The organism is Pseudomonas sp. Irchel 3E13 (assembly GCF_900187455.1).
In the GTDB taxonomy this organism is placed as follows: Bacteria; Pseudomonadota; Gammaproteobacteria; order Pseudomonadales; family Pseudomonadaceae; genus Aquipseudomonas.
Genome location: NZ_FYDX01000009.1, coordinates 55,321 through 111,523, shown reverse-complemented (window position 1 = coordinate 111,523; position 56,203 = coordinate 55,321). Strand labels below are relative to the sequence as shown.

General features: G+C 62.5%; 57 protein-coding genes and 1 pseudogene (2 of these 58 running past the window's edge). 19 read left to right on the top strand and 39 right to left on the bottom strand.

Annotated features, from left to right (window positions below; translation table 11 throughout):
- On the bottom strand, positions 1-944 hold the 5' portion of the coding sequence (locus CKW37_RS17110) for a mandelate racemase family protein (RefSeq protein WP_095156893.1). It extends 211 nt beyond the left edge of the window; the window shows 944 of its 1,155 coding nt (coding positions 1-944); it begins with the start codon at positions 942-944; the stop codon falls past the left edge of the window.
- A gap of 356 nt (positions 945-1,300) precedes the next feature.
- Here CKW37_RS17110 and CKW37_RS17105 point away from each other — a divergent pair, with 356 nt between their 5' ends.
- From CKW37_RS17105 to CKW37_RS17090, 4 genes are read left to right on the top strand one after another with little or no spacing between them, the layout of a single operon-like run.
- The gene (locus CKW37_RS17105) at positions 1,301-2,029 is read left to right on the top strand and encodes an oligogalacturonate-specific porin KdgM family protein (protein WP_095156892.1); all 729 of its coding nucleotides are present in this window, start codon (positions 1,301-1,303) and stop codon (positions 2,027-2,029) included.
- 51 nt (positions 2,030-2,080) lie between these two features.
- Positions 2,081-2,890: an NAD(P)-dependent oxidoreductase gene (locus CKW37_RS17100; RefSeq protein ID WP_095156891.1), complete on the top strand. Its 810-nt coding sequence runs from the start codon at positions 2,081-2,083 to the stop codon at positions 2,888-2,890.
- A gap of 12 nt (positions 2,891-2,902) precedes the next feature.
- The gene (locus CKW37_RS17095) at positions 2,903-3,781 is read left to right on the top strand and encodes an SMP-30/gluconolactonase/LRE family protein (RefSeq protein WP_095156890.1); all 879 of its coding nucleotides are present in this window, start codon (positions 2,903-2,905) and stop codon (positions 3,779-3,781) included.
- Entirely contained in the window at positions 3,774-4,688 is a 915-nt protein-coding gene (locus CKW37_RS17090) for an aldose 1-epimerase (RefSeq protein ID WP_095156889.1), read from the top strand. The genes CKW37_RS17095 and CKW37_RS17090 overlap by 8 nt, the downstream gene beginning before the upstream one ends.
- Positions 4,689-4,727: 39 nt before the next feature.
- On the opposite strand, the gene CKW37_RS17085 is transcribed toward CKW37_RS17090, so the two are convergent.
- Positions 4,728-5,477, bottom strand: coding sequence for a FadR/GntR family transcriptional regulator (locus tag CKW37_RS17085; protein ID WP_095156888.1), 750 nt, complete (start codon positions 5,475-5,477; stop codon positions 4,728-4,730).
- Positions 5,478-5,547: 70 nt separating this feature from the next.
- On the bottom strand, positions 5,548-6,261 hold the full coding sequence (locus CKW37_RS17080) for a TraX family protein (protein WP_256587792.1): 714 nt from the start codon (positions 6,259-6,261) through the stop codon (positions 5,548-5,550).
- Positions 6,262-6,332: 71 nt separating this feature from the next.
- On the opposite strand from CKW37_RS17080, the gene CKW37_RS17075 reads away from it, so the two are divergent.
- Entirely contained in the window at positions 6,333-7,127 is a 795-nt protein-coding gene (locus CKW37_RS17075) for a hypothetical protein (RefSeq protein WP_095156887.1), read from the top strand.
- A 15-nt stretch (positions 7,128-7,142) separates the two neighbouring features.
- Here CKW37_RS17075 and CKW37_RS17070 read toward each other — a convergent pair whose 3' ends face one another.
- Complete coding sequence (locus tag CKW37_RS17070) at positions 7,143-8,000, bottom strand: AraC family transcriptional regulator (RefSeq protein WP_095156886.1); 858 nt, start codon at positions 7,998-8,000, stop codon at positions 7,143-7,145.
- Positions 8,001-8,085: 85 nt separating this feature from the next.
- Between CKW37_RS17070 and CKW37_RS17065 the strand changes: the two genes are divergently transcribed.
- From CKW37_RS17065 to CKW37_RS17055, 3 genes are all read left to right on the top strand, one after another.
- On the top strand, positions 8,086-8,712 hold the full coding sequence (locus tag CKW37_RS17065; RefSeq protein ID WP_095156885.1) for a glutathione S-transferase family protein: 627 nt from the start codon (positions 8,086-8,088) through the stop codon (positions 8,710-8,712).
- Positions 8,713-8,748: 36 nt separating this feature from the next.
- Positions 8,749-9,648, top strand: a complete 900-nt coding sequence (locus tag CKW37_RS17060) for a DMT family transporter (RefSeq protein WP_095156884.1) — start codon at positions 8,749-8,751, stop codon at positions 9,646-9,648.
- Positions 9,649-9,778: 130 nt separating this feature from the next.
- A complete protein-coding gene (locus tag CKW37_RS17055) occupies positions 9,779-11,029 on the top strand; it encodes a VWA domain-containing protein (protein WP_095156883.1) in 1,251 nt (416 codons plus the stop codon).
- 108 nt (positions 11,030-11,137) lie between these two features.
- On the opposite strand, the gene CKW37_RS17050 is transcribed toward CKW37_RS17055, so the two are convergent.
- From CKW37_RS17050 to CKW37_RS16980, 15 genes are all read right to left on the bottom strand, one after another.
- On the bottom strand, positions 11,138-11,716 hold the full coding sequence (locus CKW37_RS17050) for a TerD family protein (protein WP_095156882.1): 579 nt from the start codon (positions 11,714-11,716) through the stop codon (positions 11,138-11,140).
- Between the two features lie 31 nt (positions 11,717-11,747).
- Positions 11,748-12,323 carry a TerD family protein gene (locus tag CKW37_RS17045; RefSeq protein ID WP_095156881.1) on the bottom strand — a complete coding sequence of 192 codons (576 nt, stop codon included), beginning with the start codon at positions 12,321-12,323 and terminating at the stop codon, positions 11,748-11,750.
- A gap of 21 nt (positions 12,324-12,344) precedes the next feature.
- Positions 12,345-13,382, bottom strand: a complete 1,038-nt coding sequence (locus CKW37_RS17040; RefSeq protein ID WP_095156880.1) for a TerC/Alx family metal homeostasis membrane protein — start codon at positions 13,380-13,382, stop codon at positions 12,345-12,347.
- A gap of 11 nt (positions 13,383-13,393) precedes the next feature.
- Positions 13,394-13,843 carry a tellurite resistance TerB family protein gene (locus tag CKW37_RS17035; RefSeq protein WP_095156879.1) on the bottom strand — a complete coding sequence of 150 codons (450 nt, stop codon included), beginning with the start codon at positions 13,841-13,843 and terminating at the stop codon, positions 13,394-13,396.
- A 50-nt stretch (positions 13,844-13,893) separates the two neighbouring features.
- Entirely contained in the window at positions 13,894-15,075 is a 1,182-nt protein-coding gene (locus tag CKW37_RS17030; RefSeq protein WP_095156878.1) for a TerD family protein, read from the bottom strand.
- Positions 15,072-15,662 (bottom strand): TerD family protein, encoded by a 591-nt coding sequence (locus CKW37_RS17025; protein WP_095156877.1) that lies wholly within the window; start codon positions 15,660-15,662, stop codon positions 15,072-15,074. The genes CKW37_RS17030 and CKW37_RS17025 overlap by 4 nt, the downstream gene beginning before the upstream one ends.
- Before the next feature lie 2 nt (positions 15,663-15,664).
- Positions 15,665-16,378 carry an HAD family hydrolase gene (locus CKW37_RS17020; RefSeq protein WP_095156876.1) on the bottom strand — a complete coding sequence of 238 codons (714 nt, stop codon included), beginning with the start codon at positions 16,376-16,378 and terminating at the stop codon, positions 15,665-15,667.
- Positions 16,375-17,325 (bottom strand): HpcH/HpaI aldolase/citrate lyase family protein, encoded by a 951-nt coding sequence (locus CKW37_RS17015; RefSeq protein WP_095156875.1) that lies wholly within the window; start codon positions 17,323-17,325, stop codon positions 16,375-16,377. The genes CKW37_RS17020 and CKW37_RS17015 overlap by 4 nt, the downstream gene beginning before the upstream one ends.
- Positions 17,325-18,419, bottom strand: a complete 1,095-nt coding sequence (locus tag CKW37_RS17010; protein ID WP_177454437.1) for a cysteine protease StiP family protein — start codon at positions 18,417-18,419, stop codon at positions 17,325-17,327. The genes CKW37_RS17015 and CKW37_RS17010 overlap by 1 nt, the downstream gene beginning before the upstream one ends.
- Positions 18,412-19,170 carry a trehalose phosphatase gene (locus tag CKW37_RS17005; RefSeq protein ID WP_095156874.1) on the bottom strand — a complete coding sequence of 253 codons (759 nt, stop codon included), beginning with the start codon at positions 19,168-19,170 and terminating at the stop codon, positions 18,412-18,414. Before CKW37_RS17005 ends, CKW37_RS17010 begins: the two co-directional genes overlap by 8 nt.
- Complete coding sequence (locus tag CKW37_RS17000; RefSeq protein ID WP_095156873.1) at positions 19,160-20,287, bottom strand: phosphoribosyltransferase domain-containing protein; 1,128 nt, start codon at positions 20,285-20,287, stop codon at positions 19,160-19,162. Before CKW37_RS17000 ends, CKW37_RS17005 begins: the two co-directional genes overlap by 11 nt.
- A 71-nt stretch (positions 20,288-20,358) precedes the next feature.
- Positions 20,359-21,498 carry a trypsin-like peptidase domain-containing protein gene (locus CKW37_RS16995; protein WP_095156872.1) on the bottom strand — a complete coding sequence of 380 codons (1,140 nt, stop codon included), beginning with the start codon at positions 21,496-21,498 and terminating at the stop codon, positions 20,359-20,361.
- Between the two features lie 73 nt (positions 21,499-21,571).
- Positions 21,572-22,570 carry an ATP-grasp domain-containing protein gene (locus CKW37_RS16990; RefSeq protein ID WP_177454436.1) on the bottom strand — a complete coding sequence of 333 codons (999 nt, stop codon included), beginning with the start codon at positions 22,568-22,570 and terminating at the stop codon, positions 21,572-21,574.
- Between the two features lie 488 nt (positions 22,571-23,058).
- Positions 23,059-23,391 (bottom strand): Rieske (2Fe-2S) protein, encoded by a 333-nt coding sequence (locus CKW37_RS16985; RefSeq protein ID WP_095156871.1) that lies wholly within the window; start codon positions 23,389-23,391, stop codon positions 23,059-23,061.
- A gap of 61 nt (positions 23,392-23,452) precedes the next feature.
- Complete coding sequence (locus CKW37_RS16980; RefSeq protein WP_095156870.1) at positions 23,453-24,577, bottom strand: FAD-dependent oxidoreductase; 1,125 nt, start codon at positions 24,575-24,577, stop codon at positions 23,453-23,455.
- Between the two features lie 187 nt (positions 24,578-24,764).
- Between CKW37_RS16980 and CKW37_RS16975 the strand changes: the two genes are divergently transcribed.
- Complete coding sequence (locus CKW37_RS16975; RefSeq protein ID WP_095156869.1) at positions 24,765-25,688, top strand: LysR family transcriptional regulator; 924 nt, start codon at positions 24,765-24,767, stop codon at positions 25,686-25,688.
- A gap of 9 nt (positions 25,689-25,697) precedes the next feature.
- On the opposite strand, the gene CKW37_RS33685 is transcribed toward CKW37_RS16975, so the two are convergent.
- Both CKW37_RS33685 and CKW37_RS33680 read right to left on the bottom strand, forming a co-directional pair.
- Positions 25,698-26,483 (bottom strand): methyl-accepting chemotaxis protein, encoded by a 786-nt coding sequence (locus CKW37_RS33685; RefSeq protein ID WP_371864300.1) that lies wholly within the window; start codon positions 26,481-26,483, stop codon positions 25,698-25,700.
- Between the two features lie 75 nt (positions 26,484-26,558).
- A pseudogene (locus tag CKW37_RS33680) lies at positions 26,559-26,750 on the bottom strand (HAMP domain-containing protein); the annotation flags it as partial.
- Positions 26,751-28,002: 1,252 nt separating this feature from the next.
- On the opposite strand from CKW37_RS33680, the gene CKW37_RS16965 reads away from it, so the two are divergent.
- On the top strand, positions 28,003-29,160 hold the full coding sequence (locus CKW37_RS16965; RefSeq protein WP_095156867.1) for a S9 family peptidase: 1,158 nt from the start codon (positions 28,003-28,005) through the stop codon (positions 29,158-29,160).
- Between the two features lie 21 nt (positions 29,161-29,181).
- Positions 29,182-30,117 (top strand): VOC family protein, encoded by a 936-nt coding sequence (locus CKW37_RS16960; protein ID WP_095156866.1) that lies wholly within the window; start codon positions 29,182-29,184, stop codon positions 30,115-30,117.
- Between the two features lie 108 nt (positions 30,118-30,225).
- Here CKW37_RS16960 and CKW37_RS16955 read toward each other — a convergent pair whose 3' ends face one another.
- From CKW37_RS16955 to CKW37_RS16900, 12 genes are all read right to left on the bottom strand, one after another.
- Positions 30,226-30,630: a hypothetical protein gene (locus CKW37_RS16955; protein WP_095156865.1), complete on the bottom strand. Its 405-nt coding sequence runs from the start codon at positions 30,628-30,630 to the stop codon at positions 30,226-30,228.
- A gap of 257 nt (positions 30,631-30,887) precedes the next feature.
- Positions 30,888-32,525, bottom strand: a complete 1,638-nt coding sequence (locus CKW37_RS16950) for an arylsulfatase (RefSeq protein WP_095156864.1) — start codon at positions 32,523-32,525, stop codon at positions 30,888-30,890.
- A 15-nt stretch (positions 32,526-32,540) separates the two neighbouring features.
- Positions 32,541-33,341 (bottom strand): cyclase family protein, encoded by an 801-nt coding sequence (locus CKW37_RS16945; RefSeq protein WP_177454435.1) that lies wholly within the window; start codon positions 33,339-33,341, stop codon positions 32,541-32,543.
- Positions 33,342-33,352: 11 nt separating this feature from the next.
- Positions 33,353-34,339 (bottom strand): NAD-dependent epimerase/dehydratase family protein, encoded by a 987-nt coding sequence (locus tag CKW37_RS16940; RefSeq protein ID WP_095156863.1) that lies wholly within the window; start codon positions 34,337-34,339, stop codon positions 33,353-33,355.
- Complete coding sequence (locus tag CKW37_RS16935; protein WP_095156862.1) at positions 34,330-35,322, bottom strand: fumarylacetoacetate hydrolase family protein; 993 nt, start codon at positions 35,320-35,322, stop codon at positions 34,330-34,332. Before CKW37_RS16935 ends, CKW37_RS16940 begins: the two co-directional genes overlap by 10 nt.
- Positions 35,319-35,891, bottom strand: coding sequence for a cupin domain-containing protein (locus tag CKW37_RS16930; RefSeq protein WP_095156861.1), 573 nt, complete (start codon positions 35,889-35,891; stop codon positions 35,319-35,321). Before CKW37_RS16930 ends, CKW37_RS16935 begins: the two co-directional genes overlap by 4 nt.
- A gap of 12 nt (positions 35,892-35,903) precedes the next feature.
- A complete protein-coding gene (locus tag CKW37_RS16925; RefSeq protein ID WP_095156860.1) occupies positions 35,904-36,671 on the bottom strand; it encodes an SDR family NAD(P)-dependent oxidoreductase in 768 nt (255 codons plus the stop codon).
- Positions 36,672-36,681: 10 nt separating this feature from the next.
- The gene (locus CKW37_RS16920) at positions 36,682-37,875 is read right to left on the bottom strand and encodes an MFS transporter (protein ID WP_095156859.1); all 1,194 of its coding nucleotides are present in this window, start codon (positions 37,873-37,875) and stop codon (positions 36,682-36,684) included.
- Complete coding sequence (locus CKW37_RS16915; protein ID WP_095156858.1) at positions 37,868-40,291, bottom strand: RND family transporter; 2,424 nt, start codon at positions 40,289-40,291, stop codon at positions 37,868-37,870. The genes CKW37_RS16920 and CKW37_RS16915 overlap by 8 nt, the downstream gene beginning before the upstream one ends.
- A 5-nt stretch (positions 40,292-40,296) precedes the next feature.
- Entirely contained in the window at positions 40,297-41,397 is a 1,101-nt protein-coding gene (locus CKW37_RS16910; protein ID WP_095156857.1) for a YCF48-related protein, read from the bottom strand.
- 57 nt (positions 41,398-41,454) lie between these two features.
- Positions 41,455-42,819: a DUF1329 domain-containing protein gene (locus CKW37_RS16905; protein WP_095156856.1), complete on the bottom strand. Its 1,365-nt coding sequence runs from the start codon at positions 42,817-42,819 to the stop codon at positions 41,455-41,457.
- A 10-nt stretch (positions 42,820-42,829) separates the two neighbouring features.
- A complete protein-coding gene (locus tag CKW37_RS16900; protein WP_095156855.1) occupies positions 42,830-44,509 on the bottom strand; it encodes a DUF1302 domain-containing protein in 1,680 nt (559 codons plus the stop codon).
- A gap of 399 nt (positions 44,510-44,908) precedes the next feature.
- On the opposite strand from CKW37_RS16900, the gene CKW37_RS16895 reads away from it, so the two are divergent.
- Entirely contained in the window at positions 44,909-45,847 is a 939-nt protein-coding gene (locus CKW37_RS16895; RefSeq protein ID WP_095156854.1) for a LysR family transcriptional regulator, read from the top strand.
- 49 nt (positions 45,848-45,896) lie between these two features.
- Here CKW37_RS16895 and CKW37_RS16890 read toward each other — a convergent pair whose 3' ends face one another.
- Positions 45,897-46,274, bottom strand: a complete 378-nt coding sequence (locus CKW37_RS16890) for a nuclear transport factor 2 family protein (protein ID WP_095156853.1) — start codon at positions 46,272-46,274, stop codon at positions 45,897-45,899.
- 260 nt (positions 46,275-46,534) lie between these two features.
- On the opposite strand from CKW37_RS16890, the gene CKW37_RS16885 reads away from it, so the two are divergent.
- Positions 46,535-47,878 carry an amidohydrolase family protein gene (locus CKW37_RS16885; RefSeq protein WP_095156852.1) on the top strand — a complete coding sequence of 448 codons (1,344 nt, stop codon included), beginning with the start codon at positions 46,535-46,537 and terminating at the stop codon, positions 47,876-47,878.
- A 2-nt stretch (positions 47,879-47,880) separates the two neighbouring features.
- Entirely contained in the window at positions 47,881-48,324 is a 444-nt protein-coding gene (locus CKW37_RS16880) for a heme-binding protein (protein WP_095156851.1), read from the top strand.
- Here CKW37_RS16880 and CKW37_RS16875 read toward each other — a convergent pair.
- From CKW37_RS16875 to CKW37_RS16865, 3 genes are all read right to left on the bottom strand, one after another.
- Complete coding sequence (locus tag CKW37_RS16875; RefSeq protein ID WP_095156850.1) at positions 48,315-49,244, bottom strand: LysR family transcriptional regulator; 930 nt, start codon at positions 49,242-49,244, stop codon at positions 48,315-48,317. The two genes, CKW37_RS16880 and CKW37_RS16875, sit on opposite strands and share 10 nt — an antisense overlap.
- Positions 49,245-49,337: 93 nt before the next feature.
- A complete protein-coding gene (locus CKW37_RS16870) occupies positions 49,338-50,417 on the bottom strand; it encodes an aromatic ring-hydroxylating dioxygenase subunit alpha (RefSeq protein WP_095156849.1) in 1,080 nt (359 codons plus the stop codon).
- Positions 50,418-50,448: 31 nt separating this feature from the next.
- Entirely contained in the window at positions 50,449-51,402 is a 954-nt protein-coding gene (locus CKW37_RS16865; RefSeq protein WP_095156848.1) for a PDR/VanB family oxidoreductase, read from the bottom strand.
- 257 nt (positions 51,403-51,659) lie between these two features.
- Between CKW37_RS16865 and CKW37_RS16860 the strand changes: the two genes are divergently transcribed.
- Positions 51,660-52,124, top strand: coding sequence for a MarR family winged helix-turn-helix transcriptional regulator (locus CKW37_RS16860; protein WP_095156847.1), 465 nt, complete (start codon positions 51,660-51,662; stop codon positions 52,122-52,124).
- Positions 52,125-52,139: 15 nt separating this feature from the next.
- On the opposite strand, the gene CKW37_RS16855 is transcribed toward CKW37_RS16860, so the two are convergent.
- Positions 52,140-53,290 (bottom strand): IS3 family transposase gene (locus CKW37_RS16855; protein WP_095156846.1). Its coding sequence is split into 2 segments (ribosomal slippage): positions 52,140-53,047 and positions 53,047-53,290, totalling 1,152 coding nucleotides; the frame shifts between segments, so codons are not numbered across the junction.
- A 37-nt stretch (positions 53,291-53,327) separates the two neighbouring features.
- Here CKW37_RS16855 and CKW37_RS32480 point away from each other — a divergent pair.
- From CKW37_RS32480 to CKW37_RS32470, 4 genes are all read left to right on the top strand, one after another.
- Entirely contained in the window at positions 53,328-53,714 is a 387-nt protein-coding gene (locus tag CKW37_RS32480; protein ID WP_143502020.1) for a hypothetical protein, read from the top strand.
- 51 nt (positions 53,715-53,765) lie between these two features.
- The gene (locus CKW37_RS32475) at positions 53,766-54,320 is read left to right on the top strand and encodes a hypothetical protein (RefSeq protein ID WP_143502018.1); all 555 of its coding nucleotides are present in this window, start codon (positions 53,766-53,768) and stop codon (positions 54,318-54,320) included.
- A 261-nt stretch (positions 54,321-54,581) separates the two neighbouring features.
- Complete coding sequence (locus CKW37_RS16850; protein WP_095156845.1) at positions 54,582-54,896, top strand: hypothetical protein; 315 nt, start codon at positions 54,582-54,584, stop codon at positions 54,894-54,896.
- Positions 54,897-54,965: 69 nt separating this feature from the next.
- On the top strand, positions 54,966-56,042 hold the full coding sequence (locus tag CKW37_RS32470; RefSeq protein WP_177454433.1) for a hypothetical protein: 1,077 nt from the start codon (positions 54,966-54,968) through the stop codon (positions 56,040-56,042).
- Positions 56,043-56,169: 127 nt separating this feature from the next.
- Here the strand turns inward: CKW37_RS32470 and CKW37_RS32465 are convergent, their stop codons facing one another.
- A protein-coding gene (locus CKW37_RS32465) for a hypothetical protein (protein WP_143502014.1) crosses the window boundary here: on the bottom strand, positions 56,170-56,203 show its 3' portion. Its footprint extends 599 nt past the window's final position; the window shows 34 of its 633 coding nt (coding positions 600-633); its start codon lies off the right edge, out of view; its stop codon occupies positions 56,170-56,172.

Below are 56,203 nucleotides of genomic sequence, written 5' to 3'. Positions count from 1 at the left end.
TTGGCCGCGCCGTTGCCGTGGACTTCGCAATCCATGCCGAAGGACTCGGCCAGGTGCGCCACTTTCAGGCAGGCGCCGATGCCGCCGACCCCGGCGACGCCGGCACGGAGGATGTCGCAGACGTCGTTCTTCACCCAACTGGCGCGGCTCATGTATTTGCCGGCGAGGGTTTCCGGGCCGAGCACCGGGATGTCCAGGTTGGCCGCGAGCCAGGCATAGGACTCGGCGGACTCTTCCATCATCGGTTCTTCGAACCAGGCGAAGTTGAGCTTCTCCAGCTCGCGACCGATGTACAGCGCGTCGGTGCGGTTGTACCAGTGGTAACCGTCGAGCATCAGCGCGATGTCCGGACCGACCGCTTCACGCACGGCGGCGCAGGCCTTGACGTCGATGCGCGGGCTTGGCGCGAAGGACACCGGCGGCATCCAGGTGTGCAGTTTGATCGCCTTGTAGCCGCGTTTGACCAGGGTTTCGGCGAAGCGGCCGTAATCTTCCGGGGTCGCCAGGCCGCCTTCGAGTTCGTCACCGCACATGGTCGAACCGTATGCCGGGACCTTGTCACGGAAACCACCGGCCAGCTTGTGCACCGGGATATTCAGTTTGCGCCCGGCCCAGTCCCACAGGGCCTGTTCGACCAGCGCCAGGGAACGGTCGGTCAACTGACTAGCGCTGCCGCGCTGCCAGTGGGCCAGGTCTTGCCAGAGGCGTTCGCGGTCGAAGGCGTTCTGCCCGACCAGCACTTTGCGCACGAAACCATCAAGCAGATAAGGACGCAGCAACTCGGGAGGGCCAAAGGCGTAGCCCTCGGTGCCGTCTTCGGTACGGATGCGCAGCAGGGCCATGCGGGCCTGGGTGACATCACCCGGGTGGGCATGCCCGGCGCTGTCTACCGAGCGGCGGGTCGGGTAGGAAAAAACCTGCACATTGACTGATGTAATTCTCATGGACGTCGTATGCCTTTCTTCTTGGAATTGTGTCTGGAGTAACGTTGTGAGGCCGATCATACGTCATCGTATAACAATTGCAACCCCTCAATGTCGTCCCCTTTTCGCCTCCTTTTAACCTGCTGATTCCCCTTCAAAACCTGGCCGAAACAGCATTTTTGTGACTGTAAAGAAAGTAAATTCCTTTATGTTTCAATAACATGAAAAAAACATACGACCTTGGTGCTGGTGACCATAGACAGTCGTCGTTGTTGTACGATAACGTATATTCCAACAACTACTGAGGATCCCGCGCCGTTTAACACCCGAACTGCCAGACATCGCCCCTACCCAACAAAAACAAAAAAGTAGATCGCATGAAAACCACTCACAGCTTGTTTATTGCGTTGACCACTCTCGCCCTGTCGATCAACGCCTACGCCGACTCCGCCAGCATCAACTATCGCCACCAGTACACCGACGACGACCGCCAGCACGCCGACCGGGTCAAGCTCGGCTATCGCATGGACAGCGGCCTGGGTTTCGAAGCCGAGATCAAGTACCGCACCGCCGGCGACCGCAAAGATGTTGCCTACGACAACATCATCAACAACGGCCACGAGTTGACCGTCAGCTACAACTACAAGCTCAGCCCCAAGTCCACGCTGACCCCTGCCTTTCAGATGGACAGTTCCAAGGACAGCACCACCTACAAGTTCGGCCTGAAGTACAACTACAAGATCGACGATCAGTGGTACGTCGCCGCCCGCTACCGCTATGACGCCAAGCGCCTGGATCGCGACCAGATCAACGAGGACGTGGACGACCGCGGCAAGAACAACCAGAACACCAACCGTTTCGAAGGCTGGCTGGGCTACACGCCGACCGGCAGCAAACTGGCCTACGAGTACCAGTACATTCACTTCCTGACGGACTACATCCGCTACGACGACAAGAAGAGCGACTACGAGCAGAACCTGATCATCAAGTACAAGCTGACCAAGCAATGGCAGCCGTTCATGGAAATCGGTGATATCAAGGTCAACTCCACCACCGATGATCGCCAGGCCCGCTGGCGCCTGGGCATCCAGTACAACTTCATGTAAGCCAAGGCCGCGCGAGCGGCCTCCCCCCTTCCCTGCCTTTCGAGGAATCCCATGACAGCGAGCAAACCCTTCAAGCGCATCCTCCTCACCGGCGCGGCCGGCGGCCTGGGCCAGGTGCTGCGGCAAAGCCTGCAAGCCCACGCCGAGGTCGTTCGTCTTTCCGATATCAGTGCCATGGCCGCGGCCGAAGGCAGCCATGAAGAAGTGCGGCCCTGCGACCTGGCCGACAAGGCCGGCGTGCTGGCCCTGGTAGAAGGCGTCGATGCCATCGTGCACCTGGGCGGTGTGTCCGTGGAGCGGCCGTTCGAGGAAATTCTCGAAGCCAACATCCGCGGCACCTTCCATATCTATGAAGCCGCGCGCATCCACGGCATCCGCCGGGTGGTGTTCGCCAGCTCCAACCACGTCACCGGCTTCCACTCGCCGCAGGACCGCCTCGACGCCCGCTCCGAGCGCCGACCGGACGGTTACTACGGCTTGTCCAAGTCCTATGGCGAAGACCTGGCGACTTTCTATTTCCATCGCTATGGCATCGAGACGGTCAGCCTGCGTATCGGCTCGTCGTTCCCTGAACCGCGCAACCTGCGCATGCTCAGCACCTGGCTGAGTTATTCGGACCTCGGGCATCTGGTGGAACGCGCGCTGCTCAGTGCGGACGTCGGCCACACCGTGGTCTATGGCGTGTCGGCCAACCGCGACACCTGGTGGGACAACCGCTACGCCGCGCACCTGGACTTCGTGCCGAAGGACAGCTCCGAGCGCTTCCGGCCACAGATGGAAGCCCAGCCAAAACCCGCCGCCGACTCGCCGGAAGCCCGCTATCAGGGCGGCGCGTTTACCGCCGCCGGCCCGTTTGAGTGAGGGAGCCTGAACATGACTGCTGAATTGATTGTCGATGCGCGCAACGGCGTGGGTGAAAGCCCGGTGTGGGTCGCCAGCGAGCAGGCGCTGTATTGGGTCGACATTCCCAGCGGCTGCCTGCAACGCTGGCGCCTCGACGGCGCACTGGACAGTTGGCAGGGCGACGAAATGCTTGGCTGCGTCGCACCGCTCGCCAACGGCAGTTGGCTGGCGGCGCGGGAAAGCGGTCTGTTCCGCCTGCGCGCCGATGACCACGGTCGGCTGCTCGGCGAGTCAGTGGCCGAGGTCGACCACGCCCGCGCCGGAATGCGCTTCAACGACGGACGCTGCGATCGCCAGGGCCGCTTCTGGGCCGGCACCATGCAGATGAACATGGGCAGCGAAGCGGTGGGCAAACTCTACCGCTACACCACCCGCGACGGCCTGGTGCCGCAACTGGACGGTCTGCTGGTGCCCAACGGCCTGGCCTTCAGCCCTGACGGCAAGACCATGTACCTGTCCGATTCCCACGCCAGCGTGCAATTGATCTGGGCCTTCGATTACGACACCGACAGCGGCACCGCCCACAACCGTCGGGTCTTCGTCGACATGAACGCCCATCCCGGTCGCCCGGACGGCGCCGCGGTGGACGCCGACGGCTGCTACTGGACCTGCGCCAACGACGCCGGTCTGGTGCTGCGCTTCACCCCCGAGGGCAAGCTCGACCGCAGCCTGCCGCTGCCGGTGAAAAAACCGGCGATGTGCGCGTTCGGTGGCCCGGGCCTGGACACCCTGTTCGTCACCTCGATCCGACCGCAGGGCGTGGACCTCAGCGACCAACCGCTGGCAGGCGGCCTGTTCGCCCTGAACGTCGGGGTGAAGGGCCTGGAAGAGCCGTCGTTCAATGGCTGAGCCGGAACTGCTGGTATTGGAAGACCGGCTCACCCGCCTGCTGTTGGCGCCAGACCTGGGCGGCAGCCTGGTGGACTGGCGCCGCCGCGCCGACAGCCAGCCGCTGCTGCGTCCGGGCAATTTGCAGACACGGCCACTGACGGCGCGGCAGCAGGCCAGCTTCCCATTGGTGCCCTGGTCCAACCGCATTGCCGGTGGTGGTTTCGAAGCGCCCGACGGCTGGTTCGAACTGCCGCCTAATACGCCCGACTCGCCGCTGGCGGTGCACGGCAGCGCCTGGCAACAGCCGTGGGAAATCCTCGCGCACAGCGCCGACACGGTGCTGCTGCGCCTGGAAAGCGCGACGCCCTTCGCCTACCGCGCCGAGCAGCGCATTCATCTGGCCGACGGCTGCCTGACTCTGGAACTGAAAGTCACCCACCTCGACCCGCGTCCGCTGTGGCATGGGCTCGGCCTCCACCCGTTCTTCCCGCGCACGGCGGCCACCCAGGTCCAGGCGCGGGCCGCTGGTGTGTGGTTGTGCGATGGGCAGCAGTTATCCACAGAACACCGCGCGGTGCCGGAGGAATGGAATCTCGAGAACGCGGCAGAGCTGCCGGCGGGAAAAGTCGATCACTGCTTTACGGGGTGGGACGGCCACTGCCGGATCCTGCAAGCCGACGCGGGCTACTGGCTCGACTGCCAGGCCGAGGGTTTCGATCACTACCTGCTGTATTGCCCGCCGGGGCAGCCGTTCTTCTGTTTCGAGCCGGTGAGTCATCCGGTCAATGCTCATCACCTGCCGGGAAGGCCAGGGCTGGGGCTGTTGCAGGCGGGGCAGTCGGTCAGCGGGCGCTGGCGGATGGCTTATCGGTCAGCGCCCCTTCGCGAGCAAGCTCGCTCCTACAGAACGAGTTACACCGTATAGGTGTAGGAGCGAGCTTGCTCGCGAAGGGCCCGATGCGAATCAACCCTGCGCCTGAGCCTTCTCATACGCCTGGCGCAGATGCTCGCGGCTGTTACCCAGGTGCAAACGCATCGCCGCGCGGGCCGACTCCGAATCCTGCGAGGCGATGGCGCTGTAAATCTGCTCATGCTCGCGCTCCAGGCGTTCCAGGTACTGGCGCTGGTCGTCGGCGCGGGCGTAAGTGCGGGTGCTGAGGCGGGTCCGCGGAATCACCTTGGTTCCCAGGTGGCCGAGGATATCGGTGAAGTAGCGGTTGCCGGTCGCCTCGGCAATCAACAGGTGGAAGGCGAAATCGGCGCCGGCCGAATCGCTGCCGCTGGCCATCAGCCCGTTGAGCGTATCCAGCGCGTCGCGCAGGCTGGCCAGCTGCTCGGCGGTGCGGCGCTGCGCCGCCAGGGCCGCGGATTCCACTTCCAGGCTGATACGGAATTCCATCACCGCCAGCACATCGGCCAGGGTCATCACCGTGTCGCTCGGAGTGTTGAACAGGCCCGAACTCGGCGGCTCCAGCACAAAGGTGCCGATGCCGTGGCGGGTTTCCACCTGGCCGGCGGCCTGCAGACGGGAAATCGCCTCGCGCACCACGGTGCGACTGACGCCGAACTGCTCCATGACCTGCGCTTCGGTCGGCAACTTCTCGCCCGGCTTGAGCAGGCCGTCGCGGATCTGCCCGGTGAGGGCGGCCACCAGCTCTTCGGCCAGGCTGCGGCGTTTGCGCAAGGGTTGCGAGAAGGTGCTGTTGTTATTCATCGAGTGCACGGCTAGTGGGAACGAGGGGGTGCATCATAGCCAAGGGAAACGCGGCCGGTCATCCCCGGAGTCAACTAAAAACGCTCAACAGCTTGATCGCCGCCAGGTGCAGTGGATAAAACGCATAGCCCCAGCGCCCGACAGGGCGCACGGCGCGGCGCACGTCCAGGCGCAAAAGCCCCAGCCCGAACGGCGCACACAGAAACGCCGTGGCCAGGACCACGATCGATATCGGTTGCAAGGCGTTGTGCAGAATCCAGCCATTGGTGAGGTTGCCGCCCACCGCCAGCGCGCCGGCCAGCCACATATAGCGCCGGTCGTGCAAGGCCAGGACGAACGCCGCCGGCAGCAACACCCCCGGCCATCCGTACATCAACCGGTCGCTGGTGAAGACCGCGACCAGCAGCGCCGCCAGCGCCAGCAGCCCGGCCTGCCGCGTGCGGTGGTGCACACCCCAGGCGGCCAGCAGGCCGAGGGTCAGGGTCGGCATCACGTTGAGGGTCAGCGAGCCGCTGTCCAGCCAGCGGTACGGCAGCTCCGACAACAGCGAAAAGCCCAGGCACCAGCCCAGATAGCGAAAATTGACGGGAGTGAACAGCGCGCCGGGGAGCGTGCGGGCGACATTGGCGGCAATCGCCAGGCAGAAAAACGGAAAGGCCAGCCGCCCCACCACAAACAGCCAATGCTGCTCGGGCCAGAGGTAACGCAGGTGATCGCCGACCATGGTGACGATCGCCAGCCACTTCAGCAGATCAAGGGAAGCCGAGCGGACGGGTCGAGCCAATGAATGCTCCTTCGCGGGTTGGCCATCAGCGCTGTAGCATACGCGACCCTTCGTGCTGATCGAGACCCGACATGGACCGTCCACCCCGCCTCCTGCCCATCCTGACGCTCTGCCTGCTGCCGCTCGCCGATGCCGTGGCGCGAGAACCGCAACCTTGCCCGCAGCCACTGCTCGATTCGCTGGCCACCCAACTGCAACAGCAGGGCTGGACCACGCCGACCGATGACAGTGACGGCCCACTGCTTGCGGCGGCCTGCAAGCGCTGGCCTGATGACCCGGCGCTGTCGGTGGTCGCGGTGGCCTACCGCGACGCCGACGACCTCCAGCCAGCCGGCGAACGCAGCCCGCACCTGCTGGTGGCGAAAGTCGATACCGACAGCGGGCGGCTGCGCGAACGCCTCGACCAGGACATGGCGGAAGATGCCGAGCTGGAGTTCGGCGCCAATAGCCTGTGGCTGGACACCGCCCGCTATCGCCTCGCCCCCGAAGTACGCGCCTTCGGCGTGGTCATGACCAGCACCGCCCGCGGCGCCAGTTGCCCCGATGCCGGCTACAGCAACCTGCTCACCCTCGTGGTGCCCGACGTCGATGGCTTGCGCCCGGTACTCACCACCCACCTGAGCAACTGGACCACCCTGAAAGGCGTCAGTTGCAGCGAAGGTTTTGAAATGGAGCAGGCCACCCTGACCTTCAGCGTTGGCACGCAGCAGTCGCAGGGCTACGCCGACCTGATCGTCCAGGCCCAGGTCAGCAGTGGCTACGCCAAGCCGGTGTCGCGCACGGTCAGCAAGACCCTGCGCTACGACGGCAACCGCTACCCGCTCGACGAATACCCTTCCTTCTGGTGGAGCAACCCGCAGCCGTGAGCCGGTGCCGACGGCTTATCTCGCGGCGCGAAACAGGCCGTCGCGAAAGGCCTTCGGCGTCACCCCGACGACTTTCTTGAAGGCCCTGGCCATGTGGCTCTGGTCGAAGAAGCCGCACGCCACCGAGGCTTCCGCCAGGTCCATGCCAGCACGCAGCAGCGCCTGCACCCGCGCCACCCGTTTCTGGATCTGGTAGCTGTGCGGCGCCACCCCCACCTCGCGCTTGAACACGCGGATCAGATAGAGCGGGTCCATACCCACTTCCAGGCCGAGAGTTTCCAGCGAAAGGTTATGCTCCAGCTCGCTGTCCAGCCGACTGCGAATCCGCCGCACCGCGTCGCGCTCGGAGCGCCCCTGCCCGGCCAGCTCGACACCGTGGCGCTGGAACAACCCGGCCAGCGCCTCGATCAGCACCGTCTCGCGCTCCAGCGGCAGGGCCGAAGCCGCGAGGGTGCTGTGGGCCGTGAGCAGGGCGCTGGCCAGGGCCGGGTCATGGGCCATCGGCTCGCGGAACAAGTGCACATGATTGGTGCCGCCACGCCCTTGCAGCACCACATCGTTCAGCCACGTCGGCTCGATATAAAGCATGCGGTAGACCCAGCCGGCCTCGTCCACCGGCACGCCGTCGTGGATTTCACCGGGCGTGAGGGTCACCACCGTGCCGGCCGTGCCGAGGTGATTGGCACCGCGGTAATAGAGTTTTTCCACGCCCTGGGTAATCACCCCCAGCGCATAGCGGTCGTGGGAATGACGGCCAAAGTGCTGATTGCTGTAACGGGCGCTGAGCAACTCGCAGCGGCCTTCGGGGATGCGCAGGAATCGGGAGAAGTCGCCGGTGGGCTCAACACTGCGGTTGTGCGGCCTGTCATTCATGTCGCAGTCCAGTTTCGTACAATCGCCGTTTGAAACAGCTTGTTAAGTTTGATTTCCATTCAAACCTAACAGGCAGCTCACACCCATGGCAATCAAGCTGGCAATCGGCGATTTCAACAAGTCTTCCTGGTCGTTCCGCGCATGGCTTGTGCTGAATGCGGCCGGGGTCGATTTCGAAACCCCTCAGGTCCTGCTGGAACAGGACGACACCCACGCCAACATCCTCAAACTGTCGCCGTCAGGCAAAGTTCCGGCGCTGCTGGTCGACGGTCTGGTCATCAACGACAGCCTGGCCATCGCCGAGTACATCGCCGAAACCCACCCGCAGGCCAACCTCTGGCCCGACGCGCGTGACCTGCGCGCCCTCGCCCGCGCCGCCGCTGCGGAAATGCACGCGGGCTTCGTCAACCTGCGCACGCAGATGTCCTTCGGCCTGAACACCGGCGACACCAGCGAACCGCTGCTCGAGGCAACCCGCGAAGAAATCGCGCGGATCTTCCAGATCTGGGGCGACCTGCGTGCCCGCAGCGGCCACGGCACTTACCTGTGCGGCGAGCACTTCGGCATCGTCGACGCCATGTACGCGCCGATCGTGTTCCGCTTCCGCCGTTTCGGCATCGCCCTGCCGGCGCCCTTGCAGGCTTACGCCGACGCGATCCTCGCCTACCCGCCCGTGCGCACCTGGCTGCAACTGGCCTCCACCCGGCCCTGAACCGGATTGAAAGACGCTTAACGTCGAGTCACTGTCATGCACAACAAACGCGCTTTACTTGAATTGACCCTGGGCGGCCTGATGCTCAGCCTCTCGGCGCTGGCCGTGGCCTTCGCCAACATCGGCGCGGGCGGTGCGGGGTTCTACCGCATGCTGTTCGCCTCGGTGCTGTTCTACCTCAGCCTGAAATGGCGCAAGGTCCCGGTGCGCCTTCCCAGCCGCAAGGCCGTGATACTCACCGCGCTGGCCGGGGTTTTCCTGGCCATCGACCTGATCCTCTGGCACCACAGCATCTACATCGTCGGCCCCGGCATCGGCTCGATCCTGACCAACTGCCAGGTGTTCTTCATGACCCTGCTCGGCCTTTACCTGCTCAAGGAAAAGCCGTCGCTGAACTTCGCCATCGCCATCGTCCTGGCGTTCTTCGGCCTGTACTTGCTGCTGGCCCCGGAAATGAGCAGCAGCCTCGGCACCAAAGGCGTGATCTTCGGCATCGCCTCGGGCCTGGCCTACGCCATCTGCGTCTACTACCTCAAAGCCGCCAGCAACCTGCCTGACAGCGGCGGCGACAAGATCGCGCAAATGCTCAACCTGAGCATCTGGGCCGGCCTGGTGATGCTCGGCTACGCCCTGCTGACCGGGGAAAGCCTGGCCATCGTCGACGGCCAGACCCTGCTGATGCTGGTGATCTACGGCGTCATGGTGCAGTTCGTCGGCTGGCTGATGGTCAACCGCTCCATCGGCTTCATCAGCCTCGGCCTCGCCGGCCTGATCCTGCTGCTGGAACCGGTGATCACCTACTTCGTCGACGTGGTGTTCCTCGACAAGGCCAGCTCTGCCCTGCAGATCGGCGGTGCGCTGCTGACGGTGGTGGCGGTGTATATCGGCTCGTTGAAGCCGCCGGAAAAGGTGCGATCGGTGACGGGGGAGGTCTGACGAAGGTCTGCTACCGACCACGCCGGGAGCCTGTTCATGGGGCCGCGCCTGATCTGCGCAGCGCGCCCGATGACAGGCTATTATTGCGCCCGGCCCCCAGGACCTATTCGATCATTCAAGGAAGTGCTTCATGCAGATCAGCCAAGGACAACGTGTGCCGTTGTCCAACCTCATCCAGGATCACACCCTGTCGTTCTCGATCCAGATTCACTCGCCGCACACCATCGATCTCGCCTGCTTTGGCCTGGATGCTCGTGGCCAACTGTCCGATGATCGCTACATGACCTTCTTCAACCAGCCCACCACGCCGTGCAACAGCGTGCGCCAGACCGGACCTGGCGATTTCGCGCTGAACCTCGGCAGTCTGCCGCCCTCGATCGACCGCCTGGTGTTCACCGCCGCCATCGACGGCCATGGCGCGATGCGTGACATCCAGCCAAGTTTGTTCAGCATCAAGAACAGTGCCGGACAAGTGGTTGCCACCTGCCCGTTCAGCGCCAGCACGTTCAGCGGCGAGAAAGCCATCATGGTGGCGGACATCTACCGCAAGGACGGGCAATGGCGACTCGCGTCCAACCTGCAAGGCTTCAACGAAGGCCTCGGGGCGCTAGTGAAGCATTTCGGTGGAGAGGTCGCTGATGAACCTGTCGCACCGCCTGCCGTCATCCAGTCCACGGTGTCACTGGAGAAAAAGGTCGCGGCCGCAGCCCCGCAACTGCTCAGCCTGGCGAAGAAGGCGCAGGTCAGTCTGGAAAAGGCCAAGCTCACCCATGTAAAGGCTCGCGTGGCACTGGTACTCGATGCATCAGGCTCGATGAACGGCCAGTACTCCAAGGGACGGGTGCAGGAAGTCGTCAACCGTCTGCTGCCACTGGCTGTCCACTTCGATGATGATGGCTCCATCGATTGCTGGGCGTTCGCCTCCAGGCCGCAGAAGCTGTCCGAGATCACCCTCGCCAACTACAAGGACTTCATCGCCCGTGACAAGGGCGGCTGGCGCGACTGGGACCTGGGCAGCCGGGTCAACGACGAGCCCAAGGTGATGGAACAGGTGATGCAGCACTACTTGGCGTCCAACGATCGCTCCCCGGTGTATGTGCTGTTCATCAGTGATGGCGGCGTGCACGAGAATCGCAAGATCACCGCACTGATGAGCGAAGCGGCAAAGCTGCCGCTGTATTGGCAGTTCGTCGGCCTGGGCGGAAACGGTTACGGCATCCTCGAAAAGCTCGACGACATGAAGGGACGCGTTGTCGATAACTGCGGTTTCTTCGCGCTGGACGACCTCCAGCAAATCTCGGAAGAGCAGCTTTACGACCAGTTGATGGAGGAGTTCCCCGGCTGGCTCAAGGAAGCCACCGCGAAAAACATCATTCGCTGACCGGGTGAGTGGACGTAAAAAATCCGATACCAGGAGCTGGTATCGGATTCTCTGGAAACTCCGAGTTTGACTCAAATCCCTAACCGGGACTCAGGCCAATCGGGAGCATCAGCCAATGCTTACGCCATGGGCTTCAGCCAGCGGCTTCAGGCCACCGGCGAAACCTTGACCGATCGCCTTGAACTTGAACTCGTCGTTGTGACGATACAGCTCACCGAAGATCATTGCGGTTTCGGTGGAGGCGTCCTCGGACAGGTCGTAGCGCGCGATTTCCTTGCCATCAGCCTTGTTCAGCACACGGATGTAGGCGTTGGAAACCTGACCGAAGGATTGCTTGCGACCATCGGCATCGTGAATGGTGACCGCGAAGACCAGCTTCTTCACTTCAGCAGCCAGGCTGGTCAGTTTCACGACAACCTGTTCGTCATCGCCTTCGCCCTGACCCGAGCGGTTGTCGCCCAGGTGCTCAACGGAACCGTCGGCCGACTTCTTGTTGTTGTAGAAGATGAAGCTGCTGTCGTTCAGCACCTTGCCGCTTTCACCGGTGATGAAGATGGAGGCATCGAGGTCGAACTCGGTGCCGTCGGTAACGCGAGGGTCCCAGCCCAGGCCCACGATGACTTCGCTCAGGCCTGGCGCCTCTTTCGACAGCGAGACGTTACCGCCCTTGGACAAACTTACAGCCATGATGTGATTCCTTGTTCAGTTGAGGGGGCGATCAGAAGTTCAGACCGTAGCCGTTGGCCAGCGCACGCAGGCCACCGGCGTAGCCCTGACCGACTGCACGGAATTTCCACTCGCCATTGTTGCGATACAGTTCCGCGAAGATCATCGCGGTTTCCACCGAAGCGTCTTCTGCCAGGTCATAGCGAACCACTTCGGCGCCGGTGACCTCGTTGACGATGCGGATGAACGAATTGCTGACCTGGCCGAAATTCTGCTTGCGGGCTTCGGCGTCATGGATGGTGACAGTGAACGCGATCTTGTCGACGTCAGCCGGAACGCGGCTCAGGTCAACCTTGATCACTTCGTCATCACCCTCACCGATACCCGTACGGTTGTCGCCAGTGTGCTCGACCGAGCCGTCCAGGCTTTTCAGCTGGTTGTAGAAAATGAAATCGGATTCGCCGCGAACCTTGCCGCTGGCGCCCAGCAGGAAGGCGCTGGCGTCCAGGTCAAACTCGGTACCATCGGTAGCACGCGGGTCCCAGCCAAGGCCGACCAGAATCTTGGTCAGGCTCGGATCGGTTTTCGAGAGGGACAGGTTGCCGCCTTTTTGAAGAGTCAGTGCCATGAATACAACTCCTTGTGATTGCTACTGATTACTGCTGTCAGCCGACGTATCTTCCTTTTCGGGGAAGGCTACGCTGGCCAGGATGCCGATGACCAGAACGGCCATCACGATAAGCAAGCTAGTGTTCGGATCGATGCTGATGCCATGGTGGAACAGGTGATCAGTGGCGTTCAGGCCCAGCTTGGCTGCGATGAAGAACAGCAGCACGATAACCGCTTTTTCCAGGTGTACCAGATAACGCTTCAGCGCTTCCAGAACGAAGTACAGGGTCCGTAGGCCGAGGATCGCGAACAGCATGGCGGAGTAGACGATCAGGGGCTCGCGGCTCACGGCGATGACCGCCGGAACCGAGTCGAACGCGAACAGGACGTCCGAAACCTCGACCACTACCAGGCAGAGGAACAGCGGGGTCGCGAAAATGCCACCCTTGGCCGCCAGGCTCATGCCCTTGTTCTCGGGCTTCTGAATTTCCACTTCGAGCGCTTTGCGACTGACGAAGAAGTTGTGACCGTACAGCTTTGGCCATACCGGGAACAGCTTCTTGGCAAAGCGGTAGGCGATATGCTGGGAGTAGTCCTCCTCGCCTTCATCGTCACCGCCGCTTCTGAGCATCATGACTGCGGTCCAGGCGACGATCAGCGCGAAGACGATTTCCACCCACGGACCGAAGGCCAGCAGCCCCGTACCGATGGCCACGAACACGCCACGGAAAACGATGGCGCCGATGATGCCCCAGTAAAGGATGCGGTGACGCAAGCCATCCGGAACCTTGAACCAGGCGAAAATGGCCATGAACACGAACAGGTTGTCTACAGACAGCACCTTCTCCAGCGCATAGCCGGTAACGAAAAGGCTGGCCGCTTCAGGGCCATGCTGGACGTACAGAAAACCGGCGAAGGCGAGGGAAATCGCGACCCAGAACAGCGACCAGATCGACGCACCGGCCAGGGTGATTGGCTTGTCATTACGGTGAGTAACCATGTCCAGCAGTAGCGCGCCGAGCGCGATACCGACAAAGACCGCCATGGTCAGCGGTGGGAAGCCGATATGAGATTCCACGTTTCAGTTCCTCAGAGTTCGAAATCAGCCGGGTTCAGACCCAGCTCAAGACAGATCAGGCGGCAGGCGGCCTTTTCTTTTGCATCGAAGTCGCCATCGGATGCACCGATGGCACAGGCAACGCGAACCAGCAGGCGAGACTCGGCATCCTTGCCCTTGATCTTGCTGATACTTTTGAGGGCTTCAGCCTGGCCAATCTGGAAGTCGAATTCGAACTTGCCACAGGCATCGGTAAATACCTTGATCACATCGTTGAGGTTGAAGACCTTCAACTCAGGCGAATTGTTGATGAAGCCAGCCATCTTCATCTTTTCTTCAGACTTGATCTCGCCATCGGCAGCGGAAATCAGTGCACAGGCATTGGCCGCGGCCTCCATGAAGGACCGGTTCTTGATCTTGCCGACTTCGGTCGTCAAGGTTTCACGGGCTTTCGCCGCGTTGGTTTTGAGCCACTCGAGCATTGCTTGTTCCCTCGTTCAGCGCAGCCAGATGGCTGCGCTGGATCAGTTGTTCATTTCGAGCCGGCGGACCAGCGCATGCCCCAGCCGTAGGCTTCGTCCATTTTGCGGTGACCCTGGTGGAAGTCGACCCGGCGGGTAACCTTGACGCCTCCGCCGACGTTCTCGAGCATCGCGATCGCGCACATGCCCAGGCTGCCGCCTTCTTCATTGAGACGAACCTCGATTTCCGGCTGACCGGGAACGAAGATCGTGACGACACCGTCGGTAGCCCGCCAGTTGGGCGCACCTTCGTAGATGAAGGCGTAGATCAGGATGCGGCGAATCTCGCTCCACTTCTTGCCGTTGATATGCAGCCATTCGCCACCGGCGACCGATCCTGTGCGGTCGTCCCCCATGAGCTGGATGAAGGGTGCGTAGTCCAGATCGCCAAAGCTGTTGCCGAGCGCCTGGACCGCTCCTTTTTCACCATCCTGAAGTTCGTAGAGACAGCCTACGTCCAGGTCGATGGATTTGTTGCGGCTGAAGAAACCGCCGCCGCTGCCACGGTGCCAGTTCAGGTTGACCTTGATTTCGCCGAAACCGGCAGCAGTTTTCTCCAGGCTGATGCTGGAGCGGGTTTTATCCAGGGTGACTTTACTGAGACTGACCGAAGACTTCGGCGCGGCAGGTACCGGCGGGACCGGAGCCGGAGCCGGAGCCGGGCTCGCAGCCGGCGCGGGGCTCGCCGGCGCCGCGACCTCGACGCCAAAATGCCTGGCCAGTGGTTCCAGGCCGCCGGCAAAGCCCTGGCCCACGCAGCGGAATTTCCACACCCCCTGGCGCAGATAGAACTCGCCGAGAATCAGCGCCGTCTCGTTCATGCCACGGGTCGGAATCTGTGCTTCGATACCACCGCTGACCGCCAGCGACAGCGTGGACACACGATCAAAACTCGCCTTGTTCTCGTGGATGGTCGCCGTCAGGGCGACTTTTTCCACGGACGTATCGAGACGTGCGAGATCCAGGGTAAATTCGGCCCGCCCCGGCGAGGTCGCACTCAACTGGATCGCCCCACCGAGAATGCCGGTCTGCCCATAGAAGCACATGTCACCGTCACCACGGACCTTGCCCGCACTGCCCAGCGCGAAGGCGGAAACATCGATATCAGCACCAGGAATGGGCGAATAATTGATATCGACACGCAGTTGGCCGGAGGCTACCGGCGCATTACCACCAGGCGTCAGGGTAGTCATCCGCGCACCGCCCGGATGGCCAGGTCGACCAGCTCTTCGGCAGTACGGCCATTGGTGGACTGGCCGATGGCCTTGAACTGCCAGCCACCGCTGTCACGGCTGAGGCTGGCCATTACCACACCGGTATGCCCGCCTTTCTCGGCCAGGTTGAAACGCGCCAGTTCCTTGTTGGTGGACTGGTCCAACACGCGGCAGTAGGCATTCTGAACCTGCTCGAAGGTCTGCCCGCGGAAGCTGTTGACGGTGAACACCAGGTAATGAACGGTGGCAGGCAGGCGCTGCAAGTCGACGTAGATGGTTTCATCGTCGCCATCGCCTTCGCCCGTGAGGTTGTCGCCGGAATGGTTGATCGAGCCGTCCCGGGACTGCAACTGACGGAACCAGACCACATCAACCGGATTCAGGCCAGCGTCCAGAACGATGCACGACGCATCGAGATCGATCGATTCGTTACCACCCAATAGCTTGGAAAAGAAGCCTGTCGGTTTCACGGGATCCCAACCCAGCCCCAGGCTGACCGAGGTCAAGCCAGTGCCGGCAGTTTTCTCCAGCGAGATGCTCTGATTTTTGCTCAGGGTGAGTGCCATGCTTACGCTCCATGTTGATCTTTGGTGTTCCGTTGAGAGTCGGGTAGGTTCCCGGCTTTGCCAAATTGCGCGCGGGATCGCCGCCACGCAGGGTGAAAATGACGCCAGTGAGGATCCTGGGCGGCGGCCAGCAGTTCGTGGTCGCCACGGGTATCGCCCCAGGCCCTGAGGCGGTATTGGGTCAATGGGCCGTAGACCGCTTCGAGCCGAAGGACCTTGTGTTCACAGCGGCAGTTGTTGCCGTTGATTCGGCCGGTCAAACGGTCATCAATCACTTCAAGCTCGGTGCCGATCAGCTTGACCCCAAGGCGATTCGCAAAGGGCTGCAGCACCAGCGCGGGCGACGCCGAGCACAGCGTGACCTCGGCGCCGGAGGCCAGCTCGGACTCCACCGCGCGCAGGCCGGACGGGCGCATGAGTCCAGACCAACTGTGTTCACAGAACGCCACGGACCGGCTTCTCAACCAGGAAGCCTCCACGCCGGTCAGGAAAGCACTGATCAGATGAGCCTTGAGTTCATCCCGGGTCATGCCTCGCATGACATACCTGAGGCCGGGCAGCACCAGCTTGAGGACACGGCGTAAAAACTCACGCTTGCCGAAGGCAAAGCGCAGAAACGGGACGAAGCTATCGTGCCGGGTCAGCGTGCCATCGAAGTCGAATACCGAGAGCACCTTTGCCCCTTCCGGGCCGGCTTCGAGCATATCCAGACTCATCCATTGATCTCCGCGAGACGGAACCCGGGTTCGCCGCCACCCGCTTCCGCGGGCTTGACCCCGTGCCATTTGGCGCGTTCGAGAATGTTCGTCGCCCACTTGTAATGCGTGGCTGGCTCGCACATGGCATCGTTGTGCCGAAAAACGGCAGGGGCCACGTCATTGGCGATCAGCCGGGCGCAATTGAGATCTTCGAGGCTGACCCGGAGCGCGTCTTGAATGAGGCTGATCTGGCTGGGATGGATGGCGGTTTTTCCAACTAACCCATGAGAGATATCCAGTTCCAGCTCCTCCTTCAATAACAGCGGCGTGGCCAGTTGCTCGAACACCGGCGCCGTCAGCGCGAAACCTTGCGCCCCCATGATTCCGGCGAGCATCGGAATGACGTAGCTCATCGGCGTGCTGTACAGCGTGGTCACAGGATTGCGACGCAGTCCCAGGCAACCCATCAGGTCGTTGCCACCAATGCGCAGCGCGATGATCCGCTGGTTCAGGCTGGACTTGAGCGCCTGCCCCAACTCCACCATGGCACCCGGGTTAAAGACATCAGCGGTTTCCAGGGTTGGCATCAGGTACAGGTCCGGATTGCTGATCGCCTGCTCCCATGCCGGGAGCGACAGCAGGGTCAGCTTCGGCACGACGAAACCATCGACGTGCTTCATCAAAGGCCAGTCATTGAGGATGGCGGCCATTGCCGCATCACGCGGTCGGACGAAGAGCAGCGGCCCATGCTCGGGACGCCCACCACAGGCATTGATGGCCAGGAGCAGCGTCTTGAGGTTCTCCAGCGCGCTCTCGACATCGATTGACGATACGGCATCTTCCAGACAAACAACGAGAGAACGCAGCTCGGGAAATTTGGCGCCGAACACCACCTCGAGCATGTCACCACGAGTGGCCGGCATATAAAGCGTCGCGCCCAGGGCGAACGGGGAAATCACCCTCATCAGTTGACGCTCCGGATAATGGTCACCGCGCGATAAGGCCCCAACTCTGCACCCGCTTCCTCCACCGTCACTCCGGCGCTGTCCGTCAGGTGCATCAGCAACTGGACGTCCTCATCATCGCGGCTGCGTACCAGCACGTGTTCAGGCACACGGCGCAAGACCGCCCGGGTGGCCTCGGCGATACCCGGTTTGATTCGATTGAGGTTGCTGATGGCAAACCGAGCGGCAAGGGCCGTCACCACACCGTCCGCGCCCAATTGCAGCTCCCGCCGCTGCTCAACAGTCCAGGCTGTTGCAGTCAACGTTTCGCCCAACGTGCGGCGCTCGACTTCGATCTGGTCGACGAACTCACGGGTCACGTCATGCGCTTGCAGGTGGTCGTAGACAACGCAACCATGCAGTCCGCCCTGCGCTGGCCAGATGGAGCGTGACACCAGGCCAGAGACCGTTGCCCCGAGAATTCCCGAGGGGATGAGCCAATCGTCCCAGGACGCCGCCAACCAGGCACGTCCGCAGGGATCAGCCAGAACCACGAGGCGAGGTTCTGGCGCAAAGCGATCGTCCCCGGCCAGGGTTCGCTTGAGCTCGCCCGAAATGGCTCCCTTCCCGGTCCAGCCATCGACGAAGACGATATTCTCGGCGCCATGCGCCTGGATGATCGCCTCCAGGGCCACACGGTCGATCCCGCGGTCACGAATGATACTGACGCCATAGTGATGGGCATCGCGGCCCATTCCGGTCAGTGCACGACGCAACAGGACACCCAGCGGCAGGCCGGCACGAACGAAGGAAACCAAGGCAATGGACGGACCGTGGCAAGCGGCATTCAGTGCCTGGGCCAGCGCCTGAACATCCGTTGCCATGCGTTTACCGTTCTGGGCCAGCGCTCGCGCATAAAGGGTCATATGCATGGCCGTCGGCACATGCTCCATGCCGATCATGTCTGAATAGTGTTTCTGCTTCGTCTGGATCAGGCGCTCCTTTTCCTCGACGTCTGTAACCTGCATCTGCATGGCCTGCAGGAGAAAATGCACGTCTGCCGATGCGTAGCTACCGCTGCCCACGGTCATCAGGCTTGCGAGAAGGTCAGTCACGGATCATTTTCTCCACGGCACCGGCCAGTTGGCTGCGCGACGGCGTTGCCCACCAGTGACAGAGGTCCATGAATCCAAGATCGGTGATGCTGTCACCAAAACCCAATACCGGTCGCTCGCCATTCACGTCGCGATCACGGTGCAACCATTCCTCGACAGCCATGCGTTTGGCCAGGTGCTCAGGCAGGAAAGCAAGGTTGTTGCCATTGCCATGGACATGCATGCCCTTCAGCAAACCCCGGGACTGGACGTGGGCCAGCACATCAGCCAGCACCGCGTCATCGGATTCGTTATGTTTGGTCACCACGTAGTGGCGCAGCCCCTCCTCTTCCACCACCCAGCCACGCAGGGAATGGCCAAGTTCCTCGCCGATCTGCAACGTCGCCTCGCTCAGCAGCGGCAAGCGGTCCTGAAATGCTCCCAGGGCATCGCTCATCCGCGTGTGCCAATCCTGATCAAGCGAGCCGTCGCGGCGCAGCATGGTACCGCCGTGCGAGCAAATGGCGCCCTGGGTGAACGGCAGGCTCACGCGACTGTACGCCTCGACACTGCGGGCCGTTACCGGAACGACATCGGCGCAGTCCAGCAACCAGTTGACGAACGCATACTGGACGGGGTTCATGTAGCCGTTGGGTTGACCGTTCACATCGAGGGTCGCCGGCGTTCTCCGCGTCCCTTCCGGCATTTTGCGCGCGGTCTGGAACAACGTGTCATCGAGGTCAACGAAGATCAGCGGGCGATTATTGGCCATCGACGACAACCTCCGCGCCCAGGGCAGCCACCAACTCCGCCGAAACCGCCGGCAGTGGTGTTTCCGTGCATATCAGCACCCGGTCGAACTGACCGGGCTCGACGTTGTAGAGGAAGTTCGGGATACCAAGGCCATAGTTGTCGGAAAACGACAGCGCATGCTTGATGGAATGGCCGATGGCGATGGGAGAGCGTGTGGTGGAGCTGAAATGAACATCGGCCCCCGCGCGCTCCAGGCGCTCAGCCAGCAGGAACGGACGCCAGACAAACTCGCTGGTACCGATCACGATGATGCGCTCACCGGCGCGAACCTGCAGGTCAGGCGCAAGGCTATCTTCCACATGGCTCACACCCAGACGTCCCCAATCGCGATCCGGCGACAGCGGCCAGTCGCCCATCGATACAGTGCCGACGTCCGGCATGTCCGGCAAAGGGGCATGCAGGTCCTCATGAAACTGGTAAGACCCCTTCATGAGCGCGACCGAGCTTGCCGATGCTCCGATGATTTGCTGCGCAGCACCCACCGACCAGTCCGTCAGCACGCAGGTCACCACCCGCTCGATATGACTCAAGCCAGCATCGACAAGGGCACGGTGCAAATTGACGAACGTCTTTCCGGTTGAGGCTTCGTCATCAACCAGTACCAGTGATCGAGCCTTGAGCATGCGCTCCCGAAGGTCCGGATCGACAGGCAGGTGGATGAGATGGGCACTGGCGTGGCTGTGTTCTTCCTCGAATCGGGTGAACAACTCGGTGCCCACCGGATGGCGGGTGCTGACCAGATACACGGTGTCCGAGCGTGTCGCACTGTAGGCGCGGTGTACACCGGCGCCCAGGCCCACCGCAGTTTCGGCCATGCCGATTACCAGCACCGGCCCCGGAAGATCAGCCGGAATTTCAGCTGCCAGGCTTTCGAAAGAAGCGCGCATGATGGACGGACGCACGGGTATATGACGCCCCAGCACCTTTGAAACAAAAAGAAATGCGCGTTTGGGGTTTCGGCGCTCGGCAAAGCCGAACAACTCGGCTGGCGTCAGGACAGCGTCGTCAACATTGACTTCGAGCACTCCCCGCGTGAGTTGAGCGCTAAGGGATGTGGGTACTACGTTGCTTTCCATGACTGCTTCCTGATCGGGTGCGAGGTCGGTGACCTGACACCTCTTTTCCTGGGGTTCAACTCATAGTGTTGCTAAGGGTTACGCGCTTCGATTTTCCATAGGCCATGCTGCGCCTCGCGGGTGATCTGCGCGGTAGTGAAGGTAGTGTCGGAGTCAGATCGAAGAGCCTGGATGCCACACGCATTCAAGAAAGCCAAAGTGAGCCCGGCCTTCACCGCGAAATTCATGTTCTGTGCGTCAGGTACCGTGGAAGTCACCATTCCAATAACAGCACCCGAAGTATCAAAAAGCGGACTGCCACTGGAGCCTGGCTGAATGGGGGCGGTGAACTGCAATACGCTGGCGTCGTTGTGCAAGCCGAACAGTGCCGATACTCCGCCCTGGGTCGCATGGATACCGCCACCGGCGAGCCCCGCCAAGGGAAAGCCCAGTGCTACGACCGGTTCTCCCAGGTCACAACGCGCGCCATCACGGAATGAGGCGGGCTTGAGCAACGGCGAGTTCTGCACCCGCAGCAGTGCCAGGTCGTTGCGGCGATCCACTACCACTGGCTCGGCACGGTGCCTTCCCTCGAACGAAGAAACATGGATTTCCTGCATGTCTTCAATGACATGTGCACAGGTGAGGATGTGTGTGGTGGTTACCGCAAACCCGGTCCCGGTTGCGCTGCTACGTGCCCGGTTTGCATCGGAAGGCGACGAGCGCCGATGAGGATGGGCATCGTCGATGTCCAGGCCTATCCTGCGCCCCAGGGCCGATAGCCCATAAGCAGAGCCTTCCGCCAACGCCCGGAACTTCCAAGACTGATTACGAGAATAGAATTCGCCAATGATGATGGCTGATTCACCATTCGCGCTGAGATCCACATGGGACTCGATTTGACCGTCAAGCTGCAGCCGCAACGAACGAAGCTCGCTGACCGGGCCGGCAGCAGAGAAGGTGTAGACCACAAGGAGCAAACGGTCCGCACCCGCAGGCAGCGTGGCGAGATTCAGCGTACAACCCGGGCGCTCAGGTCTGCCGACCCAATCCATCCAGGGCTGCTCAAGGTGGAACAGAGCGGGCTCGCCTTTGGAGTGACGCTTGTCATCCGTAGGGAGCAGTGCGATCGCAGCGTGCTCCCCAAAAGCAGAAGTATTCGCACACTCGATAGTCCAGGAACACTGAGCCGATCCCAGAGTAATATTCGCGCCGGGCGCTAACGCGATCATTCCTGAACGCTCCTTGATGTTGAATCCGTCCAACTCATGTCGAAATGATATCGAGCTTGCATTGGGTTAAGTATCAGTTCGCGATCGGCACCGCAACGGTAACAGCTTTGACTCTGATGTTTGCCTGCCAATCGGTCGCAGGCTCGGGTAAACCAAGTTGTCGAGTGGCGAAGATTCCAGGGAGGTTGATACCTGTGTGGCGCGTATATCCGATGCCCCCGGAATAACGAGGATTGATTTCCAGCAGATGCGGAACGCCAACAGTGTTATCCCGTGTCTGAACATTGACGAGACCATCGCACTTGAAGTGAGCAGCGGCGCTCAGCGCGAGTTCAACTGCAGCGGAATTTCTCTCGAATGTTTGATGCAGGCCTTGTTTGCGCCGGCCAACATAGGCAACGGGACGCCCAGCCTCACACACCATATCGACAGAACACTCCGCGCCGTTCATGTAAGGCATCACAAGCATCGGTGGTCGGTCGGCCTGGGTGCTGTATGCCGCGAGATAGGTCTCGAAATCAACATCCCGTGCATCAGGGTTGGCGAAGCAGCGGAATGGATCGACCGACTCCTTGAACCGCCAGAAACCTTGACCATAGATGCCTACCGCAGGCTTCACGCAGACCTCGCCCTGTGCCCGGAGAATTTCGTAGGCATTCACCAGTTCACGGGCATTGTTCACGGTGATCGCCGGAACACAGTTCAATCCGGCCTTCTCGGCCTCGGCGGTGAACCTGCTCTTGTCGTCGACAAGATCAAAGGTTTCCAATGACAGGCCGCCAGTGACGAGCTTCAGGCCGGCGGACTCGAAACGATGCCGCTCAGCCTCATGGATACGCCCTGCCCTTCCTGCCAGAATCACCTTGATGCCATGGGCTTCAGACGTCTGGATAATCCAGTCGATACGTTGCTGATCGTCCTTGGGCTCCATAAAGGCTACATCAGCGATGCTGGTGATTTCCGGACGATCCTGACGATGCGATGCGAAGATTTTCACTTCAGAAGGAAGTGCATCACGGGCGCCCAGAATAATGTCACGCTGACTGGACTGTCCTTCAAGAAACCAGATCAAGATGTAGATCCTCAATGTTTTGTTCTGAACAGTGGCAGCCGCTGATTGAAACCGAGGAAAAAGCACTGACTGACGTCAGCAGCTCTTTACCGGCGAGCATTCTACTCAACCTGTCAACGCGGTGCGCCTGGTCGAGCAGGAACACTTTGCCACTGAATGTGTACAACGAGAGCCACGGCATACTGGCGATTACCCATCACCCGACAATCGACTCTTAGATGGACGTGAGTCGGAAAGTTCTACTGGTACCCAGAAAATAAATACCGAGATCAAGAAGTCGCGAATGAGCAATGAGCCAAGAGATGGGGTCTCTGAGCAGATTTGAACTGCCAGCGTTCCCATCACCAGAAGAGGTCTTTCAGATCAAACAGGTCAACGCGACCTGAAGCAGGAGGAGTGTAACTGCCCTTGTGTGACGTAATTACGGGGCTCTGCCTGATTTGGCTGAAGCCCCATCACAAGGGTGCGGCAACGTTGGACAGACACGCTCAGGCCTGAATCCACAGGTTCAGGTCGCCGTCCGCCGTCACCACCAGCGCCTGCAACGCCTGCCCCAGGCAAGGCCCGAGCAGGCAGGCACCGTCGGCGGGATCGAACAACGCACCATGGGCAAAACAGACGATGTGACGGCCATCGCCCGACATGAAGCGGTCCTTGCGGTACTGCATGGCAACCTCGAGGTGGGGGCAAAGATTGCGGTAAGCCTTCACCTCACCCTGCCACAGCAGCGCGATGACCGTGTCGCGCCCCTGCTGCCAAGGATCAAAGCCACGGGCCTGTCCCTCCAGCAGTTGCTCACGGTGGCAAAGAAATGTGGCCACGGCTGGCTTCTCGCATCTGGCGAACAGAAATGCGGCACTGCCAGCAGTGCCGCGCTCAGGATCAGATAGGCTCGGCAGTGCGCGCCAGCATGGCTTTGGTCAGGCCGATGCGATCGAAAGCGGCATCCTTCGCCATCTCCCGCTCACCCGCCATGATCGAGTTTTCCGCGATGTATTTGCAGCGGTCGAAACGCCGCATCATGAACCGTTGCAGGCGGGTGCGCAGGTCGCCTTCGCCGAACAGTTCCTCGGCCAGCACCAGCGCATCCTCGATGGCCATGCCGGCGCCCTGCCCAAGGTGCGGGGTGGTGGCGTGGGCCGCGTCACCGATGAGCACGACGCGGTCCTTGAACCACGGATCATCGACGAACAACACTTCCATCGGTTTGTAGATCACCTGGCTGTTGTCGGTGATCTGCTCGCGCAACTCGCCCACCAGCCCGCCGATACCGGCAAGACGGTCACGCATGGTGGCGGCCAGTTGATCCTGCTCGTACCAGGGATTGTTCGGCTCGTGGGAGGTGGAGAACATGTACATCAGGTTGTCGGCCAGCGGCACCAGCCCGGCGTTGCCTTCGGCGCCGGTGTAGCTGGCGAGGTGGTCGATGGAGGGGTGGCGCGGGAAGTTGTAGCGCCACACGGCCTGCCCGGTGAACCGCGGGGTGTAGGTGTCGCCGTAGAGCATGCCGCGAACCTTCGAATACACCCCGTCGGCACCGATCATCAGGTCGTAGCGGCCTGAACTGCCGTCGGTGAACGTGACGTTCAGGTCACGTGGGAATTCTTCGTACGTTTCCACCGTCACACCGAGGCGCACCTGGGTGCCCAGTTCGATGGCGGTATCACTCAAGACCTGATGCAGGGCCAGCCGCGAGATGCCGACGTTGGCGGGGTATTGCGGCCCCGCGAGGCGTTGTCCGGGGATGCGCGCCAGGGCCTTGCCCTGCAGGTCGTAGATCCCGACGTCCTCGAAGGCATAGGCGGCGTCGAGGTACCGGTCCAGCACCCCGAGGCGGGCCATTTCCCGGACCACGTTGCTCTGCTGGATGATGCCGACGCCGTAGACCGTCCACTCGGACTTGATCTCCACCAGATCGACCTCGATCCCTTGGCGGCGCAGTGCAATCGCCGCGCAAAGGCCACCGATGCCTCCGCCCACGATCAGTACTTTGTTGATATCGCTCATGCGTGAATCCTTTGTTCTTGTTGTGTGGACCGGCCCTCCGGGCCCGTCGCCACAGCCTTTTCCGGCTCACGCGACGGCCACCATCGGGAGCCTGGAAGCACAGGCTAGAAACACGCGAACAATTTGACTAATCGTTACTGGGGATGCAGGGTATCGCGAAAATAAATACAACAAGAGAGTGCCTGCCATGCGCTTCAAACACCTGGATCTGAACCTCCTGGTGGCGCTGGATGTATTGCTCGAAGAGCAGAACATCACGCGTGCCGCCGAGCGTCTGCACATGACTCAATCGGCCACCAGCGGCGTACTCGGTCGCTTGCGGACCTACTTCGAGGACGACTTGCTGGTCCAGGTCGGACGCAAGATGATGCTCACGCCCCTGGCCCGCGACCTTGAAATTCCGGTGCGTGAAGTGCTGCTGAAAATCCAGACCTCGATCACCGCCAAGCCGGTGCACGACATCGCCGAGAGCAAGCGCCATTTCCGCATCATGGCCTCGGACTACCTGATCAGCGTGTTGTTCGCCGAGGTGATCCGCGAGATCAACCAGCAGGCGCCGATGGTCACCTTCGAACTGATCAGCCCCGGCGAAACCGCCCGGGAAATGCTGATGCGCGGCGAGGTCGACCTGATGATCGCCCCGGAGCACTACATCGTGAAGGAGCACCCGTCGCAGTTGCTGTTCGAGGAGCAGCATGTCTGCGTGATCTGCCAGGACAACCAGGCGGTGGGTGACCGCCTGACGCTGGAGCAGTACCTGGAGCTGGGGCACGTTTCGGTGGTGTTCGGCCGCAGCCGCACGCCTGGCATCGAAGAATGGTTCATGACCGAGTACGGCTGCAAACGCCGCATCGAGGTGATCACCCACGACTTCAACACCCTGCCGCAACTGGTCATCGGCACCCAACGGGTTGCCACGGTTCACAGCCGCCTGGCCCGTCTCTACGCGCGCAACCTGCCACTGCGCATCGTGCCGCCACCGGTCAATCTCCCCGCCATGCAGGAATACATGAGCTGGCATCGCAGCCTCGACCGCGACCCCGTGCTCGCCTGGCTGCGCGAAAAACTGCTGGAGATGGCCAGCCGCCCGACCACGCCGCTGGCCGCTTGAACACCTGGGCTAGGCGCCGCGACGAAATGCCCCCAGCGCCTGCCCCAGGCTGGCGCTGAGGCGCTGCAGGCTGCCGCAGGCCTCTTCGAGACGGGCGCAATCCTCGGCATTCTGCTCCACCACCCGCTCGACCTCTCCCGCCGCACCGTCCACACGACCCGCCAGGTGATGCTGGGTCCGCGCCGCCTCGGCGATGTGCCGGCCGGCGTTCTCGACCTCGACAATGCTGGTGGTAATCGCCGCCAGAACCTCGCTGGCCCGCGCGGTCAATTCCACGCCTTCGCCGGTCAGGCGCTGGCTGTCCTCCAGGCTCGCCGCGGCGTCGCGGGTGACCTGGCCCAGACGCTGGATCATGCCGTCGATTTCGCCCGTGGAGGCGCGGGTGCGGCTGGCCAGCCCGCGAACCTCGTCCGCCACCACGGCGAAACCGCGGCCATGTTCACCGGCCCGCGCCGCTTCGATCGCGGCATTGAGGGCGAGCAGGTTGGTCTGCTCGGCGACCGCGCTGATCACATCCAGTACGCCCGTGATGGCCTCGCTCTGGCTTTGCAAGAGCTGCATGGCGACGGTCCCGGCGCCCATTTCCAGTGACAACCGTTGCAGGCTCTGGCTCGCCTCGCGCACCAGCCGGTCGCCCTCGTGAATCAAGGCACTGGCCTCGCCCAGACTGGCCTGGCTGCCATCCACCCGCTGATTGACCTGGACGGTCGACTGGGTCATGGCCTGCATGGCGTGCAGCACATCGCCGGTTTGCTGGCGCTGGGCCCTAACACCCCGTCCGGTGCGCTCAACCATCTCGGCCAGGGTTTCGGCGGCAGCATCGAGCTGATCGGCATCCTCGCCAATCCGCCCGACCAATTCGCGCAGCGCCTGCAGCATCACGCCAATCGCGTCGTTCAATTGCCCCAGCTCATCACTGCGCCCCAGACGCGGCGGACGCCCCTGCAAATCCCCCGCGGCAACCCGCTGGGCCAGCGCCAGCATCTGCCGCACCGGCACGGCAATCGAGCGGCGGATCAGCACACAGGCACTCACGCTCGACAGCAATGCCAGAACCAGCATCGCCGCCAATTGCAGGTCCAGACGCCGGCGCTGCGCCTCCCAGGCGCTGGATGCCCGCGCGCGCTCATCATCCAGTGCCTGAATCGCCTGCTGCGCCGAGGTGTTCATGCTGCCCTGCTGCGCCACGGCCTGCTCACCGCTGCTGATGTAGCGCAGGAACGCCTGTCGGTATTCCTCCAGCGCCGTGGCGGCTTCGCCCAGGCTTAGACGGCGATCGCCCTCCAGTTGCGCGGCCAGATTGCTCAAGGCGCTGCCGAGTTCACTGACCCGGTTGACCCAGTCATCGCGATAGCGCTGCTGCGGATCGAGGATGAAGTACAGCTCGCTGTCGCGCAGATTGGCCAGGCGCTCGCGCAACGTCGCGGCATCTTCCAGAAGCTGCATGGCCGTCGCGTCTGGCGGTCGGTCATGCTCCAGCCCGGTATTGATATCGTCCAGTTGATCGATGAACAGCGCGGCAAATCGCTGACCCGCACTCTGCGCCAGCGCCTGCATGCGCAGTCGCGCGTCCTGGGCTTGCAGCCGCGCGGTTGCATACGCGCGGAACCCTTGCAGGTAGTCGTCGCTACGCTCACGCAAGGTGCGCTCGAACGCCTCCCCGGACTGAGCCTCGGCCACCTGGCCCTGCAACAGGTGCAAAGCGCTCTCCAGGCGATTGGCGGATTCAGGACCGGCGAGCAGCGCGAAGTCCTTCTCGGCTTGCCTCGCCTGCACCAGGTGATTGTGCAAGCGCTCCAGCGCACTCAAGCGGGCGCTGCTGGCCTGATTGACCTGCAGCGCATACCAGGCGGCCAGCCCCATGCCCAGGGTGCAGAACAGTACCAGGGCAAAACCCAGCGACAACTTGCCGCCAACACTGAGCCGGCCCAGCGTGGCGCCAATCGTCGTGGTCGGGAGCGTTTCGAATACGGTGGTAACAGACAAGGGCATCCTCCTTGGGAACCTGCGCGTCGTGCACGGCCGCGTACCCTAGCCTCCCCCTCCAGCAGGCAACCAATCGAGACTGGCGATGCGAACCATCAGCAATCGCCATGCCTGCAACCGCCTCGCGCCCAAGTATCGCCGCCCCAGATAGCTGGCATCCGAACAAGCGATTTGTCCACTTCCTGACCCCATGCGAGCTTGCAATCACCGCCCGAAGGGTGGTCGTCGCCTGCTTCGCGTCATCAGCGGTGGCCTGACGGCGTGCCGTCGATACCTGCCTTGCGCGCCCGAAGCTGCTGGCGATCCGCATAACAAGAAGGAAAACACTATGTTCCGCTACTTCCCGACCAACTACGTTTGGAACCTGTCGGTGAACCTGGCCCTGGAAATGGGCGCACGCATCGGCGAGATCGTTGAAATGTGCGAGCCCCTGCTGGAGGCCGCCAAGCAACCCGACGCCGAAGGCACACGGGCCTTTCGTCAGACCTGGGCCGAGATGGCCGACAAGCTCTGCGACATGGCCCGCGAGGATGAAGCGCTCGGGCGGCTGCTCTCCGCCGGCGAAAAATACAACCGCGCCGCGACCTATTACCTGACGTGCGAACGCCTGCAGGCTCACGGTGCCCCCGGCCGCATGGCGCTCTATCAGCGTTTTCTCGACACCTTCGCCCGTGGCGTGGCGCTGTCGAAAGAGAACTGCGAGCGCGTCGAAATTCCGTACGAAGGTAAGGTGATCTCCGGCCTCTACGTGCGTGCCGAAGGCGTCAGCGGCCCGGCGCCGGTGCTGGTCCAGCTCAACGGCCTGGACTCCACCAAAGAGATGAAATACCGCGTCGGCCTGCCGGCCTGGCTGGCCAAGCGTGGCATCGCCTCGCTGCTGATCGACCAGCCGGGCACCGGCGAGGCGCTGCGCCTGCATGACCTCAAGGCGCGCTACGACGCCGAGCACTGGGCCAGCCGCGTGGTCGACTGGCTGGAAGACCGCCAGGACATCGATGCAAAACGCATCGGCTGCGAAGGCGTGTCGCTCGGCGGTTACTACTGCCCGCGCGCCGTGGCCTTCGAACCGCGCTTCGCCTGCGGTGTGGTGTGGGGCGCCAACCATGACTGGCGCGACGTGCAAAAACGCCGCCTGGAGCGTGAAGGCAGCTTCCCGGTTCCGCATTACTGGGAGCACGTTCGCTGGGTCTGGGGGGGCAAGGACATCGAAGAGTTCATGCAGATCGCCGAGAACGTCCACCTCGACGGCGTGGTGGAAAAAATCCGCGTGCCGTTCCTGGTGACCCACGGCGAACAGGACTCGCAGATTCCGCTCAAGTGGGCGCACCGCACCTACGAGCAACTGGTCAACAGCCCGAAACGCGAACTGAAGATTTTCACCTCCCGCGAAGGCGGCGTGCAGCACTCCAGCTTCGACAACTCCATCAACGCTGGCCAGTTCATCGCCGACTGGGTTGCCGAGAACCTCGGCGGCCGCACCGCCTGAATGCAGAGAAGATAAAAGATCATGAACATCATCGGACCCGATTACCTGGTGTTCGGCGTCGACAACGTCGCCGACTGTGTGCAGTACATGACCGACTACGGTCTCAAGCCTTGCAACCTGGACGAAAACGGCGGCTATCTCGAAGCCCTGGACGGCACCGGCGTGCTGATCCGCCCGCGCAACGACCCGCGCCTGCCGGCGGCAATGGAAACCGCCACGACCCTGCGGGAAACCGTGTATGGCGTGGCTGACGAAGCCACCCTGCAGGCCATCGAAGCCGAACTGAGCAAGGACCGCGAGGTAGTGCGCGGCGAAGACGGCGTGCTGCGCTGTGTGGACGACATGGGCTTCGCCCTGGGCTTTCGCATCACCCAGCGCCGCACCCTCGAACTGCCTGGCGAAGCCAGCCATGCGCCGGGCGCGCCTGCCGCACGGCCGATCAACGCGCTGGGCGCCAGCGACGACATGCCGGCGCTGCCGCGCAGCCTTTCCCACGTGGTGTATTTCGTTCCCGATCCGGCCAAGGCGGAGGCCTTCTACCAGCGCCTCGGTTTCGTCTGCACCGACCGTTTCGCCGACACCGGCCCGTTCCTGCGCCCGGGCGGAACCCAGGACCACCACACCCTGTTCCTGATCCAGACGCCACCGTTCATGAAGGGTATCGAGCACTTCACCTTCCATATGGGCGGCCCGACCGAAGTGCTGGTGGCCGGCACCCGGTTCGTGGAAAAAGGGTATGAATCGTTCTGGGGACCGGGACGCCACCAACTGGGTTCCAACTGGTTCTGGTACTTCAACAGCCCCATGGGCTGCCATGTCGAATACGACGCCGACATGGACCTGCATGACGAACACTGGACCGCCCGCACCGCCGCACCCGGCGCGGACAACTCGCAGTATTTCCTCTTCCACTATCAGGAGAAATGGTTCCCAGGCGGACCGCCTGCCAAGCACTGAGTCGGGGTTTTAACGTGGTGAATCGGGGCGTCGGATGACGCCCCTTTTTTTGGTTCACACTGCCCTTGAAGGCATGGATATCTAAACTTCTAACGGCTGTATGCGGCCTCAGGAGCGTTTCCAGAGACTCCGGACTTTCAGGTATTCAAACGTGACCACCAGCGCCAAAAACAGCAAAGCGGACTGATAACCCGCCACCTCCAACACCAGTAATAGTGACGGGTAGAGAAAAAGCATCCGAAAGGGAACTTGTGCAAACGCGATATACCGCGCCGGCCCATAGCCACACAGCAGCAAAATGCCACTTATCAGCAACGATACTTGGAGAACCCAGGCAAGAATTCCCATGTTCAGCAAGGGCCAACCGATCTGACCGCCCAATTGCAGCATATGGTAGAAGTCCGACACATACGGGGCTCGCCCCTCAGTTACATTCTTCAGGCAGTACCAAAGCACATAAAAAACATCCAGACCGCCCCAGAGGCGCAGCACCGTTTTCGGCGTAACCGTCACAACTTCATTTCCTTTTTTTCATATTCCGAACCCCATGGTACGGCTGGCTCAGCGCCTCCTTGGTGGTAGGACATGGGGAATGGCCGAGTACGCTAACAAGGAGGAAAAGGAATAGATGTAGGAAGGTTCCGGTGATCCGCCTGGAATACTCCGTCAGTGGCAGGTCATGACGTCGGCGCTGTATAGCGCCCATTTCTTGGGCACATAGACAGCAATACTGTAGGGCTGCACACCGCCGAGGACGACACCCGTCCGGCTCAAGGCGCCTTGGCCTGAGGTGGAAAGACCACACCAACCCTCTGCGCGTACTCCTGCCATGCACGCTTCAATCGCTCGAACGTCTCCGGCTCCCGTGCGGCAATATCCTCGACCTCGCCGCGGTCACGGGCGACGTCGAACAGTTGCCAGCGCAAAGGCTGCGGCGCCTCGCCCGGCATGGTCCAGGGGCGCAACCCCAGCAGTTTCAGGTTGCCTTCGCGGTAATACAGGCTGCCGAACAATTCACCCGCCAGCACAGGCGATGCCGGCGCCTTGCCTTCCAGCATCGGCACCATCGAGCGACCGGTGATCGGATGCTTCGGCTGCCCCTGGTAGCGATCACCCGGATCTGGCAGGCCGGCGAGCGCGAGGAAGGTCGGCGCCAGGTCATCGACCCGCGCCACGCTGCGCTCCAGCCCTTGGCGAGCCAGCGCCTGCGGCAGATGGATGATGGCCGGCACGCTGATGCCGCCCTCGGCGGTGCTGCCCTTGAACAGACGCAACGGCGCAGCACTGACCTCCGCCCAGCGCAGACCGTAGTCGACCTGCGAACCGCGTCGGCCGAGGTTCTCCAGCCGGTTATCGGTATCCGGCCCCGCCGGGTAGAACTGCTCATGCCGTTCACCGGCAGCACCGTTGTCGGACATGAACACGATCAGGGTGTTGTCGTACTGCCCGGTGCTTTTCAGATAGTCCAGCAGCCGGCCGATGTTGTGGTCGAGGTTGCCGACCATCGCCGCGTAGATCTCCATCTTGCGCGCTTCAACGCGGCGCTGATCCGCGCTCAGTTGCTCCCAGCCAGGCAGGTTCGGCGCCACCGGCAAACGCTGCGCCGCCACAAAGTCCGCCGGTAGCAGGCCCTTCTCCCGCAGCCGCTCGATCCGCGCCTCGCGGACCTTGTCGTAGCCTTCGTCGTAACGCCCGCGGTAAATGTCCCGCCAGGCATCCGGCGCCTGCAACGGCCAGTGCGGCGAGGTGTAGGCGGCGTAGGCGAAGAACGGCTTGCCGCTGCCCTGGCCCTGGCGCAGGTAGTCGATCAGCTTGTCGGTGTAGAAGTCCGAGGAGTAGAAATCGTCCGGCAGTTCCACCGGCTTGCCGTTCTCGCGGTAGGTGATCTGCTCGATTTTCGCCGTAGCCTGCGCCGGTGGCTTGAAGTGCACGCCACCGCCTTCGAGCAAGGTGAACGACTGCTCGAAGCCGCGTCGGTCAGGGCCCTGCTCGGGCGTGAGGCCGAGGTGCCATTTGCCCACCATGCTAGTGCGATAACCGCCGTCGCGCAGCAGCTCGGCAATCGAATGGGCCTGCTGGTTGAGGTAGCCCTCATAGCCCGGTTTGCCCTGCTGGAACGGCTGGATGCCCTCGGCCATGGTGCCCAGCCCGGCCAGGTGATTGTCGGTGCCGGACATCAGCATCGAGCGGGTCGGCGAGCAGGTCGGGGCCGCGTACATGTTGGTCAGTTGCAGCCCTGTGGACGCCAGTTGATCCAGCACTGGCGTGTCGATCTCGCCACCAAAGGCGCCGAGATCGGAATAGCCGAGGTCATCGGCGACGATCAGCAGGATATTCGGCCGCTCGGCAGTCGCAGCAAAAGCCGGCGCCGCGCATGCCAGCGCGGCCAGGAGAAAGGGAAAACGCACGCGAACCTCACTTTTTTATTCTTCGAAGATAGCAACGGCACGGACAAACCCGGCGGAGGCGTGTTTGATCTTGTACGGGAAGCACGACACCAGAAAACCATTGGCCGGCAAGCCTTCGAGATTGGCGAGCTTTTCCATCTGCCCGTAGCCGATGTCGCGACCCGCCTTGTGCCCTTCCCAGATGATCGAGGCATCACCGCTTTCGGCGAAGCGCTGGCGGGTAAAGCTGAACGGCGCGTCCCAGCTCCAGGCGTCGGTGCCGACCACGCGCACACCGCGATCCAGCAGGTACAGGGTCGCCTCGCGGCCCATGCCGATCCCCGCATCCAGGTAGCCCGGCTGGCCGAACAGGCTGCCGGCGCGGGTGTTGATCAGCACGATGTCCAGCGGCTGCAACGCGTGACCGATACGTTGCAGTTCGGCCTCGACCTCGGCGGCGCTGACCACATGGCCGTCCGGCAGGTGCCGGAAGTCCAGCTTCACCCCCGGTTGCAGGCACCAGTCCAGCGGCAGCTCATCGATGCCGAAGGCCGGCTTGCCACCGTCGGTGGTCGAGGCGTAGTGCCAGGGCGCATCCATGTGCGTGCCGCTGTGGGTGGTGATCGACAGGCGCTCGGCGGCCCAGGATTCCTGTCCGGGCATCTGATCGAGGGTCAGGCCGGGGAACATCGCGGCCATTTCCGGCCAGCCTTGCTGATGGTCCATGTAGTCGATTTTCGGCAGCAGCGGCGGTGGGTCGGTGTAAGGGTTGTTGTCCAGGGTCACCGACAGATCGACCAGGCGGCGCTTTCGGGTCAGGTTCAGGGGCAGAGTCATCGCAGTTCCTCTCAAGCGGTTGCAGCGGCGACGCGAGAAACACGCGGGCGCTGAGTAAGGTCAAGCGCGTGGCGCACCAGTGCCCGCGCCGTGCCGTCGTGACGAAAGCCACGCTCGCGGGCCAACGGGGTGCGCAACGCTGGAAAACGTCCGAACAGGGCTTCCAGGGCCGCATCCGGCTGGAAGCTGATCAGCGACCGGCGTTCCTCGCCGAATACCTCGGCCAGGGCGTCCACCACGTCGCCAATGGACAGGTGCAAGACCGGCAGTTGCCAGACCCGCGACGGCGCATCCGCCGCCAGGTCGAACCCGGCGGCATGCAGCAGGTTGTCCACGCAGCAGGCCGCGGACATCCACCACGAAGTGGCGTCGGCGGATACCGGACACACATACGGCTCGCCCGAGGCGAAACGCTGCAGCAGCACGCTCATGAACGCCGAGCGCAGGCCATCGCCGTCACCCGGCCGGGCGACGATGCCGGGCAGGCGCAGGGCGCGGCCATCGACCTCGCCGCGACGGCCGAGATCGCTTAGATGGTTCTCGATCATCAGCTTGTGCGCGCCATAGGACAGCGCCGGCCGCGGGCGATAGTGTTCGTCCATCCGCGCCGGCAAGTCGCCGCCGTAGACCGCCACGCTGCTGGCGTACACCAGCACCGGCGGCTGTTGCGCATTACGCAGCAGATCCAGCAACTGCAGGCTGGCGAGCAGGTTCACCTGCCGGCCCAGGCCATAGTTTTCCTCGGCGGCGCCACCGGCAATGCTGACCAGGTGGAAGACCACGTCAACGCCATCGGCCAGCCCCCGGCGCAGCAGCGCGGGGTCGGTGATGCTGCCGCTCAGATGGCGCAGGCGGCGGTCGTCCGGAAAGCCGTCGAGACGTTGATCAAGCAGGATCAGCGCCTCGATACGACGCCCGCGCAGTTGCCCCTCGGCCAGCAGGCGCTGCACCAGTTGGCGACCGAGAAAGCCCGCGGCGCCGGTGACCATCACGCGCATGGCGCACCTGCCTCGACCACCTGCTGGTCAATGCTGCCGAACAGCGCCGCGCCGTCACGGCAGCGGACCTCCATGCGCACCCGCTCGCCGAAGTGCATAAACGCCGTGCGGGGGGCGCCGTGCTCGATCATCTCCACCGCGCGACGTTCGGCAATGCACGCCGAGCCGACGCTGCGATCGGCGTTGGAGACGGTGCCGGACCCGATCAGGGTGCCGGCGCTCAGGCGTCGGGTCAGGGCCGCATGGGCGATCAAGCTCTGAAAGCCGAAGTGCATCGCGCCGCCGTGTGGATGACCGAACCACTCGCCATTGCGGGTCACGTTCAGCGGCAGGTGCACGCGGCCGTCCCGCCAGTCCTCGCCCAGTTCGTCCGGGGTCACGGCCACCGGCGCAAAGCTGGAGGACGACTTGGCCTGGATGAAGCCGAAACCGGTCTTCATTTCCCGTGGCGCGAGCGCCCGCAAACTGACGTCGTTGACTTGCAGAATCAAGCGCACATGCTTCAGCGCATCGGCGGCGCAACAGCCCATGGGCACTTCATCCACCAGCACCGCGAACTCGCCTTCGAAATCGATGCCATGGGCTTCGCTGGGCAGCGCGATGTCCTGGCGCGGCCCGAGGAAGTCATCGCCCGCGCCCTGATACATCAGCGGCGTGTCTTCGACCCCTTCGATGGGGTCGAGGTGAAACGCCCGCTGCATCAGCTCGCCATGGCTGAGAAAGCACGAGCCATCGAGCCATTGCCAGGCGCGCGGCAACGGCGCCATGACCTGCTCTGGATCGAAGGCGAAGGCGCCTTCGATATCGCCGTGGTTCAAGGCCTCGTAGCGCGCCTGCAACACCGGCTCGACGCGGGCCCAATCGTCGATGGCCGCCTGCAACGTCGTGGCGATATCGGTGACTTGCACCGCCCGGCTCAGGTCCCGGGAAACCAGCAGCAGGCGACCATCGCGGCTGCCGTCGGCCAAGGTCGCCAGCTTCATGGCAGCACCTCCCGCAGGCTGTCGGCATAACGCCCGTCGAGCAGGATGAAGACCATCCGTGCCATCGCATCGGTGCGGTTGCTCCAGGCGTGATTGGTGCCGCGCTGGACAACGATGTCGCCGCGCTTGAGGTGCACGTCCTCATCGTCCAGCACCAGCCACACCTCACCTTCGGTGACGATGCCGTAATCGAGGGTTTCGGTGCGGTGCATCAGTTTGTGCTTCGAATCGCGCTGGCCAGTGCCGGCATGGGCCTCGCCGATTTCGGCAAACACCGCCGCGGCACTGGCGTCGCTGACCTGGTTCTGCACGCTGTCGGGCGGGATGTCCACGACGCGGATCAGGCTGCCCAGGGTTGCAGGGCTCAGCACCAGCGGTTTGAGCGTCGGGTCCGCGCCGTTGTCCAGCGCCGCCGGGCTGGTATCGCTGTTCCAGACCTCATGAAAAACCGTACCGGGCACGGCCTTGAGATCGACGCTGTTGGGCACCGCGCCGACCAGCGCCGCCAGCGCCGTGCCTGCGGCGCTGTGACCGGTGACGACGCGTTTGAAGGGGGGAAGTGATTGCATGGGGTACTCCGTTCAATTGCCATCGCCAATGGTGGTTCCACCATCGACGATCAGATTCTGTCCACTGATGAAGGCGCCGCCGGGTGTGGCGAGCAGCAAGGCCAGTGCAGCGACCTCGTCGGCCGTGCCGACACGGCGCAGCGGGGTGAGCGCCAGGCGGCGCTGGATGATGTCGGGGTTGTCGGTCATCGGGCGGGCAAAGGCGGTTTCGATCACCCCCGGACTGATGGCGTTGACCCGGATACCGGCCGGCCCCCACTCCACCGCCAGGTTGCGCGCCAACTGCGCCAGCGCCGCCTTGGTCAGCCCATACGCGCCGAGCGCCTTGTTGCCGCGCACACCGGCGATACTTGCCATCAGCACCACGCTGCCGCCGCTGCGTTCGGCCATGCCGGGCAACAGGGCAGCGCTCAGCCACAGCGCACTTTCAAGATTGACGCCGAGGGTGGTACGCCACTGCGGCTCGTCGATGCTGTGCAACGGGCCGAAGTGCGGCGCCACGCCGGCGTTGCACACCAGCACATCGACGGCGCCCGCATGACGGGCCAGGGCCAGGACCTGTTGACGGTCAGCCAGGTCGGCAGCGAACGCGCAGGCGTCGAAGCCCTCCTCGCTCAGCCCGGCGGTAACCCGCTGGCAGTCCTCCTGGTTCTCGCTACTGATCACCAGGCGGGCGCCGGCCTGCCCGTACAAGCGGGCGATGGCCAGGCCGATGCCGCGGGTGCCGCCGGTTATCAGGGCGCGTTTGCCTTCGAGGGAAAACAGCGGATGGACGTTCATGTTCGCGCCCTCACGGCAAGGTCGGCGCAGGCACCGCCCGCGACGCGATCAAGCGCGGCAACAGCAGGCAGCTCACGGCCAGGAGCAGTTGCGCCAACCCCACCAGCGCCAGTGCGTCCGGCAGTGCCTGGTGATTGCCTCCGGTCAGCCCGAGCACCAGCAGCGGGCTGGCAAATTCACCGGCGAACAGCGCGGCGGTGAAACCGCCGGTCGCCCGCCCACGCTGGGCGAAACTGGCCCGGGACATGATCCAGGTAATCAGCGTCGGCAACATCAGCCCGATACCCAGGCCATTGAGGGCGACCGCCAGGGTCAGCAACGCTGGACTCCCGGCCCGCGCCATCAGCCAGCCGCCAAGCCCGGCGGTGACGAACGCCAGCAACAGCAGGTGCTGCCGGGCGCAGCGATGGAACAAGCGGAAACTCAGGGCGCCGAGCATCACGCCCAACTGGTTGGCGCCCATCACCATGCCGATCTGCTGCGGCGAATCGACCTGCAACAGCCCCAGCAGAAAGCCCGCCTGCACCGGCACGATGAACAGGCTGGCGCCGGCCAGCAGGCTGAACAGGTACAGCGGCAGCAAGGTGCTCCAGGGGAACCCGGAAGCTTCACCCTCGACCTGCACCGAAGATCCCTCGCGCTCCCACAGCAACCACGCCATCAGCGGCAAAAACAGCAGGCCGACGCCATACAAGGTGTACGGCGTGCGCCAGTCGTCCTGCCCCAATGCGCCGCCAACGCTGATGAACACCGCCGCCGACAGCGAGGTGCAAACCATCTGCAAAGCGAACAAACGCTCGCGCCGGGCGCCCTGGTAATAGTCGCCGATCAGGGTGGTGCAGCAGGTCATGATCCCCGCCTCCGCCAGACCCAGGCCGGCGCGGCTGGCGACGATCGCCGGCAACGATTCCAGCCACAGCGGCAACAGGCCGAACAGGCTGTACAGCAGCATCGAACCCAGCAGCAAGGGCTTGCGCCCGAGGCGATCGGCGATCAGTCCGGCGAAGGGCGCCAGCAACGCAATCACCAGCGCCGGGATGGTCAGGCTCACCGGCACCAGCACGGCGACCAGTGGATCGTTGGCAAAGTGCTCGTGCATGCGCGGCAGCACCGGTGCCAACAGCACCGCACCCAGCACGGGCAGGCAACTGCCGAGCAACAGCAACAGCGATTGCGGCAGGCCCGCCTGGGCTTGATTACGCATGGGTCACCTCCTTGGTGGCGGACGCTTGCGCAGCGTCCCGCCCGGGCCGGTTGCGCACCGGCAACAGAAAGCACGCCAACGCCGGCAGCAGCACCAACGCGCCGACCATGTTCCAGACGAACATGAAGGCCAGCAGCACGCCCATGTCGGCCTGGAACTTGATGGGGGAAAACATCCAGGTGCCGACGCCGATGGCCAGCGTCACGCCGGTCAGCATCACCACCTTGCCGGTGGACACCAGGGCACGGTAATACGCCTCGGAAAGGCTCGCGCCCTGGCGCAGATGGCCGAGCAGGATGCTCATCACGTACAGCGCGTAATCGACCCCGATCCCCACCCCGAGGGCGATCACCGGTAGCGTGGCGACCTTGACCCCGATGCCGAGCCAGACCATCAGCGCCTCGCACAGGATGGAGGTGAGCATCAGCGGAATCACCGCGCAGACCGTGGCGCGCCAGGAACGGAAGGTCACCAGGCAGAGCAGGATCACCGCCCCGTAGACCCAGAACAGCATCTCGCGGTTGGCCTCGCGCACGACGATATTGGTGGCGGCCTCGATCCCGGCGTTGCCGGCGGCGAGGAGGAACTTCACCTCGTCGGTGTCATTGGCCGCGGCGAATCCTTCGACATGCTCGACCAGCCGGGTCAGGGTCTCGGCCTTGTGGTCGCTGAGGTAGACGTACAGCGTCAGCAGGCTGCAGGACTCGTTGTACAAGCCGCGCGGCGCGCTGGCGGTGATCATGTTGAGCATCGCCTGGTTGTTCTGCAGCTCGTACCATTTCGGGTTGCCTTCGGACAGCCCGACCAGCATCCGCCGATTGAGCAGCGCCAGCGAATTGGTGGAGTCCACGCCCGGCAAGCTGCGCAGTTGCCAATCTAGTTCATCGACCTTGCGCAGCACGTCGTACCGGGCACAGGCCCCCGCGGGGGTCTGTGCCATGACCGCGAACAGGTCGCTGCTGGCGCCGTAGGCCTGGGTCATGAAGGCATCGTCACGGTTGTAGCGCGAGTCGGCGCGCAGCTCCGGCGCACCGGCATCGAGGTCACCGATGGCCAGGTGCAGGCTGACCAGAAAACCGAGCACGGCCATGACCAGGCTGACGCCGATGCACAGCTTCGCCCAGGGCTTGCGGGTGAACAGATCGAGAAAACGCCAGAACGGATGACGCGCCTTGCCGCTCTCCTCGGCCCGCTCGCTGCGCAGGCTCAACTCGGCGGCGCGTGGGCTGACGCCGACATACGAGAGCAGCACCGGCAGCAGAATCAGGTTGGTGAAAATCAGCACCGCCACGCCAATGCTGGCGATGATCGCCAGGTCCTGGATGACCTTGATCTGGATAATCATCAGCACGGCGAAACCCACGGCATCGCAGAGCAAGGCCGTCAGCCCGGCCAGGAACAGGCGGCGGAAGGTGAAGCGCGCCGCCACCACGCGGTGCATGCCGCGGCCGATGTCCTGCATGATGCCGTTCATTTTCTGTGCGCCGTGGCTCATGCCGATGGCGAACACCAGAAACGGCACCAGCACCGAATAGGGGTCGAGCTGGAAGCCCAGCAAAGGCAGCAGGCCCAGTTGCCAGACCACCGCCACCAGCGAACAGGCCACCACCAGCAAGGTGCTGCGCACGCAGCGGGTGTAGGCGTAGAGCACCGCGGTGGTGATCAGGATGGCCACGGCGAAGAACAGCAGGATCTGCTGCAGCCCTTCGATCAGGTCGCCGACTTTCTTGGCGAAGCCGGTGATGTGAATGTCGACGCTGTCGCCCTGGAACTTCGCCCGCAAGGCTTCCAGCCGCTCGGACAGCACCGCGTAGTCCAGCGCCTGGCCGTCCGGGGTGCGCGCCAGCAACGGCACGTAAATGATGCTCGAGCGCTGGTCGAACGCCACCAGTTGGCCGATCTCGTTGGACAACTGCACATTGCGCCGCAGTTCACCGAGGGACTTCGGGCTGCCGTCGTAGTCGTCCGGGATCACCGGACCGCCATCCAGGCCGTCCTCGGTGACCGAGACCCAGCGGGTCGCGGGGGTCCACAGCGACTTCATGTAGGCGCGATCGACGCCCGGTAGCAGGTAGATCTGCTCGCTCAGGGCCTGCAGCGTGCGCAGGTAGCCGGCGTCATAGATATCGCCCTTGGGGTTCGCCACGGCAATGCGCAAGGCGTTGCCCAAGCCCGACAGCTCTTGCTGCCGCTCCAGGTAATTGGCGATGTAGGGATGCCCGGTCGGGATCATCTTCTCGAAGCTGGCATTGAGTTCCAGGCGTGCCGACTGCCAGCCCAGCAGGACGGTGGTCAGCAGGCACAGCAGCAAGACCCAGTGGCGGTGGTTGAACAGGGCCCGCTCGACCAGCGAGCCGGAGCGTGGATCGAACGCCTCCGGGCCGCTGTCGGCGGGAGGGCGGCTAGCGCAATTCATGAAGGTCACTCCGAAGCGGAAACAGCGGGCGGCGCGACGCGCGAGAGCCCGGTAAAGCCGGCGAACACCAGGCTGCCATCGGCGGCCTGAATGGCGGCCGACACCGGTTTGCGCAGCGGCTCGAAGACGGCGGCAAAGCCGTCGGGCGAGCTGGCGAACAAGCCGCCCGCCTGGTTGGCCAGCAGCACACGGCCGTCGCCAAGAGCAATGGCGTCGCTGAACGACACCGGCGCCAGGGCCGGCAGGGCTTCAGCCTCTTGCGCGTCGGCCGCGAGGACGAACGCATTGCCTTTGAGCCCGCCGATCAGCAGCGCGCCATCGCCCCGCGGTGCCAGGGTGAACAGGCTGCCGCCGTAAGGGCTGGGTAATGGATGGAAGTCCTCGCCGTCGGCGGAACGGGCCAGGTAACCCTGCTCGCCGGCCAGCACCCAGGCCTCGCCCTGGCGGGCGACGGCGTACAGGTGCAAGCCGTCCGGGTTATCGATGCGGCCCATCAGCGAATGCCAATGCTCGCCGCCGTCGGTGCTGCGCATGGCCAGGCCATAGGCGCCGACCACCAGCACGTTGGCGGCATCGCTGGCGGCGATGGCCAGGAACGGTTTGTCCGGTTGTTCCGCGGCGATGCGCTGCGCGGTCTCCAGGCGCGACTGCGCCGCCGCCTGATCCGCCGCGCCGGGCAAGGCACGACCGGCCTCTTCAAGCTCCAGTCGAGCAGCGTCCTTTCCGTCCAGTTGCAGGACCCAGCTTTCGCCGCCGTCGCGGGTCGCCAGCACCACCCCGGCGTGCCCCACCGCCCAACCACTGCGCGCATCGGCGAACTGCACGGCCGTCAGGCCCACCGATACCGGGACCGGCACCTGCCGCCATTGCCGGCCATTGTCATCGGACAGCAAGACCAGCCCGCGCTCCCCCACCGCCACCAGCCGCTCGCCGGCCCGCGCCAGCGCGGTGTACACCGCCCGCTGCGGGTTCGGCACCTGGCTCGCCGGGCTCTCCAGCACATCGCCCACCGTCAGCCGGTGCAACGACGCCTGGGCGAAGCACTGCGACGCCATCGGCAAGGCGAGGGCCAGCAACAGGCCGCTCAACTGAAGCACTCTGTTCATATCTACCTCGATTCCAGTCCTGGACGGGAGGGCGACGGGCGCCCTCCCCTCGGCTCATCAGCGCACGCCGCGTCCGGCCATGGCGGCCGGGGAAAACTCGGCGGCCTTGTAGCGATCGACGATGGCGTATTGCTGGTCCTTGCCGGTGTAGAGGTTCTGGATAAACCAGGCCCCGGACACCAGGTCGTAGAAGCCCGAGGACAACTGGGCCACGGCGGGCAGGTCGGGCATTACCGACGGTAGCGACCAGAGGGTCTTGGCCAGTTGGCCATTGGCATCCCAGCGGTCGCCGAGCATGGCCTGCCAGGTGTCCTCGTCGAGGTAGTAGCGGCCTTTCGGCAACTGGTGGCGCTTGCCCGGCGCCAGGTCGGCTTCCACCACCCAGACCCGGTGCAGTTCCCAGCGCACGTAGTCGGGGTTGAGGTGGTGCTTGGCGAACAGGTCCTCGGGTTTCGCGGCGGTCTGGATCTTGTTGGTGTTGTAGGGGATGTACATCTCCTGCTTGCCCACCAGCTTCCAGTCGAAGCGGTCCATGCGGCCCTGGAATACGCTGAGTTCATCGAACGACATGACCCCGGCGGTGGCCGGCGTCGGCGTGTCGCAACAGGCGTTGGGCAACTTGCGCACGCGGCGCTGGCCGGTCAGGTAGACGTGGGCCTGGGACTTGTCGCCGTTGATGTTGGTGCGGCCCATGATCTGCTCGCCGGCCCGCAGCGCCGGGCCGACGTTGAGCAGGCGGAACAGCCAGTAATCGCCATCGAAACTGGCGGCGTTGCCGTCCTGGTAGTAGTACGGCATTTCCTGGATGGCCTTGCCGTCGGTGGTCATCACCTGGGCGCCGTCGGCGGTCATCAGGTAGTGCCGGAAATCCATGGCCAGCGAAGTTCCGCGCCAGTTCAGCAGGTGGTTCCACATCGCCTCCGCGCCATTCTTCGGCAGCGGGAACGGGATGCCGCCATAAGCACCTTCCGGCACCGGCCCGGCGCTGCTGTCCACCAGCTTCGCGTCGCGGGCATTTTTCAGCGTGTTGTCATAAACCCATTGCGGCGCGGCGGCGCTGCGGCGGGTCGGGTAGACGTCGATGCGGTAGCTCTCCGGGTAGCGCTTGAACATGGCCTTGGTGCCATCGCTGAGCTTGCCGGCGTACTGGTCGAGGTTCTTCGCGGTGATGCTGTACAGCGGCTTGTCGCCGCTGAACGGATCGCTGCGCGTGCCGCCCTGTTTGAAGGACGGATCCACCTTGGTGTAGCCGCCATCCCAGGCCGGGATGCTGCCGTCGGCGTTGCCGGCGCGCTCGGCGCCCATGGGCGTCAACTGCTTGCCGAGGTCATCGGGGCTGGCGGCCTGGGCCGGTTGCAGGCTCAGGGCCGCGGCGCCGAGCACGGCGACGCAGAAGGTCTTGAGAGAAAAAGGCAAGGTCATGAACGTCCCCTCAGAATGTTGTTTTAACCGAGAAGGCCAGGTAGTCCCGGTCTTTCAGTGCTTGTTTGAAGGTGAACTGCGACAGCGAATTGAGGTTGGTGTCCTCGGGGCCGTAGTAGTGGGTGTAGGTCAGGCCGAACGTGACCCGGTCGAGGTAGGTGGCGGTGACGCCAACGTTGAAATCACCCCCGCGGTCAGGGCCGAAACTGCCGACCACCGCCGACTTGCCCATGGGGAAGTAGCTGATGCCCAGCGGCACGCTCAGGTCGATGCCGGGGAACAACTGGCGATACGTCGGGGTGTAAACCAGCTTGAGGCCGACGCCATCGTCGGTGGCGCCCGGGTCCAGCGCGGCGCGGTTCTTCGTCACGCTGAGCAGGCGGTTCCAGGCGACCTCGCCCACCAGGCTGGCCTCGTTGGCGATAAACGACGGGCCCAGCGAGGCGATCATGTTCAGGTTGAGGTGCGCGGTGCGGCCGACGGCATACAGCGGGTGGTCGTCGTTGTCCGCGACCATGCCCGGGGTGACGGTCTGGCCGTTGGACACCAGCGGCATGTTCCAGCGCATCGATGCCTCACCGGCGAAGCTGTACTCGTCGACACTGGTGGCGAAGCTGGCGCCCAGTGCGCGGATATTTTCCGGGTACACCCAGTAGTACTCGCCGATCTGCCCGGTGGCGAAGTTCGGGCCGGTGGCGTTGGGTTTCAGGTACAGCTTGGGCGATTTGTCGTGGTACTGGATGGCGTACAGGCCGTACTCGACGGTGTCGGCGGTGTAGCGCAACTGCAGGCCGCCCTGCCCCGAGCTTTTCGCTTCCTTGTCGTTACCGTGGAAGAACGCCGCCGGGCTGTCCGGGTTGCCACCGAGGAACGCCGGGAACGGCGCGCCGGTGATCAGCCGCTCGTTGCCTTCGCCGATAGTGTCGCTGACCGAGAAATAACTGCCGGCCCCCGGCAGCCGGGTTTCTTCCCATTCGAACTGGTAGTAGGCGCCGAGCGAGAGCGCATCGGTCAGTTGAAAGGTGCCGGAGAGTTGACTGACCGGACGGGTGATTTCCTTGAACTGGGTGTTGGGCACCGACACGGCCTTGACCACGTCCACCGGGGCCATGCCGCCGGCAATGCCGTTGGCGCCGAAGAACAGGCTCTCGCCCCAGATCAGGCCGTGACGACCGAGCCGTACCGAGGCGGCGCGATCCGCCACGTCGCCGTTCCAGTACACGAATGCATCCAGCAACTCGCCATCGCCGCCGTGCAGGTGACGGGTGTCATCGCTGAACTGGTCATAGGCCACCGAGCGCACGTTGGCCCGGGACGGATCGTTGTTGTCGTTGTCCTTCTGGTACTCGGTGTCGAACCAGCCGGCACCGCTGACGCGTGCGCCGAAATCGCGGTAACCGATGTCCAGTTCCGAGAGGATGTCGAGGCGGTTGGAAATCAGGCCTTTGTTGAAGTTGCGGTCACCGTCGTCCTGGTTCAGGGCGACCTGGCCCGTGGTGAGCTTGCTGCTCTGGTCCTGGGTGCGCCAGGCGGCGCTGTATTTGATGGTGTTGTCCCAACGCAGGCTCAGGTCGGGGTTGCCGGTCTGGATCTCGAACGCCTGGGCGGACGGAAGACCGATTACCAGCGCCGCCGCGAGCGTCAGGGTGAAGGGCGCACGCCGCGATGCGGCGATGGAGCGAATAGCCATCGAACTAACCCTCTTTTATTGTTTTTGTTGGCATTTTTTCTCAGCCACCACCGGCCGGTAAGGCAGCCGGACCGGTACGGTCGAAATGCCGAGGTGGCGCCACCCGGCGGGATAGACCGGGCGACGGGCACAGGTTGACTCGCGCTGCCGCCTCTGACTAATCGCTTGTCGGGATGTGACCTATCGAGCAGCGCGATACCTGAAACGCGCCGTTACACGGGGCGTGAGCGACCGGATCCATCGCCAACGGGGATGCCAGGCATCGGCAATCGCGATACCTGCGCGGCGGGCCATGGCGCCGGGCATTTGCCGCTTTTCAGGGGAACCGGGGGATTGACGCAACGCGGGTGCGACGGGAAGGTATCGGCAAAACAACTACAAGAACCGTGAGCCATCACCATGCGTTTTCACCACCTGGACCTCAATCTCCTGGTCGCGCTGGATGTGCTGCTGGAAGAGCAGAACATCACCCGCACCGCCGAGCGCCTGCACATGACCCAATCGGCCACCAGCGGTGTGCTGGGCCGTCTGCGAACGTTCTTCGAAGACGAACTGCTGGTGCAGGTCGGGCGCAAGATGCAGCCCACCCCCTATGCGCTGGAACTGGCGGGACCGGTGCGTGAAGTGCTGCTGACCATCCGCTCGTCCATCACGGCACGCCCGGTGTTCGACCCTGCCAGCAGCAAGCGGCATTTTCGCCTGGTGACCTCGGATTACCTGATCAGCGTGCTGTTCGCCCAGGTCATTCAGAAGATCCACCAGCAAGCGCCGCACATCACCTTCGAGATCATCAGCCCCGGCGACAACAGTGGTGAATTGCTGATGCGCGGCGAGGTGGACATGATGATCGTCCCCGAGCGCTACATCATCGACGACCATCCCGCGCAGTTGCTGTTCGAGGAAGACCATGTCTGCGTGGTGTGGCGCGACAACCCCGCCGTCGGCGATTCGCTGACGCTGGAGCAGTACCTGGAGATGGGGCACATCTCGGTGGGCTTCGGCCGCAACCGGCACCTGAGCATCGAGGACTGGATCATGAACCAGTACGGCGTCAACCGCCGGCTGGAGGTGATCAGCAACGACTTCAACACCCTGCCGCAATTGTTGGTGGGCACCCCGCGCCTGGCGACCATGCACCGTCGCCTGGCCCGGCTTTATGCGCGCTACCTGCCCCTGCGCATCCTGCCGACGCCGATGGAAATCCCGGTGATGCGCGAATTCATGCTCTGGCACCGGAGCATGGAGGGCGACCCCATGCACCGCTGGTTGCGCGAGCGCATCCGCGACTGCATCCAGCGCATCGACCAGCAGGAAGACGACTGGCTGGCAACCGGCTGAAACCGCCCCGCCACCCCGAGCGCCGCGCCGGCGTCGGGGCGGCGTGCGCCTAGCCCGCGGTGCGGGTGCCATGGAACGAGGCGATGCGCCAACCGGCGTCCTCCCTCACCCAGACTTGCGTGGCAAATCCTTCGGCGCGCACCGGCTCGCCACCTCCGCGCTTCTGCAGCAGGTTGCACTGCGGCCCGCTCATCAACGCGAGGCTGTCGCCAAACAGGCGAACCGTCAGCTCACCCCGCTCCACCGCCAGGTAACGCACCGCTTGCCGCGCATAGTCCAGGTACTGCGCCTTGTCCTGCACCAGCCCCGTGGTATGGACATACACCAGCTCATCGGCAAACAGACCTTCGAGCCCGGCATGGTCTTCTTCGACCAGCGCGCGCTGGCGTTCGGCTTCCCGTCGCAGGAGGTCATCAACAACATTCATGAACATTTTCCTTCCGAGGTGATTGGGAGGCGCATCCTCGCCTCACCACGCCTTGGGGAAAAATCGCCAATCCCCATGCCTGGCATCGCCACTCCCGATACCTGTTCCGGCCCCGCTGTTTTTCCCCTCGCGCCCAGGCCCTGCGCGGCTTGCGCTAGCTATCCACGGCGTCGATGGTTCGCCATCGATAGCATCTGATAGTGCATCCAGGCACTGGCGCCCTAGCCTCCGGGGCAAACAAGACGAGGAGATCCACAACCATGAGCGCCCTGCACCTGCACTGCTCCACCCTGTTTGACGGCACCGGCCTGGACGTCCGCCAGCAGCAGACCCTGATCATCGACAACGGCGTGATCCGCCATGTCGGCCCGACAGCCCAGGCCCCACGGCCCGTGGCAGGCGACCGGGAAGTCCGTGGCGATTTCGTCATGCCGGGCCTGGTGGACGTGCATACCCACCTGGCGTTCGGCAACGCCCAGAGCGAGGAAGATATCGACATCTGGACCAGTGACGAATTTCGCGCCCTGCGCGGGCTGTTCTTCGCCCAGCACGTGCTTGCCGCCGGTGTCACCTCCATGGTCTGCCCCGGCGACAGCGGCCAACTCAGCATCGCCGTGCGCAACTCGGTCAACGCGGGGCTTTTCGCCGGGCCGCGAATCGCCGCCAGCAGCCGCGTGATCACCAACCGACAGAGCCTCAACGACTGGTTCCCGAGCCGCGTCGGCGCACCGGAATTCTTCACCGCCGCACTGGTCACCAGTCGTACCGACGCCATCGCGGAAATCCGCAAGCAGGCCAAAGATGGCGTGGACCTGATCAAGATCGCCATGGACGGCACCCAGCGTCGTCCCAACGGCGAAATCATCGCCGCCTTCACCGCCGACGAAACCCGCGAGATGGTCGAGGAAGCTCATCGGCTTGGCTGCCGCGTGGCCACTCACGCCTACGGTCGCGAGGCCGTGATGTACGCCGCCAAGGCGGGCGTGGACCTGGTCTTTCATGCGTTCTACATGGACGACGCCTGCATCGAGGCCTTGCTCGAAGCCGGCACCGTGCTGGCGCCGACGATGACCTTCCCGCAGAACACCGTGGATTTCTGCCAGCCCCACGACCCGGCCATCACCACCGGCTACGCCGGTTACTGCGCACGCACCCTGGAAGTGGGCACGCCGGTGCTCAAGCGGGCCAAAGCCGCCGGTATCCCCTTTGCCTGCGGCAGCGACAGCGGCTTCGCGGTCACGCCGTACGGCGAGTGGCATGCCCGCGAACTGGAGTTGCTGGTGCGCCGCCTGGAATTCACCCCGGCGGAAGCACTGTTTGCCGCGACCAACGTCGGCGCGCGCCTGATGCCCCGCGGTGAAACCATCGGCACCCTGGAGCCGGGCAAGCAGGCCGACCTGCTGATACTCGACGGCTCGCCGCTGGATGACATCCGCATCCTTCAGGACCGCAACCGCCTGCACGCCGTCTACAAAGCCGGCGAACCGGTGAACCTGCAACGGACCGCCTACAACCCGAAACAGGTGTCGGACTTCAACACCTTGAAGTGGACCGATCTCTACACCCGCAGCCGCGTTGCGGAACTCGGCAAATGGAGCCAATGAACATGACCCGTCTCGACGTCGAACACGCCGCGCGCCTCGCGGCGGCCACCCTTCGCCATGCCCGCAAGCTCGGCCTGCGCCCGCTCGCCGCGGCGGTGCTCGATGGCGCCGGCCACCCGCTGGCCGTGCTGCGCGATGAGGACGCCAGCTTCTTGCGTCCGCGAATCGCCACCGGCAAGGCTCGCGGTTGCCTGGGCATGGGCATGGGCGGTCGAGAACTGGCGCGCCGGGCCCAGGCGATGCCCGCGTTCTTCGATGCGATAAACAGCCTGACCGATGGCGAGGTGATCCCGGTCGCCGGAGGAATATTGCTGCGCGATGCCGAAGGCCGCTTGCTGGGCGCCCTCGGCGTCAGCGGCGACACCTCGGACAATGACGAGCGCTGTGCGCTACTGGCCATCGAAGAGGTCGGCTTGCACGGCGAAACCGGTGATCCTCAGCCCTGACGCAGCAACCCGGCCTGCTCCACCAGCACCTGGCGGAACCAGGCCAGCGTCGGGTCGCACACCTGTTGCGGGTGCCACTGCAGCGCTTGGGAGGCTGCCGGAAATTCGATAGGCGCCGGCAGCACCCGCAACGGATACCGTCGCGCCAGCGCCTCGGCCTGGCGGCGGAACAGCGTGGCGACCCGCGGGGTCTGGATCACGAACTCCGCCATCAGGGCGAAGCTCTGCACCGTCGCGACTACCCGTCGCTCGATGCCGATGTCCCTCAGGTGCTGCGTGTCCAGCGACAGGCTCTGCCCATCGGCGAACTCTCGCACTACGTGCTCGGCGGCGCGGTAACGGGCGAGGTTCAGGTCATTGCCTTCAGGCCAATGCTCCGCGCAGACAATGCAACACAGTTCATCCTCGAGCAGCGGAGCGTGGGGATACGCGGGATTGATCCGCCGTTGCGGCACGATCACCAGATCGCTGCGGCGGTACTCCAGCGCTTCGCCCACCTGGTCGCCGTCACGCGATAGCGACAGATCCCGCACCACTAGCGATGCGCCGGGCGCCAGACGGCACAGTTCGCGGCTGACGGCGGGTATCAGCGTGGCCGCCACATAGTCCGACGCCACGAGGGTGAAACGCCGCTCACAACGGGCGGGGTCGAAGTCGGCGGTGGTTTCCACGAGTTCGCCGGCCAGGTCGAGTACATCGCGCACCTTGGGTGCCAGTTGACGTGCCAGCGGGCTGAGCTGCAAGCCGCGACCGAGCGGGACAAGCAACGGGTCCTGAAAATGCTCGCGCAGCCGCCCCAGCGCGGCACTGGTCGCCGACTGGCCGAGGTTCAGGCGCTGGGCCGCTCTGCTGACGCTGCATTCTTCCAGCAGCACATTCAAAGCGACCAGCAGGTTCAGATCGAGACGACGGTAGCGCATGGGCGACTTATACCCTGCCGGGTCATCGCCCGCGTGCCAGTTTCGCGCTACCAGGTATCGCCACAGGCGATACCTCGCCTGCCGCCGGTGACATCAGGCAGACGCCAGGCGTAGGCGTTCGATGATCTTGCGCGCGCGGTTGGCGCCAACATCCACGTGGATATCAACCATCGGCCGGGGACCGAAACCGAGCATGTTCTTGTACTGGGCCTCGATCACCACCTTGTCTTCATCGAAGGTCAGCGCGGTCTGCTCGACGACCTTGGCCTTGACCTCTTCGACATTGCTTTCGGGGTTGGTCGCCATGGTCCAGAAGTAGTGGCTGGTCGTCTCGGTCTCTGGCGTCACGCCATGGAAACCGCGCATGTGGAAGCCGCCACGGCGAGGGTCATCGAGGGCGTCCGTTCCGGCATCGACCGCGCCGGTCCAGATGCGCAGATGACTGACCAGAAACTCGATTTCCTGCCAGCGATCGACCTTGCCTTTGAAGGGATACGCCGCGCTGTACGTCGGGGGTGGCTGCGACCCGGGCATATGGCGGACCACTTTCACCGAGGTGTCATCACTCTCGACGCGCATCTGCGCATTCATGTGAACGCTGGCGTTGCCACCGATGGTGCGCAGGTGCACGTAGCCCAGGTGGCTCAGGTCCAGCAGGTTGTCGTGGATCAGTTGATACGGCGCATCGTAGTGATAGATGCCGCCTTCGAAGACGTATTCGCCGCTGCTGTGAACCTCGTACGCCGGCGGTTCGATCGTTGGCTGCGGCTGCGAGGCGCTGCCGAACCAGATCCAGATGATCTGGTCGCGCTCTTGAACGGGATACGCCTGGACCCTGGCCTTGGTCGGCACCTTCGCCTGGCCCGGCACCTCAAGGCACTGCCCCGTGGCGTCGAACAAAAGGCCGTGATAACCGCAACGCAAACCCTGCTCTTCCAGCGTGCCGCTGGACAGCGGAAGTGCCCGGTGACAGCAACGATCCTCGAGTGCGGCGACCTTACCGTCAGCGGTGCGGAAAAGTACCACTGGCTTGCCCAGCAATGTCCGGCCAAGCGGCTTGTCCTTGAGCTCCCAGGCGAACCCGGCGACGTACCATTGGTTCAGCGGGAACTTCGGTTCTTCGGCTGTCGCGCCTACCGCGTGGGCAAGCGCGTGAGCATGGGATGCACTCATAACGATCTCCTTTCATCTTCTTGTTGGGGGGTCACAGGTCCAGCACCAGGCGGGGGCTGTTCGAACGTGAGCAGCACGGGGTGAAACGGTCATTGCGGGCGTGTTCCGCTTCGGTCATGAACTGATCGCGATGATCCGGCTCGCCGGCCAGCACCGCAGTGACGCAGGCGCCGCAAATACCCTGCTCACAGGAGCTGTCGATATCGATGGCGTTCTCCAGCAACACCTCAAGCACGGTGCGGCAGGCCGGGATGCTGATGACCCGCCCGGAACGCGCAAGCTCGACGTCAAAAGCACGGTCGCCCTCAAGCACCTGGGGCGGCGCGGCGAAATCCTCTCGATGAATCTGCTGATCGTTCCAGCCGCAGGCGTTGGCGGTGGACTGAACATGGGTCATGAAGCCCGCCGGGCCGCAGACGTAAAGCTGGTCACCCGCGGCAGGGCTCGCGAGCACCTGCGCGGCGTTGAACCGCTGCTCGACAGGTCCGTCATCCACATGCAGTCGAAGGTGGCGGCTGAAAAGCGGGCTGTTCAGCAGTTCAACAAAGGCCAGGCGCTGAACCGAACGTCCGCAGTAATGCAGCTCGAAATCCTTGCCGGCGGCAATCAGGGTATGAGCCATTGCCAGGATCGGCGTAATGCCGATGCCTCCCGCGAACAGCAGATAGCGCTCCCCCGTCAGATCGAGGTCGAACAGGTTTCTCGGTGTGCCGATAGTGAGCCGGGCACCCTCCCCGACATCCAGGTGCATGCCCCTTGATCCGCCACGGGATTCGGCTTCGTGAAGCACGGCAATCAAATAGCGACCTTGTTCCTCAGGGGAATTACACAGCGAATACTGCCGAACCACACCTGGCGCAACCTGAACATCGACATGCGAACCCGCGGTGAACGCGGGCAACGCCGCCCCCTCCACGGCGAGCAGTTCGAAACTGCAAACGCCGTCGGCTTCGATGGTTTTCTGTGACACACAAACTTCGAGCATGAGCCTGCCCTCACCACGGTTATGCAGTGTTTGAAAATGAGTACGGGAGTGCCGGGCACACCGGCGGGAAAATCGGGGTTTACGGATCAGGCAGGAACGAAGGGCACAAGCGAGTCATGACACGGGACCTCTGGTTTTTGTTGTAGTGTCGCGTGCGCTTATGATGCGGACGCGCAATCCTCACATGATTTTCATCCTAGCCATTTTAGTTGCGGTGTCAACTAATTTCATTTCAATGCACGGGTATCTTTCCTGCCATGCCACATACGCCACTGAATCTGGAGCGCTACGTACCGGCGCTGCTGACCTTCCTGACCAACAAAATGTCGAGTGGCGCATCCGCCTGCTACCGCAAGCATTTCGGGATTGGCATCGTCGAATGGCGACTGCTGGCGATGCTCGCGGTTGAAAACAACATCAGCGCCAACCGTATGGTTCAGGTGATCGGACTGGACAAGAGCGCCATCAGCCGGGCACTGCAAACGCTTGAACGGGATGGGCACGTATCGACTGAGGTGGATGCAAAAGATGCGCGTCGCTACACCGTCTCGCTCACTGAAGCGGGGCATGCGCTGCATGATCGGGTGCTGGTCACCGCGCTGGAGCGGGAACGGTTGTTGCTGGGGGGTTTGACAGAAACAGAGGTGGAAACACTCATCGGTTTTCTGCACCGGATGACTGCTCAGTTGGACAAGGTGAATGCGGTGGAGCCGGAGGAGTGAATCGCCCCGGATTCTCTAGACACCTTGCAAGCTCATTGCGTAACGCTTTTCAAACTCTCCCGGTGACAGCTGATTGTTGAAACCATGGCGGCGTTTTACGTTGTAGAACATCTCGATGTAATCGAACACATCACTCCGAGCATCTTCCCGAGTGGTGTAGATTTTTCGCTTGATCCGTTCCAGTTTCAGAAGCTGGAAAAAGCTCTCGGCCACGGCGTTGTCATGACAGTTGCCTCGGCGACTCATGCTGGCAACCAAATTGTTTGCCTTCAAAAAGCTGCGCCAATCGGAGCTGCTGTACTGGCTGCCCTGGTCGGAGTGAACCATCACCTCCTTTTTCGGTTTTCGCCTCCAAACCGCCATCAATAACGCATCAAGGGCCAAATCACTGGTCATCTGCGACTTCATTGACCAGCCAACGACCTGACGAGAAAACAGATCCAGCACCACTGCCAAATACAGCCAGCCTTCATACGTACGAATATAAGTGATGTCGGTGACCCAAACCTTGTTGGGTTCTACGACATCAAACTGCCGCTTCAGCAAATTGGGTGAGGCGACCGCTGGCTTACCGCCGTACTTTCCAGGGCGGCGTCGATAACCTGTCTGAGAACGCAGACCTTCAAGACGCATCAGCCTTGCCACACGATGACGACCACAATCCTCACCGGCCTCGCGCAGATCGTCATGGATTTTGCGATAGCCATAAACGCCGCCGCTCTCCAGCCATGAATGCTTGATCAAACCCAGCAGTCGATGCTCGTCTTTGGCTCGTAGAGATTGCGGCTCAGACAGCCAGGCGTAATAACCTCTGGGATGGACTTTCAGCGTCAGGCAAAGCCGTCGAATCGAATACTCGCCCGCGCGCTGCTTGATAAAGGCGTACTTCAGCCGCACTCCTTGGCAAAGTACGCGGCGGCCTTCTTTAAGATGTCTCTCTCTTCCGTCACACGTTTGAGTTCAGCGCGTAGCTTGCGCAACTCGGCCTGCTGATCATCATCTTGCTGACGCTGCTCTTGGGGCTTGCTGTAGACCTTGATCCAGGCGTAAAGGCTGTGCACGGACATGCCCAGCCGCTGGGCGACATCGGCAACAGGTTTGCCTTTTTCGGTCACTTGCTTGACCGCTTCGATCTTGAACTCTTCGGGGTAACGCTGACGACTCATGGCACCTCCTATTTGGGACTCATTATGAGGCTTGGAGGTGTCTACGAAACCAGGGGCGATTCATGCCGATTATATAATTGATGCAACCACCGGGTATACGATACAGGGTCTTGAGAAATATAAACGAGAGAACGGGCGATTCATAGGATACATCAAGCCGGGTGTCGGCCCTTGGAAAGACTGGTTGTACTTTGAATCGGAAAATCAAACGGGTGAACAATATGGTATTGGACTAGTACCAATTTTTGGTGTTGATGGGAAGGAGTTAGAGGTATTGAAAGCCTTGAATGGTAGAAGGGTAAAGATGGAGGGGACTTATTTTATGGCTAAAGGGCTACAGATGGGCGATCCTGATGCCAAAGTCATTGTTGTCGACCCAAGATTCTTTGATCTAAGTCAGAAACTAACATTCAAAGTACTCTAACAAATGCGCGCAAGATGCATAGTGAGTAATCACCGCCCGGAAAAACTAATCATGCATTTTTTCATTATCGAACATGTAAAACTCAATGGTCAGCCTGAGAACGCCAGAGCGGTGACTTTTGTAGATTTCAAAGGAGCTTCTATGCGCATATTAAAATATCTTGCAGTTGCTACAGCTTTAAGCACTTCCAGCTTTGCATTTTCCCAACAATTTACTTACTTCTCATTCCAAGAAGGCGGTTATGCAGGAAGAATGCTTGTTGCAAACGAACTAGAGCACGGCACCCCAATACAGCCTCTGGCTGTCCATATTCAGACCGTAGACACTACCACTCAACATGAATGTGATGTTTGGGCCATGGAAAATACTGTAGCCCGAATCCAGTCAACCGGAGAAATATCTACATCAATGCGAGTTATAGATAAGAATAAAAAAGCTACGGGTGAGCATTTTGACATTGTACTCGGCAAGTCAGCAGCGATAATCACTTCACCTACTCCAAGTGAGTACTGCGGACTTTCAGCGACATTTTCCGGTAAGTGGGTACGTTCTCATGAAGAAGGCACCGGGGAAGACGAGCAAGAGGCTGAACAAGACGCGTTGTGAGGAAAAACGATCTACGATATAGACGTTTCTGCTCGAGCAACTAGCTTATCAGGGCATGTACACGTGGCCGGAAAAGTGCCGGCCAGTTCCTGGAGGCGCTTGCAGAAGGGCGAGCGCGACGGCCAGCCACAGATGCGTGATAGGGCGGACTGCTGTGTGAGGGGGCCAGAGAAGAAGTGTGGGGGGAGAGGCTACTTTAGGCCAATGGTGAAATGAGCCATTGCCATTTAGTTTTGGGCTACTCGAAAGCAAGGGGACAACATGATCAAGATCTTCGAAGACGATGATCCCACATGGAAAATCCTCGTCCATGTTCTGGAGCACGGGATTGCCGGTATTGCGGGCGGCAGAATGGGCACCCGCAACAAGTTGGAAGAAGTGAAGGAGAAGGCCCGATCTGATCGTCACGACAATGTTGTTGCCCTTTCCACGGTTCATCATTTCTGGGGTGAGTTGGCGTTCATCTACGATGAGCAAATCTATCGATTTCAAGAGGCTAGGCAACTGGTGATCGAGGCCTACGACAAGCAGCTTTCCGCTCAGGGCATTTTCCCTGATACCTATCCCGGCAGTTGAGTAGGGGGCCGCTATGTGTCTCGCGCGTGCAGTACCAGTCGCTTAAAACTACAGGGAGCAGCCACAGACATGGCACAATTTTTTCAGATCATTGCCGATAATGGCAGTCCAATTGACGCGCACTTCGGAATAGAGTCGGACGAGGTTGTATTCCACAGCCGTGGCGGTACCAAAGGTAAGGGCGCGATCAATTCCGAATATGCTCTGGGGCTTTCTGTTTTGCTGACCAGGCTGAAGCGGGCTTCGTTTTTGGTAGAACGCGTCTGGGTTGATAGCAGCCGCGTTCAAGGCATCCCAATTTCTCAGCGAACGATACTCACCTCAGGGGAGAGCAAAGCGCCTGTTGATCAGGTTATGAAAGTCCTTTCCACTCGAATGAAGGCCGTTGGCCGATCATCCTCTGAGTCTTCAGGAGGAAACTCCACTAGACGCATTCGGATGACAGTATCTGGGGGCGATGCGCAGGCATTAAATCTCGCGCTTGGCGGTACTCCCGTAGATAAAAATCTACGAAGCCTCGAACGACTTCCCGCTGAGGTGCTTCGCGGAGTCACCGCTGAGTATATATGGCGTGCTGTTCAGGACCTGATCAGCGGGATTGATTCACCTGGATTTGCTGAGTCAACCGATTACGACCTGATCGTTGATGAACATCTCCGACTACCACCGAAGGCGGTATTTGGCTTAGCTGCTACAAGAGCTCTAGGATTTCAGATACTGCCCAGACACTTCACCGCCGGCGTTAACAGCGTCTGTTTTCAACTACTGGAGGATGCTGGCTTCCGTATAGTGCCCAAAGGTGCCTTGATGGCTGATCCCGTACTGCCATCGCTTTATGAAGATCAGGTATGGACTGAGGGGCAGTCCAGGCTCGTGGCTCATTTACGGAAAGAGCGCGCCCCGGGCTTGTCGATTGCCAAGAAAGCTGAATTCAAGAAGAACCACGGGCGACTCTATTGCGAGCGCTGCAAAATGGATCCGGTTGAAACTTACGGCGCAGAAAACGGAGAGGCCTGCATTGAGGTACACCATCGAACCGTGCAGATCGCGCAAATGGCACCAAGACATCTGACAAGCCTGGAAGATTTGCAATGCCTGTGCGCGAGTTGCCACCGGGTTGTGCATCGTGAACTGAGTGGAGGGTAGGGGATTATATTTTCTGGGTTGGGAGGTTGCTTGTGGTCAGGGGCGAATATCGGCCGATTGCGCTGAAAAAGTAAGTCCTCTCAACCTGCGCGCAGACATGCGAAATCCGAGCTCGGAGTCCTCTATACTAAACCCCTCTCGATGGAGGAGCTGAGCTAGTA

Bases quoted from the DNA above. Each gene is read 5' to 3' on its own strand.
- CKW37_RS17030 (WP_095156878.1), bottom strand. From the start codon at position 15,075: ATGACTACCCTGACGCCTGGTGGTAATGCGCCGGTAGCCTCCGGCCAA.
- CKW37_RS16995 (WP_095156872.1), bottom strand. From the start codon at position 21,498: ATGATCGCGTTAGCGCCCGGCGCGAATATTACTCTGGGATCGGCTCAG.
- CKW37_RS16915 (WP_095156858.1), bottom strand. From the start codon at position 40,291: ATGAATTGCGCTAGCCGCCCTCCCGCCGACAGCGGCCCGGAGGCGTTC.
- CKW37_RS32475 (WP_143502018.1), top strand. From the start codon at position 53,766: ATGCATTTTTTCATTATCGAACATGTAAAACTCAATGGTCAGCCTGAG.
- CKW37_RS16870 (WP_095156849.1), bottom strand. From the start codon at position 50,417: ATGAGTGCATCCCATGCTCACGCGCTTGCCCACGCGGTAGGCGCGACA.
- CKW37_RS17065 (WP_095156885.1), top strand. From the start codon at position 8,086: ATGGCAATCAAGCTGGCAATCGGCGATTTCAACAAGTCTTCCTGGTCG.
- CKW37_RS16960 (WP_095156866.1), top strand. From the start codon at position 29,182: ATGAACATCATCGGACCCGATTACCTGGTGTTCGGCGTCGACAACGTC.
- CKW37_RS33685 (WP_371864300.1), bottom strand. From the start codon at position 26,483: ATGGTTGAGCGCACCGGACGGGGTGTTAGGGCCCAGCGCCAGCAAACC.
- CKW37_RS17050 (WP_095156882.1), bottom strand. From the start codon at position 11,716: ATGGCTGTAAGTTTGTCCAAGGGCGGTAACGTCTCGCTGTCGAAAGAG.
- CKW37_RS16975 (WP_095156869.1), top strand. From the start codon at position 24,765: ATGCGCTTCAAACACCTGGATCTGAACCTCCTGGTGGCGCTGGATGTA.
- CKW37_RS16925 (WP_095156860.1), bottom strand. From the start codon at position 36,671: ATGAACGTCCATCCGCTGTTTTCCCTCGAAGGCAAACGCGCCCTGATA.
- CKW37_RS17020 (WP_095156876.1), bottom strand. From the start codon at position 16,378: ATGAGTCTGGATATGCTCGAAGCCGGCCCGGAAGGGGCAAAGGTGCTC.
- CKW37_RS16860 (WP_095156847.1), top strand. From the start codon at position 51,660: ATGCCACATACGCCACTGAATCTGGAGCGCTACGTACCGGCGCTGCTG.
- CKW37_RS16920 (WP_095156859.1), bottom strand. From the start codon at position 37,875: ATGCGTAATCAAGCCCAGGCGGGCCTGCCGCAATCGCTGTTGCTGTTG.
- CKW37_RS17100 (WP_095156891.1), top strand. From the start codon at position 2,081: ATGACAGCGAGCAAACCCTTCAAGCGCATCCTCCTCACCGGCGCGGCC.
- CKW37_RS16875 (WP_095156850.1), bottom strand. From the start codon at position 49,244: ATGCGCTACCGTCGTCTCGATCTGAACCTGCTGGTCGCTTTGAATGTG.
- CKW37_RS16885 (WP_095156852.1), top strand. From the start codon at position 46,535: ATGAGCGCCCTGCACCTGCACTGCTCCACCCTGTTTGACGGCACCGGC.
- CKW37_RS17000 (WP_095156873.1), bottom strand. From the start codon at position 20,287: ATGGAAAGCAACGTAGTACCCACATCCCTTAGCGCTCAACTCACGCGG.
- CKW37_RS16980 (WP_095156870.1), bottom strand. From the start codon at position 24,577: ATGAGCGATATCAACAAAGTACTGATCGTGGGCGGAGGCATCGGTGGC.
- CKW37_RS17090 (WP_095156889.1), top strand. From the start codon at position 3,774: ATGGCTGAGCCGGAACTGCTGGTATTGGAAGACCGGCTCACCCGCCTG.
- CKW37_RS17095 (WP_095156890.1), top strand. From the start codon at position 2,903: ATGACTGCTGAATTGATTGTCGATGCGCGCAACGGCGTGGGTGAAAGC.
- CKW37_RS17025 (WP_095156877.1), bottom strand. From the start codon at position 15,662: ATGGCACTCACCCTGAGCAAAAATCAGAGCATCTCGCTGGAGAAAACT.
- CKW37_RS17070 (WP_095156886.1), bottom strand. From the start codon at position 8,000: ATGAATGACAGGCCGCACAACCGCAGTGTTGAGCCCACCGGCGACTTC.
- CKW37_RS16930 (WP_095156861.1), bottom strand. From the start codon at position 35,891: ATGCAATCACTTCCCCCCTTCAAACGCGTCGTCACCGGTCACAGCGCC.
- CKW37_RS16945 (WP_177454435.1), bottom strand. From the start codon at position 33,341: ATGACTCTGCCCCTGAACCTGACCCGAAAGCGCCGCCTGGTCGATCTG.
- CKW37_RS17005 (WP_095156874.1), bottom strand. From the start codon at position 19,170: ATGGCCAATAATCGCCCGCTGATCTTCGTTGACCTCGATGACACGTTG.
- CKW37_RS17075 (WP_095156887.1), top strand. From the start codon at position 6,333: ATGGACCGTCCACCCCGCCTCCTGCCCATCCTGACGCTCTGCCTGCTG.
- CKW37_RS17055 (WP_095156883.1), top strand. From the start codon at position 9,779: ATGCAGATCAGCCAAGGACAACGTGTGCCGTTGTCCAACCTCATCCAG.
- CKW37_RS17060 (WP_095156884.1), top strand. From the start codon at position 8,749: ATGCACAACAAACGCGCTTTACTTGAATTGACCCTGGGCGGCCTGATG.
- CKW37_RS16890 (WP_095156853.1), bottom strand. From the start codon at position 46,274: ATGAATGTTGTTGATGACCTCCTGCGACGGGAAGCCGAACGCCAGCGC.
- CKW37_RS16905 (WP_095156856.1), bottom strand. From the start codon at position 42,819: ATGACCTTGCCTTTTTCTCTCAAGACCTTCTGCGTCGCCGTGCTCGGC.
- CKW37_RS16900 (WP_095156855.1), bottom strand. From the start codon at position 44,509: ATGGCTATTCGCTCCATCGCCGCATCGCGGCGTGCGCCCTTCACCCTG.
- CKW37_RS16880 (WP_095156851.1), top strand. From the start codon at position 47,881: ATGACCCGTCTCGACGTCGAACACGCCGCGCGCCTCGCGGCGGCCACC.
- CKW37_RS16850 (WP_095156845.1), top strand. From the start codon at position 54,582: ATGATCAAGATCTTCGAAGACGATGATCCCACATGGAAAATCCTCGTC.
- CKW37_RS16965 (WP_095156867.1), top strand. From the start codon at position 28,003: ATGTTCCGCTACTTCCCGACCAACTACGTTTGGAACCTGTCGGTGAAC.
- CKW37_RS16935 (WP_095156862.1), bottom strand. From the start codon at position 35,322: ATGAAGCTGGCGACCTTGGCCGACGGCAGCCGCGATGGTCGCCTGCTG.
- CKW37_RS32470 (WP_177454433.1), top strand. From the start codon at position 54,966: ATGGCACAATTTTTTCAGATCATTGCCGATAATGGCAGTCCAATTGAC.
- CKW37_RS17035 (WP_095156879.1), bottom strand. From the start codon at position 13,843: ATGCTCGAGTGGCTCAAAACCAACGCGGCGAAAGCCCGTGAAACCTTG.
- CKW37_RS16940 (WP_095156863.1), bottom strand. From the start codon at position 34,339: ATGCGCGTGATGGTCACCGGCGCCGCGGGCTTTCTCGGTCGCCAACTG.
- CKW37_RS16865 (WP_095156848.1), bottom strand. From the start codon at position 51,402: ATGCTCGAAGTTTGTGTGTCACAGAAAACCATCGAAGCCGACGGCGTT.
- CKW37_RS17045 (WP_095156881.1), bottom strand. From the start codon at position 12,323: ATGGCACTGACTCTTCAAAAAGGCGGCAACCTGTCCCTCTCGAAAACC.
- CKW37_RS17015 (WP_095156875.1), bottom strand. From the start codon at position 17,325: ATGAGGGTGATTTCCCCGTTCGCCCTGGGCGCGACGCTTTATATGCCG.
- CKW37_RS17085 (WP_095156888.1), bottom strand. From the start codon at position 5,477: ATGAATAACAACAGCACCTTCTCGCAACCCTTGCGCAAACGCCGCAGC.
- CKW37_RS17105 (WP_095156892.1), top strand. From the start codon at position 1,301: ATGAAAACCACTCACAGCTTGTTTATTGCGTTGACCACTCTCGCCCTG.
- CKW37_RS16910 (WP_095156857.1), bottom strand. From the start codon at position 41,397: ATGAACAGAGTGCTTCAGTTGAGCGGCCTGTTGCTGGCCCTCGCCTTG.
- CKW37_RS16895 (WP_095156854.1), top strand. From the start codon at position 44,909: ATGCGTTTTCACCACCTGGACCTCAATCTCCTGGTCGCGCTGGATGTG.